Annotated in this window: 55 protein-coding genes and 1 tRNA gene; 25 read left to right on the forward strand and 31 right to left on the reverse strand. The window is 69.4% G+C overall.

The features are described 5' to 3' along the window. Together A3CQ_RS0141365 and A3CQ_RS0141370 are read left to right on the forward strand one after the other, a co-directional pair. A partial coding sequence (locus tag A3CQ_RS0141365) for a hypothetical protein (protein ID WP_020516852.1) occupies positions 1-2,877 on the forward strand: 2,877 nt, incomplete at its 5' end. A 68-nt stretch (positions 2,878-2,945) separates the two neighbouring features. Next, positions 2,946-4,751, forward strand: a complete 1,806-nt coding sequence (locus tag A3CQ_RS0141370; RefSeq protein WP_026206782.1) for an NHL domain-containing thioredoxin family protein — start codon at positions 2,946-2,948, stop codon at positions 4,749-4,751. On the opposite strand, the gene A3CQ_RS55895 is transcribed toward A3CQ_RS0141370, so the two are convergent. The 3 genes from A3CQ_RS55895 to A3CQ_RS0141385 are packed head-to-tail and all read right to left on the reverse strand — an operon-like array spanning position 4,693 to position 6,918. After that, entirely contained in the window at positions 4,693-5,484 is a 792-nt protein-coding gene (locus tag A3CQ_RS55895) for a LamB/YcsF family protein (protein ID WP_051115511.1), read from the reverse strand. The genes A3CQ_RS0141370 and A3CQ_RS55895 overlap by 59 nt on opposite strands. Then, positions 5,480-6,316 carry a 5-oxoprolinase subunit C family protein gene (locus A3CQ_RS55900; protein ID WP_020516855.1) on the reverse strand — a complete coding sequence of 279 codons (837 nt, stop codon included), beginning with the start codon at positions 6,314-6,316 and terminating at the stop codon, positions 5,480-5,482. The genes A3CQ_RS55895 and A3CQ_RS55900 overlap by 5 nt, the downstream gene beginning before the upstream one ends. Further along, positions 6,313-6,918, reverse strand: coding sequence for a 5-oxoprolinase subunit B family protein (locus tag A3CQ_RS0141385; RefSeq protein WP_026206783.1), 606 nt, complete (start codon positions 6,916-6,918; stop codon positions 6,313-6,315). The genes A3CQ_RS55900 and A3CQ_RS0141385 overlap by 4 nt, the downstream gene beginning before the upstream one ends. A gap of 79 nt (positions 6,919-6,997) precedes the next feature. Here A3CQ_RS0141385 and trhA point away from each other — a divergent pair, with 79 nt between their 5' ends. Next, positions 6,998-7,675, forward strand: coding sequence for a PAQR family membrane homeostasis protein TrhA (trhA, locus tag A3CQ_RS0141390; RefSeq protein ID WP_026206784.1), 678 nt, complete (start codon positions 6,998-7,000; stop codon positions 7,673-7,675). On the opposite strand, the gene A3CQ_RS0141395 is transcribed toward trhA, so the two are convergent. Next, entirely contained in the window at positions 7,635-8,024 is a 390-nt protein-coding gene (locus tag A3CQ_RS0141395) for a winged helix-turn-helix transcriptional regulator (RefSeq protein ID WP_020516858.1), read from the reverse strand. The two genes, trhA and A3CQ_RS0141395, sit on opposite strands and share 41 nt — an antisense overlap. Before the next feature lie 118 nt (positions 8,025-8,142). Here A3CQ_RS0141395 and A3CQ_RS0141400 point away from each other — a divergent pair, with 118 nt between their 5' ends. After that, positions 8,143-8,979: an SDR family oxidoreductase gene (locus tag A3CQ_RS0141400; protein WP_020516859.1), complete on the forward strand. Its 837-nt coding sequence runs from the start codon at positions 8,143-8,145 to the stop codon at positions 8,977-8,979. Between the two features lie 65 nt (positions 8,980-9,044). On the opposite strand, the gene A3CQ_RS0141405 is transcribed toward A3CQ_RS0141400, so the two are convergent. Further along, complete coding sequence (locus tag A3CQ_RS0141405) at positions 9,045-9,317, reverse strand: DUF6458 family protein (protein WP_020516860.1); 273 nt, start codon at positions 9,315-9,317, stop codon at positions 9,045-9,047. Positions 9,318-9,406: 89 nt separating this feature from the next. Between A3CQ_RS0141405 and A3CQ_RS0141410 the strand changes: the two genes are divergently transcribed. Next, complete coding sequence (locus tag A3CQ_RS0141410) at positions 9,407-9,925, forward strand: SixA phosphatase family protein (protein ID WP_020516861.1); 519 nt, start codon at positions 9,407-9,409, stop codon at positions 9,923-9,925. 3 nt (positions 9,926-9,928) lie between these two features. Here the strand turns inward: A3CQ_RS0141410 and A3CQ_RS0141415 are convergent, their stop codons facing one another. After that, the gene (locus A3CQ_RS0141415) at positions 9,929-11,785 is read right to left on the reverse strand and encodes an acyl-CoA dehydrogenase (RefSeq protein WP_020516862.1); all 1,857 of its coding nucleotides are present in this window, start codon (positions 11,783-11,785) and stop codon (positions 9,929-9,931) included. A gap of 269 nt (positions 11,786-12,054) precedes the next feature. Here A3CQ_RS0141415 and A3CQ_RS0141420 point away from each other — a divergent pair, with 269 nt between their 5' ends. After that, positions 12,055-12,255 (forward strand): hypothetical protein, encoded by a 201-nt coding sequence (locus A3CQ_RS0141420; protein WP_020516863.1) that lies wholly within the window; start codon positions 12,055-12,057, stop codon positions 12,253-12,255. A 31-nt stretch (positions 12,256-12,286) separates the two neighbouring features. Here the strand turns inward: A3CQ_RS0141420 and A3CQ_RS0141425 are convergent, their stop codons facing one another. Further along, positions 12,287-13,414 (reverse strand): PP2C family protein-serine/threonine phosphatase, encoded by a 1,128-nt coding sequence (locus tag A3CQ_RS0141425; protein ID WP_020516864.1) that lies wholly within the window; start codon positions 13,412-13,414, stop codon positions 12,287-12,289. A 112-nt stretch (positions 13,415-13,526) separates the two neighbouring features. On the opposite strand from A3CQ_RS0141425, the gene A3CQ_RS0141430 reads away from it, so the two are divergent. Then, positions 13,527-14,066 (forward strand): hypothetical protein, encoded by a 540-nt coding sequence (locus A3CQ_RS0141430; protein ID WP_020516865.1) that lies wholly within the window; start codon positions 13,527-13,529, stop codon positions 14,064-14,066. On the opposite strand, the gene A3CQ_RS0141435 is transcribed toward A3CQ_RS0141430, so the two are convergent. Beyond that, positions 14,051-14,326 carry a YciI family protein gene (locus tag A3CQ_RS0141435; protein ID WP_157296953.1) on the reverse strand — a complete coding sequence of 92 codons (276 nt, stop codon included), beginning with the start codon at positions 14,324-14,326 and terminating at the stop codon, positions 14,051-14,053. The genes A3CQ_RS0141430 and A3CQ_RS0141435 overlap by 16 nt on opposite strands. A 61-nt stretch (positions 14,327-14,387) precedes the next feature. Between A3CQ_RS0141435 and A3CQ_RS0141440 the strand changes: the two genes are divergently transcribed. Continuing rightward, entirely contained in the window at positions 14,388-15,251 is an 864-nt protein-coding gene (locus tag A3CQ_RS0141440) for a TIGR03620 family F420-dependent LLM class oxidoreductase (protein ID WP_020516867.1), read from the forward strand. A gap of 76 nt (positions 15,252-15,327) precedes the next feature. Continuing rightward, entirely contained in the window at positions 15,328-15,807 is a 480-nt protein-coding gene (locus A3CQ_RS0141445; protein ID WP_020516868.1) for a YcxB family protein, read from the forward strand. On the opposite strand, the gene A3CQ_RS0141450 is transcribed toward A3CQ_RS0141445, so the two are convergent. Continuing rightward, positions 15,804-16,457, reverse strand: a complete 654-nt coding sequence (locus A3CQ_RS0141450; RefSeq protein WP_051115507.1) for a class I SAM-dependent DNA methyltransferase — start codon at positions 16,455-16,457, stop codon at positions 15,804-15,806. The two genes, A3CQ_RS0141445 and A3CQ_RS0141450, sit on opposite strands and share 4 nt — an antisense overlap. Before the next feature lie 66 nt (positions 16,458-16,523). After that, complete coding sequence (gene dcd, locus A3CQ_RS0141455; protein WP_020516870.1) at positions 16,524-17,102, reverse strand: dCTP deaminase; 579 nt, start codon at positions 17,100-17,102, stop codon at positions 16,524-16,526. Between the two features lie 75 nt (positions 17,103-17,177). On the opposite strand from dcd, the gene A3CQ_RS55905 reads away from it, so the two are divergent. Together A3CQ_RS55905 and A3CQ_RS0141465 are read left to right on the forward strand one after the other, a co-directional pair. After that, positions 17,178-17,678 (forward strand): pyridoxamine 5'-phosphate oxidase family protein, encoded by a 501-nt coding sequence (locus A3CQ_RS55905; protein ID WP_020516871.1) that lies wholly within the window; start codon positions 17,178-17,180, stop codon positions 17,676-17,678. A gap of 51 nt (positions 17,679-17,729) precedes the next feature. Further along, a tRNA-Gly gene (locus tag A3CQ_RS0141465) sits at positions 17,730-17,803 on the forward strand. Positions 17,804-18,320: 517 nt separating this feature from the next. On the opposite strand, the gene A3CQ_RS0141470 is transcribed toward A3CQ_RS0141465, so the two are convergent. From A3CQ_RS0141470 to A3CQ_RS0141530, 13 genes are all read right to left on the reverse strand, one after another. After that, entirely contained in the window at positions 18,321-19,463 is a 1,143-nt protein-coding gene (locus A3CQ_RS0141470) for a tyrosine-type recombinase/integrase (RefSeq protein ID WP_051115508.1), read from the reverse strand. Positions 19,464-19,465: 2 nt separating this feature from the next. Next, entirely contained in the window at positions 19,466-19,723 is a 258-nt protein-coding gene (locus tag A3CQ_RS0141475) for a helix-turn-helix domain-containing protein (RefSeq protein ID WP_020516873.1), read from the reverse strand. Positions 19,724-19,966: 243 nt separating this feature from the next. Beyond that, positions 19,967-21,070 (reverse strand): AAA family ATPase, encoded by a 1,104-nt coding sequence (locus tag A3CQ_RS0141480; RefSeq protein WP_020516874.1) that lies wholly within the window; start codon positions 21,068-21,070, stop codon positions 19,967-19,969. Beyond that, positions 21,067-22,248 (reverse strand): bifunctional DNA primase/polymerase, encoded by a 1,182-nt coding sequence (locus A3CQ_RS0141485; protein ID WP_020516875.1) that lies wholly within the window; start codon positions 22,246-22,248, stop codon positions 21,067-21,069. The genes A3CQ_RS0141480 and A3CQ_RS0141485 overlap by 4 nt, the downstream gene beginning before the upstream one ends. Further along, positions 22,245-22,607 carry an RRQRL motif-containing zinc-binding protein gene (locus A3CQ_RS0141490; RefSeq protein WP_020516876.1) on the reverse strand — a complete coding sequence of 121 codons (363 nt, stop codon included), beginning with the start codon at positions 22,605-22,607 and terminating at the stop codon, positions 22,245-22,247. The genes A3CQ_RS0141485 and A3CQ_RS0141490 overlap by 4 nt, the downstream gene beginning before the upstream one ends. Continuing rightward, on the reverse strand, positions 22,607-23,314 hold the full coding sequence (locus A3CQ_RS0141495) for a hypothetical protein (protein ID WP_020516877.1): 708 nt from the start codon (positions 23,312-23,314) through the stop codon (positions 22,607-22,609). Before A3CQ_RS0141495 ends, A3CQ_RS0141490 begins: the two co-directional genes overlap by 1 nt. Further along, positions 23,314-23,679 (reverse strand): hypothetical protein, encoded by a 366-nt coding sequence (locus A3CQ_RS0141500; protein ID WP_020516878.1) that lies wholly within the window; start codon positions 23,677-23,679, stop codon positions 23,314-23,316. The genes A3CQ_RS0141495 and A3CQ_RS0141500 overlap by 1 nt, the downstream gene beginning before the upstream one ends. After that, the gene (locus A3CQ_RS0141505; RefSeq protein ID WP_026206787.1) at positions 23,676-23,924 is read right to left on the reverse strand and encodes a hypothetical protein; all 249 of its coding nucleotides are present in this window, start codon (positions 23,922-23,924) and stop codon (positions 23,676-23,678) included. Before A3CQ_RS0141505 ends, A3CQ_RS0141500 begins: the two co-directional genes overlap by 4 nt. A gap of 143 nt (positions 23,925-24,067) precedes the next feature. Beyond that, positions 24,068-26,278 (reverse strand): hypothetical protein, encoded by a 2,211-nt coding sequence (locus tag A3CQ_RS0141510; RefSeq protein WP_020516880.1) that lies wholly within the window; start codon positions 26,276-26,278, stop codon positions 24,068-24,070. Between the two features lie 6 nt (positions 26,279-26,284). Beyond that, a complete protein-coding gene (locus A3CQ_RS61415; protein ID WP_020516881.1) occupies positions 26,285-26,431 on the reverse strand; it encodes a hypothetical protein in 147 nt (48 codons plus the stop codon). Between the two features lie 88 nt (positions 26,432-26,519). Beyond that, complete coding sequence (locus tag A3CQ_RS0141520; protein WP_020516882.1) at positions 26,520-26,711, reverse strand: hypothetical protein; 192 nt, start codon at positions 26,709-26,711, stop codon at positions 26,520-26,522. 13 nt (positions 26,712-26,724) lie between these two features. Next, positions 26,725-27,474 carry a DUF2637 domain-containing protein gene (locus A3CQ_RS0141525; RefSeq protein WP_020516883.1) on the reverse strand — a complete coding sequence of 250 codons (750 nt, stop codon included), beginning with the start codon at positions 27,472-27,474 and terminating at the stop codon, positions 26,725-26,727. Then, positions 27,474-27,719 (reverse strand): DUF6284 family protein, encoded by a 246-nt coding sequence (locus A3CQ_RS0141530; protein ID WP_020516884.1) that lies wholly within the window; start codon positions 27,717-27,719, stop codon positions 27,474-27,476. Before A3CQ_RS0141530 ends, A3CQ_RS0141525 begins: the two co-directional genes overlap by 1 nt. A gap of 133 nt (positions 27,720-27,852) precedes the next feature. On the opposite strand from A3CQ_RS0141530, the gene A3CQ_RS0141535 reads away from it, so the two are divergent. From A3CQ_RS0141535 to A3CQ_RS61420, 3 genes are all read left to right on the forward strand, one after another. Next, a complete protein-coding gene (locus A3CQ_RS0141535) occupies positions 27,853-28,719 on the forward strand; it encodes a GntR family transcriptional regulator (RefSeq protein WP_020516885.1) in 867 nt (288 codons plus the stop codon). Then, positions 28,716-29,414 (forward strand): HAD family hydrolase, encoded by a 699-nt coding sequence (locus A3CQ_RS0141540; protein ID WP_020516886.1) that lies wholly within the window; start codon positions 28,716-28,718, stop codon positions 29,412-29,414. Before A3CQ_RS0141535 ends, A3CQ_RS0141540 begins: the two co-directional genes overlap by 4 nt. A gap of 99 nt (positions 29,415-29,513) precedes the next feature. Beyond that, a complete protein-coding gene (locus tag A3CQ_RS61420) occupies positions 29,514-30,296 on the forward strand; it encodes a DUF6602 domain-containing protein (protein ID WP_342663739.1) in 783 nt (260 codons plus the stop codon). On the opposite strand, the gene A3CQ_RS61425 is transcribed toward A3CQ_RS61420, so the two are convergent. The 5 genes from A3CQ_RS61425 to A3CQ_RS0141565 all read right to left on the reverse strand — a co-directional run bounded on the left by A3CQ_RS61425 (position 30,293) and on the right by A3CQ_RS0141565 (position 34,611). After that, positions 30,293-30,832 (reverse strand): hypothetical protein, encoded by a 540-nt coding sequence (locus A3CQ_RS61425; protein ID WP_157296957.1) that lies wholly within the window; start codon positions 30,830-30,832, stop codon positions 30,293-30,295. The two genes, A3CQ_RS61420 and A3CQ_RS61425, sit on opposite strands and share 4 nt — an antisense overlap. Continuing rightward, positions 30,832-31,965 (reverse strand): XRE family transcriptional regulator, encoded by a 1,134-nt coding sequence (locus A3CQ_RS59790; protein WP_084699452.1) that lies wholly within the window; start codon positions 31,963-31,965, stop codon positions 30,832-30,834. Before A3CQ_RS59790 ends, A3CQ_RS61425 begins: the two co-directional genes overlap by 1 nt. Positions 31,966-32,644: 679 nt before the next feature. Beyond that, positions 32,645-33,202 carry a PIN domain-containing protein gene (locus tag A3CQ_RS0141555; RefSeq protein WP_020516888.1) on the reverse strand — a complete coding sequence of 186 codons (558 nt, stop codon included), beginning with the start codon at positions 33,200-33,202 and terminating at the stop codon, positions 32,645-32,647. A 4-nt stretch (positions 33,203-33,206) separates the two neighbouring features. Further along, positions 33,207-33,662 carry an excisionase family DNA-binding protein gene (locus A3CQ_RS0141560; RefSeq protein ID WP_051115512.1) on the reverse strand — a complete coding sequence of 152 codons (456 nt, stop codon included), beginning with the start codon at positions 33,660-33,662 and terminating at the stop codon, positions 33,207-33,209. Positions 33,663-33,720: 58 nt separating this feature from the next. Then, positions 33,721-34,611: a LamG-like jellyroll fold domain-containing protein gene (locus A3CQ_RS0141565; RefSeq protein WP_051115509.1), complete on the reverse strand. Its 891-nt coding sequence runs from the start codon at positions 34,609-34,611 to the stop codon at positions 33,721-33,723. 275 nt (positions 34,612-34,886) lie between these two features. On the opposite strand from A3CQ_RS0141565, the gene A3CQ_RS0141570 reads away from it, so the two are divergent. From A3CQ_RS0141570 to A3CQ_RS55910, 10 genes are all read left to right on the forward strand, one after another. Continuing rightward, the gene (locus tag A3CQ_RS0141570; RefSeq protein WP_020516891.1) at positions 34,887-35,588 is read left to right on the forward strand and encodes a 4-carboxy-4-hydroxy-2-oxoadipate aldolase/oxaloacetate decarboxylase; all 702 of its coding nucleotides are present in this window, start codon (positions 34,887-34,889) and stop codon (positions 35,586-35,588) included. Continuing rightward, on the forward strand, positions 35,581-36,660 hold the full coding sequence (locus tag A3CQ_RS0141575; protein WP_026206791.1) for a 4-oxalomesaconate tautomerase: 1,080 nt from the start codon (positions 35,581-35,583) through the stop codon (positions 36,658-36,660). The genes A3CQ_RS0141570 and A3CQ_RS0141575 overlap by 8 nt, the downstream gene beginning before the upstream one ends. Before the next feature lie 24 nt (positions 36,661-36,684). Beyond that, positions 36,685-37,644, forward strand: a complete 960-nt coding sequence (locus tag A3CQ_RS0141580; protein WP_020516893.1) for a VOC family protein — start codon at positions 36,685-36,687, stop codon at positions 37,642-37,644. Continuing rightward, entirely contained in the window at positions 37,641-38,651 is a 1,011-nt protein-coding gene (locus A3CQ_RS0141585) for an amidohydrolase family protein (protein ID WP_020516894.1), read from the forward strand. Before A3CQ_RS0141580 ends, A3CQ_RS0141585 begins: the two co-directional genes overlap by 4 nt. Positions 38,652-38,662: 11 nt before the next feature. Then, the gene (locus tag A3CQ_RS0141590) at positions 38,663-39,316 is read left to right on the forward strand and encodes a GntR family transcriptional regulator (protein WP_020516895.1); all 654 of its coding nucleotides are present in this window, start codon (positions 38,663-38,665) and stop codon (positions 39,314-39,316) included. After that, positions 39,313-40,086, forward strand: a complete 774-nt coding sequence (locus A3CQ_RS0141595; RefSeq protein WP_020516896.1) for an NAD(P)-dependent oxidoreductase — start codon at positions 39,313-39,315, stop codon at positions 40,084-40,086. Before A3CQ_RS0141590 ends, A3CQ_RS0141595 begins: the two co-directional genes overlap by 4 nt. Before the next feature lie 364 nt (positions 40,087-40,450). Then, positions 40,451-41,416, forward strand: a complete 966-nt coding sequence (locus A3CQ_RS0141600) for an ABC transporter substrate-binding protein (protein ID WP_051115510.1) — start codon at positions 40,451-40,453, stop codon at positions 41,414-41,416. Then, positions 41,413-42,219, forward strand: a complete 807-nt coding sequence (locus A3CQ_RS0141605; RefSeq protein ID WP_020516898.1) for an ABC transporter permease — start codon at positions 41,413-41,415, stop codon at positions 42,217-42,219. The genes A3CQ_RS0141600 and A3CQ_RS0141605 overlap by 4 nt, the downstream gene beginning before the upstream one ends. After that, entirely contained in the window at positions 42,216-42,995 is a 780-nt protein-coding gene (locus A3CQ_RS0141610; RefSeq protein WP_020516899.1) for an ABC transporter permease, read from the forward strand. The genes A3CQ_RS0141605 and A3CQ_RS0141610 overlap by 4 nt, the downstream gene beginning before the upstream one ends. Positions 42,996-43,004: 9 nt before the next feature. Continuing rightward, positions 43,005-43,802 carry an ABC transporter ATP-binding protein gene (locus A3CQ_RS55910; protein ID WP_020516900.1) on the forward strand — a complete coding sequence of 266 codons (798 nt, stop codon included), beginning with the start codon at positions 43,005-43,007 and terminating at the stop codon, positions 43,800-43,802. On the opposite strand, the gene A3CQ_RS0141620 is transcribed toward A3CQ_RS55910, so the two are convergent. Continuing rightward, on the reverse strand, positions 43,799-44,836 hold the full coding sequence (locus A3CQ_RS0141620; protein ID WP_020516901.1) for a hemolysin family protein: 1,038 nt from the start codon (positions 44,834-44,836) through the stop codon (positions 43,799-43,801). The two genes, A3CQ_RS55910 and A3CQ_RS0141620, sit on opposite strands and share 4 nt — an antisense overlap. Beyond that, a complete protein-coding gene (locus tag A3CQ_RS0141625) occupies positions 44,829-46,163 on the reverse strand; it encodes a hemolysin family protein (RefSeq protein WP_020516902.1) in 1,335 nt (444 codons plus the stop codon). Before A3CQ_RS0141625 ends, A3CQ_RS0141620 begins: the two co-directional genes overlap by 8 nt. A 102-nt stretch (positions 46,164-46,265) precedes the next feature. Between A3CQ_RS0141625 and A3CQ_RS0141630 the strand changes: the two genes are divergently transcribed. Continuing rightward, positions 46,266-46,931 carry a GOLPH3/VPS74 family protein gene (locus A3CQ_RS0141630; protein ID WP_020516903.1) on the forward strand — a complete coding sequence of 222 codons (666 nt, stop codon included), beginning with the start codon at positions 46,266-46,268 and terminating at the stop codon, positions 46,929-46,931. Here the strand turns inward: A3CQ_RS0141630 and A3CQ_RS0141635 are convergent. Further along, a partial coding sequence (locus A3CQ_RS0141635; RefSeq protein ID WP_026206794.1) for a (Fe-S)-binding protein occupies positions 46,928-48,871 on the reverse strand: 1,944 nt, incomplete at its 5' end. The two genes, A3CQ_RS0141630 and A3CQ_RS0141635, sit on opposite strands and share 4 nt — an antisense overlap.

The following is a 48,871-nucleotide window of genomic DNA, read 5'->3' on the forward strand; positions in this document are numbered from 1 at the left end:
GACGAAGGCAGCGGCTTCCCGCTGCGCGGCGGCCCGGACGAAGGCAGCGGCTTCCCGCTGCGCGGCGGCCCGGACGAAGGCAGCGGCTTCCCGCTCCGCGGCGGCTCGGACGACAGCCAGGGCAGCGGCTTCCCGCTCCGCGGCGGCGGCAACACGGCATTCCCGACCCGCCGGGGCGAGAGCGGTGGTTTCCCGCTGCGCGGTGCGGCGACCGTGCCGCCGGCCCCGCCGATGGGCGAGCCCAAGTCGGAGCCGCCGGCCGCCCAGCCGCCCGCGCCCGTCACCGACCTGCCGATCCGCAGCCAGCACGCGCCGTTCGGCCCGCCGCCCGGCTCCGGCCCGGCCGACGGCCCGTCGTTCAACGCCTTCGGCCCCGCCGCCGACGAGCAGCCCGCCTACGGCCAGCCGGCCGACAGTCAGCCTCCATACGGGCGTCCCGCCGAGGCGCATCAATACGGGCGCCCCGCCGAGGGGCAGCCTCTAGGACGCCCCACCGAGGGGCAGCCTTTGGGGCGTCCCGCCGACGAGGAGCCCGCTTACGGCCGCGCCGCCGACGAGCAGCCTGCTTACGGCCGCGCCGCCGAGGAGCCGCCTGCCTACGGCCGCGCCGCCGAGGCGCAACCTGCTTATGGACGCGCCGCCGACGAGCAGCCTGGTTACGGACGCGCCGCCGAGGGGCAGCCTGCCTACGGGCGGGCCGCCGACGAGCAGCCCGGTCTCGGGCGCGCCGCCGACGATCGGCCGGCATATGCCCGGGCCGCCGAGGAGCAGCCGCATCCATACGGGCGTCCCGCCGACGAGCAGGCCCCGCCCTACGGCCGTCCCGGCCCCGATGACGTTCCGGTTTCCGACCCGTTCGGCCGCCAGCCCAGTGCCGTGGAGCAGCTCGCGGCCCGCGCGGCCGCTCCCCAGCCCAACCGAGGCGGGTTGCCCGACCCATTCGGCCGCACCGGCCCGGGTGACGCCGAGGCTCCGGCATACGGCTCGGCCCGGCCCACGCCCGCCGGCGCACCCTTCGGCCAGAGTGGCGACCAGCCCGGATACGGCCAGCGCAGTGAGCAGCCGGCCTACGGCTCCGCCCGGTCCGACGCGCCGGCCGAGGCCGCGCAGTTCGGCGGCGACCAGTCGGCCTATGGCTCCGCCCGCCCGGCCTCGCCGGCCGCGGGTGCCTACGGTTCGGCCCGGCCCGGCTCTCCGGCCGCGGCCTTCGGCAACAGCGACGAGACCTCGCCCTACGGCGCCCGGCCCGCCTCGCCGTTCGGTGAGCGCCCGGGACAGGCCGATGAGCGCCCGCCCTTCGGGGAGCGCCCGATCTCCGGCGGCGGCGCCTCGGCCTACGGCGATCGCCCGGCCTCGCCCGCGTCATTCGATCAGCGCCCCGCCTCCTCGGACTCGCCGTTCGGTGAGCGCCCAGGGTCGCCCTTCGCGGAGCGCTCGGCCCCGTCGGAGCAGCCGTTCGGGGAGCGCCCGGGATCGCCCTTCGGGGAGCGGCCCGGATCCGCCGCCGCGGCCTTCGGGGAGCGCCCGGGTCTCGGCGATCGGGAACGCCCGGGTTCGCTGTTCGAGCCCCGGTCGGCCGGCCCCGACGGCCAGCCCTCCGACGGCCCGGACGAGCACGCCCTCTATCGGCGCCCGGACGGCGACTCCGAGCGCAGCGGCGGCTACCCCCAGCGGGTGCCCGGCGCCGCGCTCGGCTCGGCCGCCGCCGGGTCCCCGGTCGTCGCCGAGAGCCGCAACGGCTCGGTGCCGGCCCCGCGCGACCCGGCCGAGCACTCGGCCGCTGTCGGCTCGGCCCGTCCGGTCACCGCGAGCGCTTCGGTACCCTCGGCCAGCCGGGTCGCACCGGTCGACCCCGGCGAGATCCCGCCGCCGGTCGCCGCGCCGCAGGCCCGCGTCTACGGGCGCCCGGCGTCCCCGGCCGAGCCGGAGGACGACGAACCTGACCCGGCCGGCTCTCCCGAGTCCCCGTTCGACGACCGGCCCGCCTCCGGTGGGTTCGGCCCTCCTGGTGGGTTCGGCTCCCCCGCGTACCCGCAAAACCAGAGTGCCCACGGCGGACCCGGCGCCGAACCGGGGGTGATCGCTCCGCAGTCGCCGGCTCGCGCCACCGCACGGGCCTCGGCGAGTGCCCGCGTCGCACCGCCCACCGACTTCGGCAACCCTCCGCCGGGCGAGCCGCCGCCGTTCGGCATGGGTGAGCGCGGCCAGCCGCCGTTCGGTGACGTCACCAACGCGGCACCTTCCGCGCCGCCGTTCGCCGATTTCACCAGCCCACCGCCCGCCGGTCCGCCGGGTTCGCCGTTCGCCGACTTCACCAGCCCGCCCCACGCGGGCCCGGGCGGCGGCTATGCCCCCGAGCAGTACAGCGAGCTCACCACGGACATCGCCGGACGGGAAAACCCGTACGCCCCGCCGACCGGTGTCGCCGGCGACTTCGGCGCAATGAGCCGCGCCACGGTGACCCCGCCGAGCCCGGACGACACGACCAACTGGCCGGGTCCCGAGCAGGGCCGCTTCGACCAGTTCAAGCCCGACTCCGAGGGATCCGCCCCGGCCAAGCCGGAAGCCCCGCGGGTGCGGATGCTCCCGATCCTGATCGCCGTCGTGATCGGCGCCGTGCTGCTGCTCGGTGTCGCGCTCGGCATCGTCTACCTGGTCGCCGGCGACAAGAGCAAGGCGATCAGCGTAAGCACCGGCGAGTGCGTGAAGCGCGACGGGAGCGCCGCGGTGAAGGCCGACTGCGGCGACGCCTCCGCGTTCCAGGTCGTGTCGATCGTGGACGACCCGGCGAAGTGCGAGGACCAGAAGCAGCCGTACGTGCAGAACCCGACCGACAACAACAAGAACCAGTACCTCTGCTTGAAGCCGCAAAGCTGACGCGGAGCTGATGTCATCCTGACCACCTTCGTGCCGGACCGGACCACCCGGTGCGGCACGATGGTGCGATGACCGCACGAGTGCGGGCCCCCGAGCTGCGGGGCCGAGGCTGGCTGAACACCGGCGGCCGCGATCTGACGCTGGCCGACCTGCGCGGCAAGATCGTGTTGCTCGACTTCTGGACCTACGGCTGCATCAACTGCCTGCACGTCCTCGACGAGCTGCGCCCGCTCGAGCAGCGGTACGGGGACGTCCTCGTGGTGATCGGCGTGCACTCGCCGAAGTTCCAGCACGAGCGCGACCCGCAGGCCCTGTCCGCCGCGGTCGAGCGCTACGGCGTGCACCACCCGGTGATCGACGACGGCGACATGCACCTCTGGCAGCAGTACGCGGCCAAGGCCTGGCCCACGCTCGCCGTGATCGACCCGACCGGCTACCTGGTCGCCTCGATGGCCGGCGAGGGCCACGCCGAGGGTCTGTCCCGCCTGCTCGACGAGCTGATCGCGAAGCACACGGCCGACGGCTCCCTGCACCGCGGCGACGGTCCCTATGTTCCGCCGGCCCCCGCCGAGACGCTGCTGCGCTTCCCCGGCAAGGCGATCGAGCTGCCGAGCGGCAACCTGCTCGTCTCCGACACGGCTCGCCACTCGATCGTCGAGCTGACCGCCGACGCCGAGACCGTGGTCCGCCGCTACGGCAGCGGCGAGCGCGGCCACCCGTTCAGCGAGCCGCAGGGACTGCTCCTGCTCCCGCCGCCGGTCGCGGCCGAGGTCGGCTACGACGTCGTGGTCGCCGACACGGTCAACCACCAGCTGCGCGGCCTGCGGCTCGCAAACGAAGAGCTGCCGAGCGGCGAGATCACCCTGGTGGCCGGCTCGGGCCGGCCGTGGCGCTCCGCCGTCGACGGCGCCCAGCCGGCTCTCGACGCCGACCTGTCCTCACCATGGGACGTGGCCTGGTTCGACGACCGCGTGATCATCGCCATGGCCGGCATCCACGAGCTGTGGTGGTTCGACCCGGCCGCGGCCACGGTCGGCGTCTACGCGGGCACGACGGTCGAGTCGCTGCGGGACGGCCCGATCCCCGACGTGTGGATGGCTCAGCCGTCCGGCCTCTCCGCCACCGAAAGCGGACGCCTGTGGATCGCCGACAGCGAGACCTCGGCCGTGCGCTGGATCGAGGCCGGCTTCCTGCACACCGCGGTCGGGCAGGGCCTGTTCGATTTCGGTCACGTCGACGGCCCGGCCAAGGAGGCACTGCTCCAGCACCCGCTCGGCGTGGCCGCCCTGCCCGACGGCTCGGTGCTGATCGCCGACACGTACAACGGCGCCGTCCGCCATTTCGACCCCGCGACCGACACGGTGTCCACGGTGGATTCCGGCCTCGCCGAGCCGAGCGACATCCTGGTAACCCGTTCGGGTGCTGTCTTCGTGGTCGAGTCGGGCGCGCACCGCCTGACCCGGCTCGCCCCCGGCATTCTCACGACGGTCACCGGCGAGCGGCACAAGACCGAGCGCCCACCGTCCCCGGTCGCGCCCGGCCCGCTGACCCTGGAGGTCATCTTCAGTCCCGCCCCGGGGCAGAAACTGGACAACCAGTTCGGCCCGTCGACCCGCCTCGAGATCTCCGCGTCGCCGCCCGAGCTCCTGCTCGAGGGCGCCGGCACGACCACCGATCTCTCTCGGCCACTCGTGATCAACCCGGCCGTCGACAAGGGCGTCCTCCAGGTGGTGGCCCAGGCCGCCACGTGCGACATCGACGAGGAGTTCCCGGCCTGCCACCTGACCCGGCAGGACTGGGGAGTCCCCGTCGTCGTCACCCCCGACGGCCCCTCTCGTCTGCCCCTGATCCTGCGGGGGATGGACGAGGCCTGACCGAACGGCCGGCCGCGAGAAGGCCCTCGCGGACCCGGCCGGCCAGGTCCACCGCGCCGGGCGTGTCGCCGTGCACGCAGATCGACTCGACCGGGCAGGGAACGACCTCGCCGGCGACCGTCTCCACCACGCCCTCGACGGCCATCCGCACCGCCCGGGCGACCACCGCGTCCGGGTCGTGGATGAGCGCGCCCCGGGCCGACCGGGGCACGAGCGTCCCGTCCGCGCGATAGCCACGGTCGGCGAAGCCTTCGCCCACGACCGTGAGCCCGGCGGCCGTCGCGAGCCGGGCCAGCACCGATCCCGGCTGACAGAGCACCGGCAGCGCCGCGTCATAGGCCCGCACGGCCGCGACCACCGCCGACGCCTGGCCCTCGTCGACCGCCGCCGTGTTGTAGAGAGCGCCGTGCGGCTTGACGTAGGCGACCCGACCGCCGGCCACGCGGCAGAATCCCTCCAACGCTCCTATTTGGTAAATAACGTCATCGCGGAGCTCGTCGAGGTCGTAATCGATCCGCCGCCGTCCAAATCCGGCGAGGTCCCGATAGCCGACCTGGGCACCGATCGCCACGCCGCGCCGCACCGCGGCCACGCAGATCCGATGCATGGTGGCCGGGTCGCCGGCGTGGAAGCCGCACGCCACGTTGGCCGAGGTCACGATGTCGAGCAGCGCCACGTCGTCGCCGAGGGTCCACCGGCCGAAGCCCTCGCCGAGGTCCGCGTTCAGGTCAATCGATCGCACGAAAACGCACCGTAGTCCCCGGGCGTGCCTGCGCGAGCGGGGCCACGTCCTCGACCACGCCGATCACGGGATATCCGCCGGTCGTCGGGTGATCGGCCAGAAAGATCAGCGGCTGCCCGTCGGCCGGCACCTGCACCGCACCGAGCACCACTCCTTCGGAGGGCAATTCGCCGGCCTTGGTGCGGGTCAGGGCACTGCCGGCCAGCCGGCATCCGACTCGGTTGCTCACCGGCGAGATTTCGTACGCCTCGGCGAAGAGCCCCGCCGTCTCGAACCAGTCGTCCCGCGGCCCGATCCGGACACCCAATACCAGCGGGCCGTCGGTGGACGGCGCGACCCTGGGCAGCGCGGCCGCGGACGGCGAATCGACAAGGAGACCGATCGGGAGCGACAGGCCGTCCGTCAGCCGGGGCGGGCCCAGACCGGAGAGGGTGTCGGTGGAGCGGCTGCCCAGCACGGGCTCGACGTCGATCCCACCGGCCACCGCCACGTACGACCGCACCCCGCGTCTGGCCCGCCCGATGTCCAGCACCGCCCCGGCCGGCACCTCGAAGACGTCCTCGGCCACCGGCTGCTTGTCCACCCGCACGACCGCCTCGGCCCCGGCGACCGCCGCCCGGGCCGCCACCTCGAAGCGGAGCGCGCACCCCATCAGCGTCGTCTCCAGCCCGGCGGCGCCCATCCCGTTCCCGACCAGGGCGTTCGCCCGCCGCAGCGCCACTTGGTCGAGCGCCCCCGACCGCGGCACGCCGAGGTGCGCAAACCCGGGCCGCCCGAGGTCCTGCACGGTCGTCAACGGCCCGGCCCGCATCACCGTGATCATCTCGGCACCAGCCGGACGCGAGTTCCCGGGGTCAGCAGCGCCGGTGCTTTCCTCCGTACGTCGAAAAGCTTTTGATCTGTGTGACCGACCAGCCGCCACCCGCCCGGCGAGGCCGCCGGATAAATCCCGACGTAGGAACCGGCTAGGCCGATCGAGCCGGCCGGAACGCGAGGCCGCGGAGCGGCGAGCCGGGGAACCGCCCACTCGTCGGGCAGACCGCGCAGATAGGCGAAACCCGGCGCGAAGCCGCAGAACGCCACGGCGAGTGGCGTCGCGGCCAACCGGCGCACGGCCTCCGGCACCGGCACGCCCCACCGTGACGCGACATCGTCAAGATCTTCGCCGTCGAAGGTGGCCGAGATCTCGACGAGCGGACCCTCCTCGGCCGAAACGCCCGGCGGCACGGGTTCCCGGGCCAGTTCCGCGGCCGTCCCGGGCGGCACACCATCGAGAAGGATCGTCGTGGCGCCCGGCACGATGTCGACAAACCGCAGCTCACCAGACTCCCGGCGACGCCACAGCGAAACCCGCCACGCCTCGACCTCGTCACCGTCGTGACACTCGATAAGCACCGCGGAGCGACCGACCGGCCTTACCCTCATGAACATCATCTTGCCGGACGCACCCGGGTGATCGGTCTCACTACTGGCCAGTAACTTACGGTGCCGTAACCTAGGAGCCGTGACGACTACCGCCCCGTTCCGGATGCAGCCGGCCGACCTTGGCAAACCACGCCTACGCGGCCGCCTGCATCAGTACGCGTTCTTCGTCGCGCTCGTCAGCGGCATCGTTCTCAGCTCGATCGCGCTCAGCCGCCCGGGCATTGCTCCCTTCCTGAGCTGTCTCCTCTACAGCGCCACCGTGTGCGGCCTGTTCGGGATCAGCGCGCTCTACCACCGGCGGGTGTGGAGCGAGCGCGGCTACCAGATCATGCGGCGCATGGACCACTCGATGATCTTCATATTCATCGCGGGCACCTACACGCCGTTCTGCGTCGAGCTGCTGTCGCCGGGCAAGGCGGCGCTGATGCTCGGCCTGATCTGGGGCGGCGCGATCGGCGGCGTGGCGCTGAAGGTCGTCTGGCCGCACCTGCCACGCTGGGCCGGCGCCCCGCTGTACGTGGCGCTGGGCTGGGCCGCGATCGCGATCCTCCCCGACGTGCTGCACCGCGGCGGCGTGGCCTGCCTGGTGCTGCTGACCGTGGGCGGCGCGGTCTACACGGTGGGCGCGGTCTTCTACGCCCTGCGCCGGCCGAACCCATGGCCGAGCGTCTTCGGCCACCACGAGTTCTTTCACGCGTGCACCCTGGTCGCCGCGCTCAGCCACCACATAGCCGTCTATTTCGCCCTTTACGCCTGAGCGCGTCATATTCCACTCGAGCCGCCTGCACGTCGTCGATGTGCGTCTCGGCCCATTTCTCCAGGCCCTCGACCAGCCCGTACAGGCTGTGGCCGAGCTCGGTGAGCGCGTAGTCGACCCGGGGCGGCACGACCGGATGCACCGTGCGAGTGATCAGCCCGTCCCGCTCGAGCCCGCGCAAGGTCTGGGTGAGCATCTTGGGGCTGACCCCCTGGATGCGCTTGGCGAGCTCGGTGTAGCGATGGGCCCCGTCGGCGAGCATGACCACGATCAGCACACTCCAGGTGTCCCCGATCCGGTCGAGGATCTGCCGGCTCGGACAGTCTTTGGCGTAGGCGCTTACCTGCATCCCATAACTATCTCTCGGGTAAGTACTGCACTTCAAGGTGCCCACTATCGATTGGGAAGTAAGGCCTGAGCTGCGCAGTTGTCCTTCCTGACAGGCTTTCAGCTGTGAAGGAGCAACCATGACCATCGTCGTCACCGGCGCCACCGGGCACCTCGGCCGTCTCGCCATCGAGTCCCTGCTCGCCAAGGGCGTCCCCGCGAGCGAGATCGTCGGTCTCGGCCGCCAGGTCGACAAGATCGCGGACCTCGGGATCACCGTGAAGAAGGTCTCCTACGACGACGTGGACGCGCTCACCGAGGCGTTCACCGGCGCCGACAAGGTGCTGTTCATCTCGGGCAGCGAGGTCGGCAAGCGGATCAGCCAGCACACCAACGTGGTGACCGCCGCCAAGAAGGCGGGCGTCGGGCTGGTCGTCTACACCAGCGCGCCCAAGGCCGACACGACCGAGATGAAGCTGGCCGCCGAACACCTGGCCACCGAGCGGCTGCTGGCCGATTCCGGCCTGCCGCACGTGATCCTGCGCAACAGCTGGTACGTCGAGAACTACAACGTGGCCCAGGCGCTCGAGCACGGCCTGTTCGGCGCGGCCGGTGACGGCAAGATCGCCGCGTCTCCCCGGTCCGACTACGCGGAGGCCGCCGCGTCCGTCCTGGTGGGCGACGGCCACGCCGGCAAGGTGTACGAGTTGGGCGGCGAGTCCTTCACGCTGGCCGAGCTGGCCGCCGAGATCTCCCGCCAGTCCGGCAAGCCGGTCGCCTACACCGACCTGCCCGAGGACAAGTACGTCGACCTGCTCGTCGGCGTGGGCGTGCCCCGGGCGGCCGCCGAGATCTACGCCGACGCGGATGCGGCCGCCTCTCGGGGCGCCCTCGAGGTGCCCCTTACCGACCTGGAGACCCTGCTCGGCCGGCCGGTCACGCCGCTGTCCACGTCGATCCGCGCCGCTCTGGGCTGATCCGACAATGCGCGACGCCGACCCGGCCGCTAGGGGGATGGCGGCGGGCCGGCGTCGCGGGTCAATCAGTAGCCGGGGGGCGGGGGCGGGTCCTCACGCCGCGTCTCCCGGTACTCGGCCGCGTATCCGGGGCCGGCGACCGGAGCCTGCGTCTGCCGGGTCACTACCGTGCGGCGGCGGCTGTTCCAGTACCACAGTGTGATGATCAGCCCAATGAATCCGGCGGCCATCAGGATCCAGCCGATGATGTTGATGTCGATCCCGCTGATGTCCGCGTTGACGGCGAACGCCAGAATCGCCCCCACCGCCAGCAGGAAGATGCTTCCGCCGATGCCCATCGCCGGGCCTCCTTGATCCTTACCGGGGTCAATGCGTCGGAGGTGGAGTTACCCAGGCGACTCGATCCTCAATCAGGCAAGCTGGTGGTATGACCGATCGGACGCTCGTCATCCTGCGCCACGCCAAGGCCGAGACCCCCGGCGAACAGCCCGACTTCGACCGCCGGTTGACCACCCGCGGCGAGACCGACGCCGACGCGGCCGGCGCCTGGCTGGCCGATGAGCGCATCCAGCCCGATCTCGTGCTCTGCTCGCCGGCGGCGCGTACCCGGCAGACCTGGCAGGGCGTCTCGATCGCGCTGGCACAGGCGCGGCCGGGCGCAGTGTCGCCCGAGGTCCGCTACGAGAAGGGGCTGTACTCGGGCGGTCGCACCGAAGTCTTCGACCTGCTGCGCACGGTGCCCGACACGGTCCACACGGTGCTGCTGGTGGGGCACAACCCGACCGTGTCCGAGGTGTCCATCATGCTCATCCCGGACGATCAATGGGACGGTCGCGAGGTCGAGCTGCGCACGTCCGGGCTCGCCGTGCACCGCACCGAGGACGCCTGGTCCGATACGTCACCAGGCTCGATGCGCCTGATCGAGCGGCACACGGCGAGAGGCTGACCTTTAGAAGACGTCTTCCGAGATGTCCATGATGTCGAGCGTGGCGTTCTCGATGATGCGGCGGTCCGAGCCCACTCGCGGCAGCACCTCGCGGGCGAAGAACCGGGCGGCCGCGACCTTGCCCTCGTAGAACTTCTTGTCCGCCTCGGACACCTCAGTGCCGAGCGCCTTCAGCGCGACCTCGGCCTGCCGGAGCAGCAGCCAGGCGAGCACGACGTCGCCGAGCGCGAGCAGGATGCGGCGGGAGGTGAGGCCCACCTTGTACAGCTCGCGGGTCTCGCCGCCCTGGGCCGCGCCCAGCCAGCCCATGACCACGCCGAGGATCTGCTGGAGCTCGCCGAGTGCCTTACCGAGGGAGAGCCGCTCCTCCTTGAGCCGGCCGTTGCCGGCCTCGCTCTCGATGAAGCCCTGCATCTCGGTGGCGAGCACGGCGAGCGAGCGGCCCTGGTCCTTCACGATCTTGCGGAAGATCAGGTCGAGGCTCTGGATCGCCGTGGTGCCCTCGTACAGGGTGTCGATCTTCGCGTCGCGGACGTACTGCTCGAGCGGGTAGTCCTGCAGGAAGCCGGAGCCACCGAAGGTCTGCAGCGACTCGTGCCCGAGAAGCTCATACGCCCGCTCGGAGCCCACGCCCTTGACCAGCGGAAGCAGCAGGTCGTTGACCTTGGCGGCGGCCTTGGCGGCCTTCTCGTCGCCGGCCGCCTGCGCGATCGCGACCTTGTCCTGCCAGGTCGCGGTGTAGATGACCAGCGCGCGCAGGGCCTCGGAGTACGACTTCTGCAGCATCAGCGAGCGGCGTACGTCGGGGTGGTGCGTGATCGTGACGCGGGGCGCGGCCTTGTCGTCGTTCTGCACGAGGTCGGCGCCCTGGACGCGGTTCTTGGCGTACTCGAGCGCGTTCAGGTAACCGGTCGACAGGGTCGCGATCGCCTTCGTGCCGACCATCATCCGGGCGTACTCAATGATCATGAACATCTGCCGGATGCCCTGGTGCACGTCGCCGAGCAGCCAGCCCTTGGCCGGCGTTCCGTGCTCGCCGAAGGTCAGCTCGCAGGTGTTGGAGACCTTGAGGCCCATCTTGTGCTCGACGTTGGTGGCGTAGACGCCGTTGCGCTCGCCGAGCTCGCCGGTCTCCGCGTCGAAGTGGTATTTCGGCACGATGAACAGCGACAGGCCCTTGGTGCCCGGGCCGCCGACGCCCTCGACGCCGACCGGGCGGGCCAGCACGTAGTGGATGATGTTGTCGCTCAGGTCGTGCTCGCCCGAGGTGATGAACCGCTTGACGCCCTCGATGTGCCACGAGCCGTCGGCCTGCGGGATCGCGCGGGCGCGGCCGGCACCGACGTCCGAACCCGCGTCGGGCTCGGTGAGCACCATGGTCGAGCCCCACTGCTTCTCGACGAAGAGCTTGGCCCACTCCTTCTGCTCGGCCGTGCCCTCGGCGAACACCACGTGCGCGAAGGACGGGCCGGAGGAGTACATCCAGACGGGGGCGTTCGCGCCGAGCACCTGCTCGGCCAGCGACCACCACAGGGCCCGCGGCGCCAGCGTGCCACCCAGCTCGGAGGGCAGGTCGAGGCGCCAGAACTCGGCCGCCATCCAGGTCTCGAACGACTTCTTGAACGACTCGGGCAGCGGAGCGGTGTGCGTGATCGGGTCGAAGACCGGCGGGTTGCGGTCGGCCTCGACGTAGCTGGCGGCCAGATCTTCGGTGGCCAGTCGGTTGATCTCGGTGAGAACGTCGCGTGCGGTGTCCGCGTCGATCTCCTCGTACGGCGCCTGGCCGAACGCACGATCAGCCTCGAAGACCTCGAACAGGTTGAACTGGAGGTCTCGAAGGTTGCTCTTGTAGTGAGTCATGGAGCTGGCCCCGCTTCCGAACGACGCGAGTGAAACGCGAGTTACCCGTCAGTAACTCCCACTGTATTACCCATCGGTAGGAGCGGACAACCCGCAAGGAGATCTTTGGCCTGGTGCCGGTTCGGCATATCAAGGCGGACCGATCGGAGGGGCTGGATGACCGTTCGGCCAATAACCGCGGACGCCCGCCCGGCCGACGTATCGAGCTGTCTCGTGGCTCGTTGCTTGGGATAGAGCTTCGCCGACGCCAAGGACGCCAAGGGGGCGCCATGTTCGCCACGATCAAGAACCTGATTCCCGAGCCTCGTCAGGCGGCCCACCCACGCCACTACGTCGGACGACACCGCCGCGCCGAGCCGGTCGAACCGGTCTCCCCCGCCGCAGCGCCGGTCTCCCCCGCCCCGGTCGTCAACCAGCCCGCCCCCATAGTCAACAAGCCGGCCGGCGACAAGGAAACGGCCGCCGCCTAGCTTCCGGCCAGCTTCGGCTTCCGGCTGGCTTTTAGCTTCCGGCGGCGCCGACTTCCCAGCTCGGGATCGGGACGGTCGGGCCGTCGTCGGGTCCCGCGTACTCCAGCAGGACCAGCGCGATGTCGTCCTCGAGACGGCCGTGCACCCAGTCGATCAGGGCGGTCTCCAGCGATGCCAGGCCGTCGCCCACGGTCCCGTGGCCGAGCAGCCGCCACGCGCGATCGGCGGTCGGGAAGAACTCGCCGTCTCGCCGCGCCTCGCCCAGCCCGTCGGTGAACAGCAGCAGACGGTCGCCCGGCTCCAGCCTCTCCACCCGCGCCTTGACCTCCGGCATGAAGCCCAGCGGCGGCGCCGGTGCCGCCGGCTCCAGCGGAATCACCTGACCGCGGCGCAGCAGCAGCGGCGCCGGATGTCCACAGTTGACGATCGTGAGCGTGCCCCCGCGCTCCTCGACCAGGGCGGCGGTCACGAAGTCCTCGTCGCCGACGCTGCGGGCCACCGCCCGGTCCAGATCGGCCGCCACCGCCTTGAGGTCGGCCCGCTCGTAGGCCACGTGCCGGTAGGAGCCCAGGACGATGCTCGCGAGGCGGACCGCGTCCAGCCCCTTGCCGCGCACGTCGCCGATGATGATGCGCACCCCGTACGGCGTGTCCAGCGCCTCGTAGAGGTCGCCGCCGATGTCCGCGGCCGCGGTCGCCGAGATGTACCGGCCGGCCACCGCCAGCGCCCCCACCTGCGGGCCGATCGGACGCAGCACCGCCTGCTGGGCCACCGCCGCGAGCCGCTGCAGCTCGACGATCCGGTCGGCCTGCCGCTGCCGGATCGTCGCGACCGCCGCCGCGATCCCGGTCGCGAGGATGATGCCCACGATGTTCACCAGGCCGGACATGCCCTGCCCGCCGTCGACCCCCACGAAGACCATCCCGACGATCGTGGCGAGCACGCCCACGACCAGGACGGTCTGCCAGAAGGCGAAGACGGCGGCGAGGAACGGGACGGCCGCGAACAGGCCGATGAAATGGGCCTGTTTGCCATCCGCGAGCTCCACGGCGGACACGACGGCGAGCAGCATGAGGGCCGCGCCGAGGCCGGCGCGGGATGCTGGGCTCAGCGGGCGTCGGCCCGGCGGAAGAGTCGGCATGGCTACGCCGAACAGCATGCCCGATCAGGGCGAGTCACTGCATCAACTTGACCCGTAGTCTGACCCGGTTCTAACCACCTGTTTCACCGCAGTAGGACGGTCGGGCCGGTCTCGGTGACAGGATGTCCGCGTGTCAGTCGATCTTCGTGATCTTCTCCGGGCCCGCTTCGCGTGGACGGACCCCGGCGGCCACACCGGATATGTGGTCAGCAACCGCTCCGGCTGGTGGCGCGATCCGCTGATCCTTTCCGGTCTGGGGGAGGCGCTGGGCGACCTCTTCAAGGAGGCGACGCCCACCGTGGTGGTCTCCCCCGAGGTCACTGGTTTCCTGGTCGGCCCGCTGGTGGCCCGGGCGATCGGCGCCGGCTTCGTGGAGGCCTACCGCGCCGGTGCGCGCCGCCCGATCGCCGAGCCCATGACGTGGGCCGAGGTCCCCAGTGATCACCGAGGAGATCAACAGCATTTGGGCGTACGGGAGGGACTGGTCGGACCGGAGGATCGGGTGCTCGTGGTCGACGACTGGGTGGCGACGGGCGCCCAGGCCGCGGCGCTGCGCAGCCTGTTCCCGGACGCCTACGTGGGCACCGCGGTCATCGTCAGCGAATGCTCGCCCGCGGTCAGCATTTCCCTGGACATTCGCGGACTGCTGACGGGTCAGGACTTGATGTAGCCCTTGAGCGCGCCCACGGTCGGCGCCCACCCCCGCGCCTCGTAGCCGGCGATGCCGCGCAGAACGTACGGGTCCTGGGACATCACCTCGCGGGCCGTGGCCTCGTCGGCGACGTCGAGCAGCACCATGCCGCCCACCGGCGGGTCCTGCCGACCGGCCGCCACCAGCGTGCCCTTCTCGAACAGACCCTCCAAAAAGGCCAGATGGTCGTCCCGGACCTTCGCGACCTCGTCGAGCGGGACCAGATACGTAGAGATCATCAGGTACACGGTGACGTTCCTCTCCCGGCATTGGCTCGCCCACGATCGTACGATCCGAGGCGTGGACGACTTCGGGCGCTACGGAATTTGGATCTCCCGCCGGCACTGGCCGGAGGAACGCGGCCGGGTTGCCGTCGCGGCTCAGGAGCTGGAGTCGCTCGGCTTCGGCTCGGTGTGGATCGGCGGCAGCCCGCCCGACAGCCTTGAGCTGCCGGAGGCCCTGCTCGCGGCCACATCCCGCCTGGTCGTCGGTACGAGCATCGTCGACATCTGGCGCAGCGACGGCCCGCGGCTGGCGGCCAGCCACGCCCGGCTCAGCGATCAGTTCCCCGGCCGCTTCTACCTGGGCGTCGGCTCCGGCCATGCCCCGACGGCCGAGGCGATGGGCCAGCTCTACGTGAAGCCGCTGACCCGGCTGCGCGAGTTCCTCACCGACAAGCTCCATGACGTGCCGCCATCGGAGCGCCTGATCGCCGCCCTGGGCCCGAACACGCTGGCCGCGGCGCGGGAGCTGACCGCGGGCGCCCTGCCGTACCTGATGCCCCCGGCGCACACAGCGTCGGCCCGCGAGATTCTCGGCCCCGACCGGCTGCTGATCCCCGAGCAGAAGGTCTTCATGGGCGCCGACCGCGAGCAGGCTCACGAGGCGGCCCGTCGCATGGCCCGCAGCTACCTCGCCATGCCCAACTACACCAACGCCCTGACCCGCTTCGGCCTGGACAAGTCTGACTTGACCGGCGAAGGTACCGACCGCTTCCTCGATCAGGCGGTCATCTGGGGTCCCGACGAGGACATCCGAGCCGGTATCGACGCTCACCTGACCGCCGGCGCCGACCACGTGGCCGTCCAGGTCCTCCCGGCCGACCCCACCGACCATCTCCCGCTCCCGGAGTGGCGGCGGCTGGCCGCCCTCCTGGGGCTCTGACCGGCCCGGAACGCCGCGGTGGCATCCACCGACCAGCCCATACCCGGGCAAGAGCCGGAAAAGTTACATTTTGGGAGTGTTCTTTCGGATCACCGCTCGGCCGGATGCCCGGCTTGTCGCCTCGGCCGTCCGCCGCGGCCTGCGTCCCCTGCTGCTGACCGCCCGGGGCATCGGTTGGGCCGCGATCGCGCTCGCCCTCCTGCTGGAGGTCTTCACGACGGGCGGCCCGTACCTCACGCTGCTGCTGGCCGGCGCGCTCATCGCCGTCGGCATCCCCATGTTCCTGGTGAACACGGGCACGCGCGACGCACTGCGAGACGGCGACCTGACCACGTACGAGATCAGTGACGGCGGCGTCGCCAGCTCGAGTTTGGCGGCGCGTCACGCGTACGGCTGGAATGCTTTTCGCTCGGTCGAGGAAGCACCCGGTCAGCTGATCTTCGGGCGAAGCCGCACCCGATTCCTCCCGGTGCCGACCGCGGGCCTGAGCCGCGACCAGGTCGACCAGGTCCTGGGCGCGGCCGCCGGCCACGGTCTGCGGGTGCGTCGCGCCTAGGATTTCACCCCCAGGACGTACGCCTGGGGCTGTTTCTCCCGCTCCTCGGCGGCGCGCACGAGCCGCATCCGCTCGGTGAACCCGGCCTCGGTCAGCAGCTCGATCACGAGATCCGGCGGGAACTCGTACACGTCGAGGTCGATGTCGTCGTGGCCGTAGCCGCTGGTCAGCGTCCTCCGCTGGCCGCCGGCCTTGAAGGCGAGCAGCACGTGACCGCCCGGCCTCAGCACCCGGAAGAACTCGGCGAACGCCACGGGCAGCAGCTCGCGCGGGGTATGTACCAGCGAATACCAGGCGACGAGGCCGCCGAGGTCGCCGTCGGGCAGGTCGAGATCGAGCAGGGAACCGACCTCGAAGCTCAGGCCCGGACGGTCACGCCGAGCCACCTCGATCATGGCCGGCGACAGGTCGATGCCACGCGCCGCCAGACCCAGTCCCGCCAGGTGACCGGTGATGCGCCCGGGCCCGCAGCCGACGTCGGCCACCGGGCCGGACGCGATCTCGGCGAAGGCGCCCAGCACCGCGCGATCCCAGGTGGCACCCGCCATCAGGTCCCGCGCGAGGTCGGCATAGTCGGCCGCCACCACGTCGTACGCAATGCGGGTTTTGTCTAAATAGGAAGCCGTTACCGGATCGCTTGTCGCCGTCATGCGGAGAGCTTTCCAGGGCGGGAGTCGGCGGCGCCACCCGCTTTCGCGAGCCTGTGGATAACTCGCTCAGGTGGTCGGCCAGGTGCGGAAATTCTGCGCCGACCGGCTCGGCGTCGGTCCGCGTTGTCCCTGGTAGCGCGAGCCGTAGACGGCCGAGCCGTACGGATGCTCGGCCGGGCTCGAGAGCCGGAAGATGCAGAGCTGGCCGATCTTCATACCCGGCCAGAGCTTGATCGGCAGATTGGCCACGTTGGACAGCTCGAGCGTCACGTGCCCCGAGAACCCCGGGTCGATGAAGCCGGCCGTCGAGTGCGTCAGCAGCCCGAGCCGCCCGAGGCTGCTCTTGCCCTCGAGCCGCCCCGCGAGCTGCTCGCCTAGCGTGATCACCTCGAGCGTCGAGGCAAGCACGAACTCACCCGGGTGCAGCACAAACGCGTCGCCGTCCGTGACCTCTACCTCCGCGGTCAGGTCATCCTGCTGCTCGGCCGGGTCGATGTGCGTGTACAGGTGGTTGTTGAACACCCGGAAGAACCGGTCCAGCCGCACGTCGATGCTGGACGGTTGCATGAGCGCGGGGTCGAACGGCTCCAGGGCGAGATCGCCCGACTTGATCTCGCTGACGAGGTCGCGGTCGGAGAGCAGCATCGCAACACCATACCGAGCTGCACTTTCGGGGTGTTTCCCTGGGCGCGTCGAACATTTGTTCGATAGAATCACCCCATGGCTTCCTGGTCCGATTTCGCCGCCGCCGACCCGTCGCTGGCTGCCGCCGTCCGCGCCCTCTTCGAGCAGTACGGCCCCGGCATGGCCTACCTGGCCACCGTCCGCCCCGACGGCGCCCCGCGCATCCACCCGGTCTCCCCGGTGATCACCGACGAGGGCCTGTACTGCTTCATCGTGGCCTCCCCCAAACGCCGCGACCTGGCCCGCGACGGCCGCTACGCTCTGCACTCCTTCCCGCCCGAGGAGAGCGACGACGAGGCCTACCTGACCGGCAAAGCCACCCGAGTCCACGACCCGGTAGTGATAGCCACCCTCTCCGCGGCCTGGCGAGCCTCCCCCGAGGTCGACTGGCACCTCTACGAACTCCACGTCGACACCGCAACCCTCCGCCGCCACGGCCCCGGCGGCGCCCTGCCGCTGGCCGCCACCCCCGCGGTCCACCCCCTGTCCCGCACCTGGCGAGCCGAGTTATCCCGCTCCCTAGCCATAGCGAGTTGACCCGCCCGGTCCCGCCACACCCCGTGCCAATCAGGTACAGTGAGCCGCGCCGCGGGTGTAGTTCAATGGCAGAACATCAGCTTCCCAAGCTGACAGTGCGGGTTCGATTCCCGTCACCCGCTCCACAGGCGGAAGCCCTGGTCAGGACCGATGGTCCGCCAGGGCTTCCGTGTTGCTAGGTGATGCTGAAACACCGGCGGGCCATTAGCGGGCCATTAGGCGCGCCTCAGCGATGCATCAGGGCCATGATCAGCCCCGTCACAGCGGTGACCGTCGCCGCGAGAGCCAACAGCACTCCCCTTACAGCGTGCAGGCCGCGAATGACCGTAGGTGAAAGGCTTTGCGGCCGTTCCTGGTCTCGGCTTCCCCCTCTTGTTACGGTCATGCCATGCCCTCCTGTGCTCTAGCGGGTTTGGGAAGGTGATCTGAAACGGCATCCGTGGTCTAGACGGGTGCCGTTTCGCAAATCCCGGCGTCTACGGCGTTTGAAAGGACCCGTCGGGGCTTACGTCAATACGGTAGGTGAGTCACCCCGTACCTCGGCAAGCGGCAGAGACAGATGGCCGGGGAGTGAGTGGGGATAAATGCCGCATACGGACGCTGCGACATCTTGCGTATCGCGCAGAAAGATCGACATCACGGTCACTGCGCTTCCTCCGGCTTGGCCCTCCACCTCTCGACTGCCTGGTCAATCGCGGCGGCGATCCCGTGATCGGCCTCCCTGCTGGTGTGCTGGTAGATCAGTGCCGCGCGCGGGCTGTCGTGTCCCATCCGCGCCATGATGTCGCGCAGGCTCGCGCCCGGCGCACGCGAGGCGAGGCTATTGCCGGTGTGCCGCAGGTCGTGGAAGTGCAGCCCGGCCGCGCCGATCGCCGCCACCGATTCAGGCCACTTGACCAGCTTGTTGAAGTTGCCGCGCCACAGGGTGCGCCCGCTCTCGCCGGTGAAGACGAACGCGTCGGCGGCCTTACCGACGTACGCGCCCATATGCTGTTTCAGCACGGGCAGGGCCGCCTTGGGCAGGGCGACGGTCCGCACGCCCGCCTTCGACTTCGGCGGCCCGAGGATGAGGCCGGTGCCCCGGTGCTCGACGAACGCCTGTCGCACGCGCACCGTGCCGGCCGACAGGTCGACGTCGCAGCGTTGCAGCGCGACGACCTCACCCCACCGCAGGGATCCAAGCGCCGTGACCAAGATCAACGCCCGGAATCGGTCCGGCATCCGCTCGGCCAGGTCAAAGATCTGCGGGACGGACAGGACCGGCCGCTCTGCGGGCTTCTCCTGGTCGGCGCCGACGACGCGGCATGGGTTGACCCTGATCAGTTCATCCTCCTTGACGGCGGTCATCAGGACGGCGCGCAGCAGCCGGTACGCCTTGGCGGCCATGGTCACCGACACACCCGAGGCGAGTAGCCGCGTCCGCCACTCCCGGACCATGGGCGTGTCGATCCGGTTGAGCGGCATGTCGCCGAGGTGCGGCGTGATATGCCTGCCGAGCGTCCAGCGGTACAGGTGCACGGTGCGGGGCCGCAGGTTCGGCCGCTCGGTAATCCACCGCTCGGCGTAGTCCTGTAGGCGGATCTTCCCGCGCTCAGGGTCGATCCACTCGCCCCGGACCATTTGGGACTCGATCAGCGACAGGTACCTCTCGGCCTCGGCCTTGCGGGCGAAGGTCTGCGGGGCGGAGCGCATGCGTCCGTCCGGCCCGGGGTAACGGGCCTGGTAGCGGCCCGACTCGCGCTTGCGGATATTGCCGAATCGGCGGTGTCCGTCTTGGTTGGGCATGATCAGGCCACGCTCCTCAATCCGCGCCAAACGGTCTCTGCGGTCATGGGCTCGACTCGGCTTTCGTGCACGAACGCGGCCAGGTCGGCGGGGTCGATGCGGACCGACCGGCCGAAGTGGTGGGCCGCGATCCGCCGCTCGGCGATCGCGCGGCGGACGTAGCGGTCGCTCATCCCGATGCGGGTGGCGGCCTGGTCGATGGTCAACATCTCGGCGGGCAGCTCCAGGACCGGCGGGGTCTGGGTGATCCGCTTAGCCATCGGGGAGGGTCCTTTCGAGAGCGGGTGTCTCAGGTGGACGAAGTGGGGGCTTGAGAGCGCCGTAGGCGGGCGCTGAGACGGCGTGAGGCGGAGAGCAGTGGGTCGGCGTTCCGCGTCGGCAGAAAGGCTTAGAACGGCCCCCTGAGAGCCACGCTGAGCCAAGATCTCGGCCTCCCCGGTGTCTTTGTATGCGTCTGAGCCGAAGCAGCCGCATAGCTCCCTGTTTCAGCTGATTTACCGGTCTCACGTCCACAACCCCGATGTCCCCGAGGTGTCCCCGTCGTTTCCAAAGCTCACGGCTGGTTCGGGGACACCGGGGACAGGAGGGACACCGGGGACGCGGTACCGGCCGCCGGTGTCGGCCGCGACTTGGCCGTCGGTGAGCATCCGCTGGCACGTCTTCTTGATCAGGTCGTACGGCAGGGCCGATCCCTCGGCGATCGCCTTAGGCGTCGAGCCAGGATTGCCGCGCAGCCAGCGCAGGATTGCGGCGCGGGTCTCGCCGAGCTGGTGATCCTCGGCCGGGCCATCGAGCATCCGCCACGCCCCGTCGGCGGGGTCGAAGGCGAGCGGGTATTCCGACTCGTCGACGTCGCGGCCGGTCACGTGCAGCACGCCGTCGCCCTGGTTGCGCGCCCGCTTGAGTACGAGCGTCGCGTCGGCGGCACCGGCGAGGCCGTTGGTGCCGGACACCTCGGACAGGAAGTCGTCGGATCCGGCCTTGCGCACGTGGTGAACGAGGATGACTGCGACGCCGTAGGCGTCGGCGACCTTCTTCGCCCGGCCGACAGCGGCGTAGTCCGCGTCGTAGGCCGACATGCCCGGGGCCGACATGCCGCGCAGCTTGGCGAACACGTCGATGATGACCATGCGGGCGGACCGGTGCCGGTCGATCCAGGCGGCGATCGCCTCGTCGCCGCCCTGCGGCAGCGGCGGGCAGGTCGTGGCCATGGTCAGCCCGGCCGGTGCCTTACGGTCGCCGAGCACCCTGCGCAGCCGCGATTGCAGGCGGCGCGGGGTATCTTCCAGGGCGAGATACAGCACCGGCCCGGCCTCGACAGGGATCGTCCCGAACGCCTTGCCGCCCAACGCGACGTCGACGCCGAGGCCGAGCATCAGCCACGACTTGCCGACCTTGGGCGGCCCGGCGACCAAGTTGACGCCCTCGCACAGCACGCCCGGCACGGCCCAGCGCGGCTCGGGGAAGTCCATGCCCATGATCTCGGCGGCGGTCCACGACGTGCGGATCCGGGCAGGCTCGCGGCGGACCGGGGAGGACAGCACCTCGGCGGCGTCGTCCGGCCCAGCGATGTGCAGCCCCGGCCGGTCGGCCGGCACGCCGCTCACGCCGCCACCGCCCGGGGACGACGGGCACCGGCGGCCAGCCCGGACCGGATCGTGCGCAGCGTTTCGAAGCGGGTCAGCCCGATCGACAGGGCGGCGTCTTCCAGCAGGTCGGCGGCCTGGTCAGCGCCTAACGCGCCACCGGCGGCGAGCTGGCCGAGGGCGACCGCGGAAACGTACAGCGCGTGGTTGCGCTCGCCCGGCACGGCCTGCCGCAGGTACTCGAGCTGGCCGCCGATCGCGGCGTCGACGTAGGCACCGGCCCGGCCGGTCGGCAGGTCGACAACGACCGGCCGTTGCGGCGGCAGCGGCGCGGGTGCGAGGCGTTCGGCGAGCCAGCCAGGCAGCTCGGCCACCTCGCCGTCCCGCAAGACGGTGTACGGGCGCCCGGCGACGGTGCTCCCGGCGGCGACGACGTACCCGCCGTGGGCGCGGGTGTCGACCAACCAGCCGAGGCCGTTGCCGCGCTCCCCGGCCGTGTTACGGAGCGCCGGACCGGCGGCCGGGTGGCGGAAGTACAGGTGCGTTCCGCCTCGCCCGGTCGTGACGGTGTAGGTGGCCAGCGTCTCGGAGCAGTCGACGCCGGTGTGTCGCCGGCAGAGCAGATCGAACACGTCAGAACCGTTGCGGCACAACGGGTCCGACCACTCGGCGGGTGCGGTCTGCCCGTCCTTCGGCGTGTCGAGGTCGATCACGACCAGCCCGGACGGACCGCAGGCGATGCCGACCCCGTACGGCGTGCTGGCCCAGCCGCGCCGGATACGGTCGGGGTCGGTGGTGGCGCGGACCTCCCAGCCGCTGTGTCCGGCGCGGCAGCGCGGATCGGTCCGGGCGCAGGCGTCGGCCGGGTGGTCGGGGAACGCGGGCCGCTTGTCGTCGGGCCGCAGCGGGAAGACGTGCCAGCCGCGCGCGGCGGCGGCCAGCGCTACGTCCCGCAGGGTTTCGTTGGTGGGCATGGGTTCCGGCCTCCTGATGTCGGGCGTGGACGGATGTGCGCGGAGGTGCTTGTCGTGGGCGCAGGCGGCGCAGTAGCGCGCTTTTTCCCACCGGGCGATCTGCAACGGCTGACCGGAGACGGTGTCGTCGGCCGCGACGGTCCGGTCGCAGATGTGCGGGTAGGGCTCGACGGTCGGAACCATGCGGCCGAGGGCCTTGCTCGCGGCGATCCAGTGGCCGGTCATCGGTCGTGACAGGTCAGGCACTCGCTAAGCGAACGCGGGATGTAGTAGTCGCGGATCTCGCCGCAAGTCGGGCAGGTCCGGCGGGCGCGCAGCGCGGCCCGGATCGCCCGGCGCTGCGCGGCCGTGGCGGTGCGCTTGGGCCGGGCGCGATCGAGCCGGTACAAATAGGCGGCCCGGGTGCCGCCGACGCCGGCCCACAGGACTTGCGCGGCGATCGGCTGGCGACCGGGGCACAGCCCGGCGGCACGTAGTTGACGCCGGGTGGCATAGCCAGCGGGCGCACCGCGCCACCAGTACGTCGGCAGTCCCCCGTGCCGGGTGCCCTCGGGATCCCAGTACGCTGCCCGGATCCTGGACATCAGGCGGCCCTCCCCAGTACGCCCGCCCGTTCGGTCGCGGCGAGGAACGAGCGTCCAAGCCACTCGGCGTAGGCCGGCGGGATGGCCTCGGTCAGCTCCTCCCGCACGTCCGTCCAGCCGATGCCCATCGCGGCCTGCATCTCCACCACGGACGCCTTGCCGCCACCGGCGCCATAGGCGGCCACGTACGGGCCGTCGTGGTAGACGCCGTGCCGCCACCCGCGGACCCGGCCGCGGTGCGGCACGTGCACCGGCCGCTCGGTCGTCCAGCGGCCCAGCTCGAAGTTGCGGTGCCGGATCACGCCGAGCCCGAACATCTCCCCGCACAACGTGACGTCCTTGCGGACCGGCGCCGTGCCGTTGGGCTGCTCGATCACGTACGGCAGACCGGTCCGCTCCAGCCGGGCGCGCAGGGGCGGGATGAGCTGGGTGTGGTCGCGGCCCCAGCCCATCGCCTGGTTGGTGCCCTGGGTCAGCGCGCAGTCGGCCTGACACGGCGGGGACGCGCTGACCAGGGTGAACGCACGGATCCCGCCACCTCGGATGAGGATGTCCAGGTAGGACAGGGCGTCGGCCTTGACGAACCGGAACGGGTAGCGCGGCCGGTCGACGATATCCACGCCGACCACCTCGAACCCGGCCGCCGTGTACCCGGCCCCGGCGCCGCCGGCGCAGCAGAACAGATCGAGCAGCAGCGGCCGGCTCATCACGCGGCCCTCCGCTCGATCGCCGGCCGCGGCGCGCCGGACCCGACCGCGGTGCCGTCGCGGACGACGCCGCGGCGCAGGGCGAGGTAGCCGAGCAGCCGGTGCAGGCCGTTGATCAGTTCGCCGAGTTGCCAGCGGGCGCCAGCGTCGGTGGTGTGCAGCCGTACGAAGCCGCGGATCTCGGCGTACTCGTTGCCGTCGCGGCCGAGGACGCGGGTGACGATGAACCGGCCGTGGCCGGGCAGCTTGACGATCGTGTCCGCCGACCGGTGGTCGACCAGCCCGCACCGGTGATCGCGGGCGCACCACGACGTGTGCGGGACAGGCTTGTGGTGGAGTTCGCGGGAGAAAACGCTGCGGCTCATCGGGTGCCTGCCTTGTGCTCGGAGCGCAGGTACTCGTAGATCCGGCGGCCGACACGCACCCGGCGGCCGGTGCCGTTGCAACGTGGGCACTCGCGGAAGGTCTTGCGGAACACGCGGGAGTAGATCCGCCCGTTGGTGCAGCGACGGCGCTTGCAGACGCCCCACGGGGAGATCGCGCACATCATGATGTAGAACGCTGCGTAACCGAGGATTCCAAGAACGACTAGGAGGGCGAGGGTCGTCACGGCAGTGCCTCCAGGACCGGTTTCAGGGTGTGAAGGGCCGGCGCTCCTAGGTACTAGGGCGCTGATCAGGGATCGGATGAGGTTCTAGGAGGGGTCCTAGGTCTAGGAGGGACAGGGTCCTAGACCTAGGACCGCCGATCGGGTCACTTGGTCTTGCCGCGCCCGCCGTTTCCGTCACGCTTGGTGAGGGCCGCGGTGACGTCAGCGAGGGTGTAGCCCTGCCGGTTGCCGGACTCGCCGGTGTCCGAGTCGCTGCCCCACACCTGCCCCGGCGTGACCTCGTGCGGCGCGAGCGCGGCCCGAAGCTGATCGGTGGTCAGCTCGGCGTAGACCTCCGGTCGCAGCCCGGCCAGCAGCTTGACCAGCACGCTGGCCCACGCCTTCTTCTTGCCGGCCATCACCGCGGCGACGTCCTCCAGGACGGTGTCCCGGCGGACCTCGGCGACGTCGAGCACCACGCCGGCGGCGTGGCCGGTGATGTTGCCGGCCTTCTCCCGCGCCGCGCGGGCGCGCTTGACGATGGCCTCGGCGCGCGGGGCGTCCACGTAGAACGTGCGGGCGATCACCGGGTCGTCGCCCTCACCGGCGAGGTAGCCGATGCCGCGGTCGCGGCGGCCGAACATGGTCGCCTTGATCCCGTTCTTGTACGACGACGTCCCGAGGACCATGTCGTTCTCGATCTGGCCCATGACCTTCAGGCAGAACCGCAGCACCGCGTTCGCGCTGATCCCGGTGGGCAGGGACTTGGAGTCGACCCGCTGGGTGGCCAGCGCCAGCATGATCCCGGTGGCCGGGCCACGCTTGATCAGGTCGGTGCAGATCTCCTCGAACTCGTCGCCGTACTTCGGGTGCTCGAACAGCACCTGGCACTCGTCGACGCCGGCCACGATCGGGTGCAGCCCGAACTTCTTGATGTTGGCCAACTCGTCGGTGACCTTGTTCTCCGGGCACAGGTCGCGCGGCAGCTCGCGGATCACCTTGGTCCGGCGGCGCATCTCGGTGCGCAGCTCCCGGAACGCCGTGAGGACGTAGGCGATGTCCTCGTCGTCGTCGCCGGCCCGGTAGCGGTGCGCGACCGGCTCCAACGGGCTGAGGTCGCCGGTGCCCTTCAGGTCGAACGCCAGCACCCACGACCGCGGGTCAAGCGCGGCGATCAGCAGCACCAACCGCAGCGCGAACGTCTTACCCATCCGCGGGATGCTGCCGATGATCATCGACGCGAACGTGAGCGTGAGGGTGACCAGGGTGCCGCGCGGGTCGGTGCCGAACGGTGACGCCTTGAACAGGTTCACCGTTCCCGACTTGAGCAGCGGGAACGCGGCCTGCTTCGCCCGGGACATGTCGTGATCGGCGACGAACAGGACCAGCCGGCCGGGGTGCACCTCGGCGTTGACCTCCGGCCACACACACCCGAGCGGACGGGTCAGCGCGGCAGCCAGCTCCTCCCGCTTGTCGACCACGGCCGAGGCGACCACCCCGCGGGGCAGCTCAACGACGCAGCGCCAGCCGACGCCGTTCTCTCGGGAGATCGGGTCCGGGAACCACGACCGGCCGGTGTCCCCGCGGCGGATCGCCGCGTCGATGCCCGGGATCCGCAGCGACGCGAGCGCGTTGAACACCTCGATCGATGTCAGCGGCGCCACGTCCCGCCGGACCACGGCGGTGTCCAACAGTGGCTTGTCCGCGGGGGTGCCGAGGTAGCCCAGCAGCACGCCGAGTGCGGCGAGGACCGCATACCGCGCCGTCGGGGACGCGAAGAACGCCAGCCACACCGCGGCCACGACCAGCACGGCGACGGTGCCCACGGCGGTGATGCCCCGCCACCGGACACGGCGGTCACGCTGCCGGGCCAGCTTGATGTAGGTCTCGGCGTCCTCGGTCCGGACGGTGGCCTGCCGCACCGCCTCGCCCTCCAGATCGAACAGCCAGCGGAAGTAGCCGGCCACCACCAGGATCAGGCCGCGCGGGATCCGCCACGCGATCCGCAGCGCGTACTTCGGCACCCGGAACCCGTGGTAGGCCAGGGCGTGCACGCCGAACCCGGCCGCCCACGCGAGGTTCCCGCCGAACTCCGCCGTCGACTTCATCCACGACGGGACGATCGGCATCCGGGTGGCGTCGCGGAACGACGCCAGCGACAGCCGGCCCGGGCGGCGCTGCGCGGCGACGCTGTCCACCATGATCGGGGCGTCGTCGCCCGGCTCGGCGGGGATCTCGTCGTCCGGCACCGGCTCGGCCGGGCCGAGGCGCAGCGCGCGGGCGGCGTCCAGGTCGACGACCTCAGCGTCGGCGACGTCGTTCTCGGCGGCGGTCCAGTCGAAGTCGTCCGGCTGGCCGCGGTCAGGGGTGGTCATCTGTGCTCAGCCCTTCCGACGGGTGCGGGTCAGGTGGTCGGGGCGCATCGGCTCGTGGCCGTTCGGGCAGGTGGCGTACTCGCCGGGCCGGCTCGGAACGGTGCAGCCGCAGGTGAGTCGAGTGGTGACAGTGGGGGTGGTCTGCGCGACCATGGGTGCCTCTCCTTGGTCTTGATGGGCTGCGGAGGGACCGGCGGCGCGGCGCTGCTTTGGTCGGTTTGAGCCGTGCCGCCGGGCGGGATCAGAACGGGTGCGCCGGCACGTCGTGGCCGGTCGCGAGGGCGTCGAGCGCGTCGGACAGGTGCTCGGCGATGTACTGCCGGTCGTGGCCGTCGTTGTTGAGCGCGGCCTCGGCCCACTCGTGCAGCTCGGCCAGCTCGACGCGCAGGTTGTGCAGCTCGGCGCACGCCTCGAAGATCTCGGTCTCGGTCATCAGGGGTCACTCCTCACGCGGCTACGAGAACGGGTGTTTCCGCAGTAACCGGGGCAGACGGTGACGCATCGGTGAGCCGGGCCGCGGGTAGGTGACGCCGGGCCGTCGAGACGGACACGCCGGCCTTCTTCGCGATCTCGGCGATGGTCGCGCCGGGGTGCTTCGCCGCGGCCTTGGCCACCTTGTCGGCCGACGCGGGCCGCGGCGTGACGCGCTTGGCGGGCGCTTTCTTGACCGGCTGTGGCGTGGCGGCGGGTTCCTGCTCGGCGATCGGCGTGCCCAGCAGATCGGCCATCTCGTCGCGCACGAACACCGTGGGGCGCAGCGGCTCGGACGCGGTGACGTCCTCGGCGGGAGCGGTGGTCAGGGCACGGATCCGGCCGCCGATCTCCACCAGGCAGATCGAGGCGACCACGATCAGACCGTCCACACTGAACGGCAGCAGGTACGGGCTCGCGCCCGTCTCGCCGTACCGGGCCGCGACGCCGGCCATGTGCCAGTACGACACCCACGCGGCGATACCCGCGATCACCGCGGTCCCACCGAGCCGGCCGATCGACGCCAGCCCGCGGGAAGCCGGAACCCGGGAGATCAGCTCCACGGCCAGCAGCAACGCCAGCGGCGACCACGCCGAGATCGCCTTGCTGACCGGGTTGTCCGCGGCATGCAGCACGTTGCCGGCCAGGGAAGCGGCGATGCCGAGGGCGAACACACCCCTGACGCCCCAACCGATGCGCTTGAGCTGCTGAATGTCCTTGGCCATCACGCCACCTCTCGGCCGGAGGCGGGACGCGCGGCCAGCTCAGCGGCCACGCGGATGACACGGGCCTCGGCCCGGCGCAGACGACGCCAGTCCAGCGGCGACGGGCCGCCGTGCTCTGCGGCGTAGATGTTGGTGATCTCGGCGTCCAGCACGGCCAACTCGGCCGCGATCAGCGGCCACTCCGCCTCGATCGCGGACAGGTCGGCCGGCGTCGGCTCGCCGAACAAGATCAGATGCTTTCGCACTGCAAACCTCCGGATATTGGATGGTCTGGGCTAGTCCAATTGCTTGAACCCGAAGGTAGGCCCACTGGGCTAGTCCAGTCAAGGGAAACTAGAGAACTTCCTGCGCTGGGCTAGTCCGGTGTAAGGTCGTCCGGTGGCCGTTGACTTGGACTTCCTTGGCGACCTTGACCCCGACGATTCACGACAGGCGTCGCAGCAGATCGCAAACCTGCTACGCGCCGCGATCTTGACCAAGAAGCTTCCGCCAGGCGTGAAGCTGCCGTCACAGCGCGACCTTGCCGACCGCTTCAACGTCGCGCGGGAAACGATCAAGAGGGCGATCGAGGCCCTACGAGCGGAACGCCTGATCGTCAGTCGGCAGGGCAGCGGCATCTATGTCCGCGCTCAGACCCAACGGCCGGTCGAGCTGCGGCCGCTCATTGAAGCTGCCTTCGAACATCCACACGTGGCGATCGACTTCGCAGGCTTCTCCGGTGAGACCTTGAGGGACGCCATTGCCGAGGCGTTGGACATGGTCCGAGCGGGGCGCAGTGCACCGGAGACGATCGCCGTCCGAGTCCTGATCTGTGACATGTCGGTGCCGATGGCGCTTCCGGCACTGGCGACGACGGGTGCAGACGATCCCGCAGTGCGGAAGCGAGCGGAACGTATCACCCGGCGCGCGATCGACGGGATCATCGACCAGGTGCAAGAACTCGCAGACCTCGGTCTGGTGAAGTCAGCGACCGCAGAGGTTCGAATGCACGGCATCGCGCCGTCGTTCAAGCTCTACATGTTCAACGGGCGAGAGGCGTTCTTCGGGTTCTACCCAGTGGTCACGCGCGATGTGACGATCGGCGGAGAGTCGGTCGAGATCTTCGACCTCATGGGGAGGGATGCGACCCTGTTCCACTACGCGGTGGACGACGATGAGGCCTCGCACGGCACGCAATTCGTGGAATCCGCGCGCCTCTGGTTCGACTCGGTGTGGAACAGCATCGCGCGCGAGTACCGATCGTGATCCCGCTGGCAGACCTCATCGGTGGTGGCCCGCTGCTGTTGGACTTCGACGGACCCGTGTGCTCGATCTTCGGCGGCTACCCGGCGCCGGATATAGCTGCGCAGTTGATCGCCCTGATCGACAGGCAAGGCATCGTGGCGCCGGGCGAGGTGCGTAGTGCGCGTGATCCGTTAGAGGTCCTGCGGTGGGCGGGCGAGGCCTGCCCTGCCGAAGTGACAACGACGATTGAGGACGCACTGTGCGTCGCCGAGCTACGCGCTTCGGCAACCGCGACACCCACGCCGTTCAGCCGAGAGGTGATCCTTGGTGCACGCGCACGCGGCCTGCCGATCGCCGTGGTGAGCAACAACTCGGCGGCGGCGATCGAGGCGTACCTCTCCGCACATGACCTGGCGGGATACATCTCCCCGATCATCGGTAGGGCCTACGCTGATCCGCTCCGGATGAAGCCGCATCCGGGGCCGCTCATCGCAGCCGCGCGCTCCCTCAACGTTGCGCCGTCGAGGTGCACCCTGGTGGGCGACTCACTCACGGACATCGAGGCGGCGCGAGCGGCCAACGTCGCCGTAGTCGGCTATGCGAACCGACCATGGAAGGTTGACGCGTTCGCCGGCGCCGATGCGGTTGTCACCTCGATGGGGGACATAGCAACAGTGCTGTCCCCCGTGTCCCCGGAGTCCCCGGAGCACCGCTGAGCTGCCCAAACTTAGGGGGACAGAGCCATCGGAATTATCGATCAGTACTGGGCCGGCGCGCTTCAGCGGCTGCACGCAGAGGTTGAGGTCTTCAACCGCTTGATCGCGCATCAAGGTGAGCGCGGGCGCGAGAACGAATTAGCCCTCGCCAGGATTCTCGAAAGATTGCTTCCAGGCAGGCTAGGAGTCGGAACAGGGCTGTTGTTCGACTCATTAGGCAAATACTCAAAGCAGATGGACCTACTGCTGTACGACCAAATAGACTCACCGGCGGTCCTTGCTCAGACAAACCAACTACTCCATCCTGTTGAGGAAATACACCTAGCTATTGAGGTGAAGAGCCGGCTAAGCCTTGATGGCATTAAAGATTCTGGCAAGAAACGGGCTTCTATCAACGCCTTGAGTCCCATCAAAGGCTTCCAAAGGCCGATGTTTGCCCTATTTGCTTACGACGCCGTTTCGTCGCCAGCAACCGTCGCACAACATCTGTCGTCGCTTAGTCCAGATGTCAGGCCAGACCTCACTTGTGTTCTCGACCCTGGATTGATCGCCGGCTCGCATGGAACTCTGAACCCCGCGACCCGCTCCAGCGAGTTCACTTACGGAGTAACACTGTTGCACGACCTGAGCGAGAATAGGGAGAGGGAAAGAGGCCGCTACGTCGCCGGGGATCCGTCTGGAAATTTGCAAAGGCAGCATCACGAAGGAGCCCTATACCCGGCTGTTGATTTCCGGGGTGGCATTTCCCTTAGCGACCCGTCACGTGCCCTACTTCTGTTTTGTGAAGCCTTAATTCGGATGACTGCCGAAAGAGCCGGCAGAAAGCCGCCGTCTCTGACCCACTACCTCGCACCATCATACCGCGATATTGAACAAATCTAGACCGGCGGAGACGCCGGTGGCGGCATGATCATCGGGTTCAGCACGGAGGTGATGAAGTCGGCTGGACTTATAGTCGGAACGGCGAGCTTCTTGCAGACCTCCCCGAGGGGCGCACGGCCCGGCCTCGTGCGGTGATCGTTCGTGACCACTGAACAGCTCACACCAGCGTCCTGAAGTTCGAGCACGTAACCAACGACAGCGACAATGCAGGTTCCTTCACGGCCTTCAATGACAAAGTCGAGACCCTCGGGATAGCCGTTGGTTTGCGCCCATCCTTGCGCCCTCCGCTTGTATCCGTATGAAACTGTGCAATCCATGCTGCCTTGGACAGCCCCAAGCCAAATAAGCAGCTCGGCGTCGGTCTCCGGGTCAGCGCGACGTTCTACATCGGCGGCCACTTCTGGCGGAAAGCGCAGCTCGCGCCCTCGAACCAGCTTGGCCATGGCGCCGCAAAGTGATACCTGTTTGCGTCGCGGAGCCGCATCGACAAGAGAGAACAGGGCGCGGTCGTCCGGCAGATAGATTCGGCCGCTCACTAGTGGGCGCCTTCATCAAGCAGGCCGCGCAATTCCTTGATCTCAGCCCTAGAGAGATTGAGCAGATCTACAAGGTCAGCGTTGTCTATATCGCCTTCTTCTTCGGCCGCCATAAGACGACCGACGAAACCTGCCCCATATCGCTGAAGTTTCCGCCTAGCCCTTGTTTGAGGCGGTCCACCACCTCCACCACCCCTGGACTGAATCGACGCTATCTTGTTGATCTTGCCGTAAAGTCCGGGCATGGCCATGCCTAGAGACTCGAATCGGAGCGCCATTGCTCGGAGACTCACATTGAGCTGATTAGCTGCCCAGCGCACCTGCTCGTAGCTATCAACTTTCTGCCCATTGAATCTCCGAACAACGTATCCGGCAAGGACGCGTCGAGGCATTAAGAATGCCGCCGCGACGCCGTCGCACCACCTCTCAGTTCCACTCTCGGGAAGCGCGTCGCAGATGGACTCGTCGCCGAGAATAAGGTGAGCACATTCGTGCAGGTAAGAGAATGATCTCGCCCGGGTATCGTCCCGAGTGTTAATGGCGATTACTGGAGCAACTGGATCAGGTAGAGAAAAACCACGGAATCCACCTTCGCTCAACGTCAGGTTGAGCGCAATGACGCCTCGCGTCTCTATCCGACTTCGAAGTAGTTTGGAGACCTCGTGATCTTTGGCACTGATCTGGTCGCGAGTCGACCACTCCAGCCAAGCACGGGCAGTTTCGGCGACAACTTCGGAGGGATCTCCGATCGATGCGCGCGGAATCTCTAAGCGGTCCCCCTCCTGACCCAACCATCGCATGACGCGTTGAAGGTTCTGTGCAAGCTTTATCGCTTTGAGATCGTCAGGCGCGGGAGTATGCGGTCCGGTCTGACCCGCGTGGCTACGGAACCGCGTTGTGCTGACTGAAGGTGGCGGCGGGTTAGCAAGGAAGAAGAACGACTCGGGTCGGTCAAGTAACTTCCTTAGCTGATCAAACCTCGTCTTGCTGGGGTGGGTCACGCCGGCAATCCAGTCCGCGACCTCGCTCTGACTTACGCCAAGCTCGCTCGCCACCTCGGCGCCGGTGAGGCCCGCCTCGCCCATGGCCCAAGCCAGCACCGAACCGGTGATCGGAACCAGCACGGTCGGCATGTCCTCATTGAACCATCGTCAGCTACCGAGCGTCGAGGCACTAGCAGCCCAGAGCTATGTCCCCGCGTGTCGGCCCGGGGCGGTGACCTCGGGCCATCAACGGGCCATTAGCCGAGGACACACGAGGCCGCTCAGGGCCGCTCGTTGCCGCGTTGACCCGCTCTCGGGGACCGCCGCAACGCGCCGTTGTACGGTTCCCAAGCTGACAGTGCGGGTTCGATTCCCGTCACCCGCTCGTGAGGTGGGAGGCCCGTGTCCGCGGAAAGCGCGGACCGGGCCTCCTCGCATTCCAGCCTGGGGGGCGACCCCCCAGACCCCCACGTTGACTTTCCCCTGCGCTCGGTGGGTGGTTCAGCTTCGTTCCCTTCCCGTACGCCTCGGGCTGCGCCCTGGCGTGCCCACGCGCGCCTTGGGTCATGGCTGACGCCGAACCTCCGAAGAGAATCGGTATCACGCCGACGTGCTGCGGGTGGGACAGGCGATCGAGGAGTGCTTCCGGCCGCTCAAATCAACTACATGACGGCCGGGAATCGGGTGCCGCACCTGCATACACACGTGACGTCGCGCTACCGCGACGACCCGGCGACCGGCACCCCGCTGCCAGATGAGCAGAACGTCGAGATGCCCGAGGCTCAGTGGCGAGAGGACGCGGCCGCCCTGTCTGCACTGCTAGCGCAGGTCACGGACGGGCACGAAGCTCGGCGACGCTGATCGCGAGGCCTGAGCGTTCAAGCCTGTCCAGGACATCGTCGATGCTGCCGGGCGGGTTTTTCCACGAGTCGGCGATCTGCTGCACCGACGCGTAGATCGCGCTGCGGTCGAGGCTGATCTGGTCGCGTACAAATTCGTCCGGCGACTTCGGGTCGACGTCCCATTTACGCAGCTCGTCCGCAGGGAAATCACGGAGATTCGCGGTGACGATCACCTGCGCCCGGGCCTTGATTGCCGCTGCCAGCACGTGGCAGTCGTCCGGGTCTGGCAGTTTGAGTGAATCCACGAGCGACTCGTGACCGCTGACCTTCCAGTCGCGGACGGCGGTCGCCATGAGCGCGCGGGTGCGATCCAGCTTGCGAGGGTCGAGGTCGGGACGCTGCCGGCGCAACGCCGCGAACATCTCGTCCAGGATGCTCTCGGTCCACTTCGCCTGCACGAGGCCCGACTGGGCGATCCGGATGAGCAGGTCCCGCAGCGTGCCCGGATAGAGCACGCTGGCGTCGTAGACGACGACGAAGGACATGCCGCTAACTCAGATCCATGTCCTGGGCGAGTTGGGCGAGTTCGTCAGCCGCGACACGTCGTCTCATGTCGTCTCGGTGTTTGTAGGCGAGCACTGAGCCGGCGAGCACCCGGCGGTGGGTGCCGACCTTGCGGAACTGGATCTCGCCGGACTCGAGAAGACCGATCAGGTACGGCCTGGACACGTTGAGCAAGTTGGCCGCCTGCTGGGTGGTCAGCTCCGCGTGCTCAGGCACCACCGACACGCCGTGCCCGTTGGCCATGTGGGCCAGAATCCGTGCCAGGAGCTCAACCGCGCCCCTAGGCACGACCAGCTCCGTGCCATCGCCGTCGTCGACCACCCGGACGATGGCCGGGCCGGACGCATGGGTGCGGAGGTATTCCTGCACCCGGGGAAGTGCCTGCGCCGCCACGGCGATCGACTCCTCGTCCGGGCTCACCGAACTCAACGCTGCGGACATCTCCACCTCCCCACGATAATCGAATTATCCGCAGCAGTCGCAGCAAACGCAACAGACCCTAGCTGCCAATCGTGAGGAAGACGTTGTCGATTTCGCCGGCGTACTGGTCGTTGCCTTGGGCTGGGCCCTTGCCGCCTACGCGCAGCGGCTCGGCGTTGGCGATTGCCAGGCGGGGTGGCACTCGGACCCAGGCGCGTGGCACGCCGTCGACGTAAAGGGTCAGGCGGTTGTCGGCTCGGGCGCAGACCAGGTTGTGCCAGCGGGCGTCCGCCACGTCCATCCAGGGCTCGGCTCGGTAGATGCGGCCCGTGCGGCCGGTGATCACGCAGCTGGGATGGCCGAGACGGTGGTCGACCTGCAGCTTGAACTGGCTGCCGCCGCCGACCGAGTAGCCCTTCTGCACCACGTTCGCCCCGTCCGACAGGTCACCGTGGGTCATCAGCACCGACGCCCCGTACTGCAGCGGTCGGGTTCCGGGGTTGAGGCTGTCGTCGCGGAGGCCCTGGAGGATCGCCCTCGGGCAATCACTTTCCCGGAGCATGGTGCATCGGTCCGGATAGGCGACGGCAAGACCCATTCCTTGCGGTACGAGTCGGAGCACGCCGCCGTTCTGTCCGAGCGGCCACAGCTCGTGGCCACCCGAAAGGTCGGTGATCGGACGGTGCACCCCGGCGTCGAACGTGTAGCGGAGACTGACCGGTGCGGTGGCGACACCGATGCGCCCGGACAGCATGGGCGCCGCGGCGCTCGACGGGCTCGGCGGCAGCACCCCACTCGACGGCGACGGCGACGGCGGCGTGATCTGGCGAGCGACCGGCGCGAGTTGGACAGCGACCGGAGCGATCCGCAGTGCAACGGGGCGGGCATCGGGCGCACGAAGCGCGTGGGCGAGCCCGGCGAGAAGGACGAGCACTCCCGTGAGGGCGAGGTGCCGCCGGCTACGAGACATGCGGCAATTGTCCGGATTAGGCCGGGCCGAGGGAAATTTTCAGCACGGGCGTGGCCGAATGCATCGAAAAGCACTCGAAAGCGGTAAATGCCCGCAAGAATCCCGAGACAAGATAGCCGCCAAGATTGTCGACAATCAGCAAGGGCGCAGGTTGCAGGCGCAAAACCCCCTCCGAACACACGGAATCCTGTCGGCGCGATTGTTGACAATCCACCAGCCTCCCCTAGGCTCTGGGGAAGCGACAGCAGCAAACAACAGCGGCGGGAGGCTTGGGCATGAGGACCGTCGTGGTAACCGATCCGCCGCGGGCGAACATCGAGGACGCCGACACCCTGGGCGGCTACGGCGTGGCCACCGTCCACGAGGCCCTCGGCCGGGTCGGCTATCTCGGTCCCGAGTTCCGCCCCGCCTGGCCCGGCGCGAAGATGGGCGGCACCGCCGTCACCGTCCTCTGCTGGCCCGGTGACAACCTCATGATCCACGTAGCGGTCGAGCAGTGCCGCCCCGGCGACGTCCTGGTCGTGGCCACCAACTCCCCCTCCACCGATGGCCTCTTCGGCGAGCTGTTCGCCGGCGCCCTGCGACAGCGCGGCGTGCGAGGGGCAGTGCTCGCCACCGGCGTACGAGATGTGGCCGATCTTCGTGAAATGCGCTTCCCGGTCTGGTCCCGAGCGATCAGCGCGCAGGGCTCGGTCAAAGCGACCGCCGGCGCGGTGAACGTTCCCATCGTGCTCGGCGGCCAGACGATCCACCCCGGCGACGTGATCCTCGGCGACGACGACGGCGTCACGGTCGTGCCCCGTCTCGACGTGCCCCGCGCCCTCCAAAAAGGCCGGGCCCGCCTCGAGAAGGAGGCCGCGACCAGGGCGGCGTTCGCCGAGGGCGAGCTCGGCCTCGACCGTTACGGCCTGCGCGACAAACTCGCCGGCCTGGGCATCGAGTACGTCTCCCACGAGGAGTACGTCAAAGGTGACTGACTATGACAGCACCGGCGTCCGATGCATGATGCTGCGGGGCGGCACCTCGCGCGGCCTCTACTTCGAGCCCTCCGACCTGCCCGCCGACCCGGCCGAGCGCGACGACCTGCTGCTGCGCCTGATGGGCACGCCCGACCCGCGGCAGATCGACGGCCTCGGCGGCGCCACGTCGCTGACCAGCAAGGTCGCCGTGGTCAGCCGCTCGACCGACCCGTCCGCCGACATCGACTACCTGTTCCTCCAGCTCGGCGTCGACGAGCCCACGGTCAGCACCCAGCAGAACTGCGGCAACATCCTGGCCGGGGTGGGACCGTTCGCCGTCGAGCGGGGACTGTTCCCGGCCGGCGAGACCGAGACCAGCGTACGCATCAAAATGATCAACTCGGACAGCGTCGCGGTCGCCACCTTCCCCACGCCCGGCGGTCACGTCGAGTACCGCGGCGACGTCGTGATCTCGGGAGTTCCGCGGAGCGCGGCCGGCGTGATCCTGGCGTTCGCCGACACCGAGGGCTCGGCGACCGGCTCCCTGCTCCCCACCGGCCAGGTCCGCGACAAGATCGACGACATCGAGGTGACCTGCGTCGACAACGGCATGCCCGTGGTGCTCGCGCTGGCGGAGTCCTTCGGCCTCACCGGGTACGAGTCGCACGCGCTGCTCGCCGCCGACCAGCCCCTGCTCGGCCGGATCGACGAGTTCCGCCGCAAGGCCGCCCAGCTCATGGGCCTGGGCGACGATCCGGGCTCGGTGCCGAAGACCGTGCTGCTCGCCCCGCCCCGCGACGGCGGCCGGCTCAGCACCCGCTCATTCATCCCGGTGCAGCCGCACACCTCGATCGGCGTGCTCGCCGCGATCAGCGTGGTCACCGGGATGCTGCTGCCCGGCGCCGTCGGACACGAGCTCACCCGCGACTGGCCGGCCGACCGCTCCCAGGTCGATGTCGAGCACCCCACCGGCCACTTGCTGGTCGACGTGATCGTCGACGGTGACGCCGACCCGCCGCGGGTGGTCCGCTCGGGCGTGGTCCGCACCGCCCGCAAGCTCTTCGACGGCATCGCCTTCCCCCGAGCGTGACAAACGCGTACCAAAGGAGAGCCCGTGCCCCCGCTGCACCAGATCGCGCACCTAGCGCACATCGAGCTCCGCACGCCGGTTCTCGAGGAAAGCGTCGCGTTCTTCACCAACTACCTCGGCCTCACGCCGAACGGCGAGTCGGGCGACTCGGTCTTCCTGCGCGCCTGGGACGACTACGAGACCATCACGGTCAAGCTCACCGGCCACGCCACCTCCGGCGTCGGGCGCACCTTCCTGCGCGCGGCCAGCCCGGAAGCGTTGGAGCACCGGGTCAAGGAGATCGAGGCCACCGGCCGCGGCATCGGCTGGCAGGACGGCGACCCCGGCTACGGCCCCACGTTCGCCTTCACCGATCCCGACGGGCACGAGTTCGGCCTCTACTACGAGAGCGCCTGGTTCCGCCCGAGCGACGATCTGCGCCCGGCACTGAAGAACCAGGCTCAGGCGTACCCGGCCCGCGGGGTCAGCGTGCGCCGGCTCGACCACATCAACTACCTCGGGGTCGACGTCGAGGCCAACCGCGACTTCCTGCGCGACAGCCTCGGCGCCCTGGTCACCGAGCAGATCGTGCTCGACGACGGCAGCATCGCCGGCAGCTGGACCACGTTCACGAACAAGGGCTACGACGCCGTCTACACCCGCGACCGCACCGGCACGAACGGCCGCCTGCACCACATCGCGTTCGCCACCGACACGCGCGAGGACATCCTCAAGGCCGCCGACATCGCCCTCGAGCAGGGCGTCTTCATCGAGACCGGCCCGCACAAACACGCCATTCAACAAACCTTCTTCCTGTACGTCTATGAGCCCGGCGGCAACCGCATCGAGCTCTGTAACGCCGGCGCGCGTCTGGTGATCGCCCCCGATTGGCAGCCGGTGAACTGGACCGAGGCCGAACGGGCGAAGGGACAGGCGTGGGGGCTGAAGACCATCGACTCGTTCCACACACACGGCACGCCGCCGGTTGAGGGAGCCGCCAAGTGATCATCGACTGCCACGGGCACTACACGACCGTGCCGGCGCCGCACACCGAGTGGCGCAAGGCGCAGCTCGCGGCGTGGGAGGGCGGGGAGACGCCGCCCGCGTACCCGGCGATCTCGGACGACGAGATCCGGGAGTCGATCGAGGGCAGCCAGTTGCGGCTGATGCGCGAGCGCGGCGTCGACCTGACGATCTTCTCCCCGCGCGCCTCGGCGATGGCACACCACCAGGGCGACGAGGGCGTGAGCCGCCGCTGGGCGCAGGCCTGCAACGACCTGATCGCCCGGGTCACGCAGCTCTACCCGGGAACCTTCGCCGGGGTCTGCCAACTGCCGCAGTCGCCGGGCGTGCCGATCGCGAACTCGATCGGCGAGCTGCGCCGCTGCGTCGAGGAGCTGGGCTTCGTCGGCTGCAACCTCAACCCCGACCCGAGCGGCGGCCACTGGACGTCGGAGCCGCTGACCGATCCCAGCTGGTACCCGTTCTACGAGGCGATGATCGAGCTGGACGTGCCGGCCATGGTGCACGTGTCCGCGGTGACCAACAAGAACTTCCACGCCACCGGCTCCGCCTACCTGAACGCGGACACCACCGCGTTCATGCAGTTCCTGCAGGCCGACCTGTTCAAGGACTTCCCCGACCTGCGCTTCGTGATCCCGCACGGCGGCGGCGCGGTCCCGTACCACTGGGGTCGATTCCGTGGCCTGGCCGACATGCTCGGCCGCCCACCGCTGTTCGAGAGCGTGATGGGCAACGTCTTCTTCGACACCTGCGTCTACCACCAGCCCGGCATCGACCTGCTGTTCGAGGTCATCGACATCGACAACCTGCTGTTCGGCTCGGAGATGGTCGGCGCCGTCCGCGGCATCGACCCGCAGACGGGCCACTACTTCGACGACACCCGGCGCTACGTCGAGGCGTTGGACCTTGCGCCCGACGACCGCGACAAGGTCTTCGAGCTCAACACCCGCCGGGTCTACCCGCGACTGGAACAGCTGATCAAAGCCTGAGGAGAACGCGGTTGCCTGCCGACGACCAGAAAGCTCAGGCCGCCCGGGAAGCGTTGCGCGACGCGATCCTGAGCGGCGAGTACCTGCCCGGCGAACGGCTCGTCGAGGCACAGCTGTGCGAGCGGTTCGGGATCAGCCGCTTCACGGTACGAGCGGCCCTGCAGGATCTCACCGCCGACGGCCTGGTCAAGGTCGAGCGGAACAAGGGCGCGCACGTCCGGAAGGTGACCCTCGACGAGGCCGTCGAGATCACCGAGGTGCGCATGGTGCTGGAGGGCCTGGTCGCCGCCCGCGCCGCCGCGAGGGTGACGGACGCGCAGGCCAGCGAGCTCGACGAGATCGGCCTGCTGATGCGGCGCGCGGTCAGCGCAGGTGAGTTCCGCCGCTACGGCGACCTCAACCAGCGGCTGCACGGGCTGATCCGCACGATCGGCGGCCATCACACCGCCGACAGCATCATCGAGACGCTGCGTGGCCAGCTCGTCCGCCACCAGTTCATGATCTCGCTCCACCCCGGACGCCCGGCGATCTCGCTGCCCCAGCACGAGCGGATCATCGAGGCGATCCGGGAGCGGGATCCCAAGGCCGCGGAGTCCGCGATGCGCGAGCACATCGCGAGCGTCATCGAGGCGCTCCGCGACATCGACGCGACCGAGCTGCGATGAGCGTCACGATCGCGGTGCTCGGCCTAGGGGAGGCCGGCGGCCTCATCTCGGCCGGTCTGGTCAAGGCCGGTGCGCGGGTGCGGGGGTACGACCCGAGAGTCGGCGCTCCGCCCGGCGTCCAGCAGTGCGGCAGCGACGCCGAGGCCTGCGAGGGCGCCGCGCTGGTGCTGAGCGTCAACAGCGCGGCCGACGCGCCGGACGCCCTGGCCGAGGGCCTGCCCGGATGCGACCCCGGCACGCTGTGGGCCGATCTCAACACGGCGTCCCCGGCCGAGAAGCTGTCCCTGGAAAAGGCGGCCGGCGGCCGGGTACGCGTGATCGACGTCGCGCTGATGTCCCCCGTCCCCGGCCACGGCCTGTTCACCCCGATGACCGCGAGCGGTCCGGCCGCCGCCGACTACGCCGCCGTACTGCGTCCACTCGGCGCCAAGGTCGACGTGCTCGACGGCCCGGTCGGCTCGGCGGCCACCCACAAGCTGCTGCGCAGCGTGTTCTACAAGGGACTCGCGGCCGCCGTCCTCGAGGCGACCGCCGCGGCCCGGGCCGCCGGCCTGTCCGACTGGCTGCGCGGCAACATCACCGAGGAGCTGATCCGGGCCGACGCCGCCACCCTGCAGCGCCTGCTCACCGGCTCGAAGACGCACGCCGTGCGCCGGATCCACGAGATGGAGGCCGCCGAGCGCCTGCTCGGCGATCTCGGTGTGCCGGCCCGGGTCACCCGGGCGAGCCGGGACTGGCTGGCTGACCTGGCCGACGGCGCCGAGCCCTAGGAATCCGGCGCCACAATCGACCTCCGAAGCAATGTCGTCACGATTGTTAACAATCGCTTCGGAGTCACATAAGTGTGCCATCTGCCGCTTCGCATCAGCTCTGCTAACGCCGGGCAAAATCGTTGACAATCCTGTAACCGAGGCTCTAGCGTTCCTGGCAAGTGGCTCGGGACACACTCGAGCCCCTTGAGGCACGCAACGGCCGCCCTCGGGCGGCGGAACCTTCCTGAACTCACTCGTCGGTGGGGGACGGGACATTGGTCTATGAATGGTAGATCCTTCGTCCTCGCGCTCAGTACCAGTCAATTCCGACCAGTGGAAATATTCCGGTCCGGCTTCGATGACGTAGAGGTTGCTGAGAACCATGCTGAGAACACGGCTCATCGCATTGCTTGCCGTCACTGCCTTGGCGGCCAGCACGGCCGCCTGTGGTGGCTCGGACGACTCCTCGAACAACAACTCTTCGTCGGGCTCACCCGACAAGGTCAAGGTCGGCGTCATCCCGATCGTCGACGTGGCGCCGATCTATCTCGGTAAGGCCAAGGGCTTCTTCACGAAGCAGAACATCGACCTCACCCTGGAACAGGCCCAGGGTGGTGCGGCGATCGTGCCGGCCGTGGTCAGTGGGCAGTACCAGTTCGGCTTTAGCAACGTGGTCTCGCTGCTCCTCGGCGCGTCCAAGAACGTGCCGATCAAGGTGGTCGCCAACGGCAACAACGCCACGGCCGACCCGGCCAAGGACTTCAGCGGCCTGATCGTCAAGGACCCGGCCATCACCCGCCCCAAGGACCTCGAGGGCAAGACGGTCGCCGCCAACACGCTGAAGAACATCGTGGCCACCACGGTGAACGAGCTCGTCCGCAAGGACGGCGGCGACCCGTCGAAGGTCAAGTACGTCGAGGTCGCGTTCCCCGATCAGGCCGCCGCGCTCGACGCCGGCCGGGTCCAGGCGGTCTTCCTGGTGGAGCCGTTCGTTTCCTCGGTGCAGCCGAAGGGATGGAAGCAGATCGGCTCGTTCGCCGCGGTCAGCCCGAACATGATGATCGCGGACTACTTCACGTCGGCCCAGTTGCTGGGCGAGAAGGCCGACCTGGCCAAGCGCTTCACGGCCGCACTGAAGGAGTCGCTGGCGTACGCCGACGCCCACCCCGACGAGGTGCGGCAGATCGTCACCACCTACACGACGATCAAGGCCGACGCGGCGGCCGCCATGACCCTTCCGAAGTACAACCCGGAGATCGACAAGGCGTCGCTCGAACTCCTGAACGGTCTGATGGTCAAGGACGGCCTGCTCACGGCCCCGGTCGACACGTCGAAGCTGCTGCAGTGACGACTTCGCCACCCATCCTGCGCAGGGCCGGAGACAATCCGGCCCTGCTCGGGCTGGTCGGGCTCCTCGGCTTCGGCGCGCTCCTAGAGATCCTGCCGCGGGTGGGCGTGCTCCCCGCCGAGTACTTCCCCCCGACCAGCAAGATCGTGAGCGCGCTCGTCGACGAGTTCGGTCGTGCCGGTTTCTGGCGCGCGGTCGCCGGCACGGTGACGACCTGGCTGATCGGGCTCACGATCGCGGTCGTGGCCGGCATCGTCCTGGGCATCGTCATCGGCTCGATCCCGGCGCTGCGGCTCGCCACCGCGTCCACGATCGAGTTCCTCCGCCCGATCCCCTCGGTGGCGCTGCTGCCGCTGGCGATCGTGCTGTTCAGCGCTCCGGTCCGGTCGATCCTGCTGCTGGTCGTCTACGCGTCCTTCTGGCAGGTGCTGATCCAGGTGCTGCACGGCGTCACCGACGTCGACCCGGTCGCCCGCGAGACCGCGGCCTCCTACCGGCTCGGCCGCTGGCGCCAGGCGCGCTACCTGGTCTGGCCGACCACGCTCCCGTACGCGATGACCGGCATCCGCCTGGCCGCCGCGGTCGCGCTGGTCCTCACCATCACCGGTGAGCTGCTGATCGGCGGCACCAAAGGCATCGGTGAAGAGATCAACGTCGCGCAGAGCAGCATCGCGGTGCCGTCGATGTACGCGCTGATCGTCGTCGCCGGTCTCATCGGCCTGCTCGCCAACCTCGCGACCCGCCGCGCCGAACGGATCGTGCTCGCCTGGCACCCCTCGGTCCGACGGGAGCTCCCGCTATGACCCGCACTCTCGGCCGAATCGCCCTGGTCCTCGGGCTGCCGGCGATTCTGCTGGTCACCTGGTGGTTTGCGAGCGCCGGCAGCACCAGCTTCTATCAGCCGCCGCTGGAGACGATCGTCAAGGTCTTCCCGGATACGTGGACGGCAGCTCGGTTCAAGAGCGACGTGGTGCCCAGCCTGATCCGGTTGTTCATCGGGTACGGCCTCGCGCTGGTCGTCGGCATCGGTCTCGGCGTGCTGATCGGCGCCAACCGCCGGCTGCGCTCGCTGCTCGAACCGATCCTCGAATTCCTCCGGGCCATCCCGCCGCCGGTGCTCGTGCCGATCCTGATTCTCATCGCCGGCATCGGCAACCCGACCAAGGTGCTGGTCATCGTGGTCGGCGGCGTCTGGCCGGTCCTGCTGAACACTGTGGAGGGTGTGCGCGGGGTCGACGATGTGCTCTCCGACACCTGCCGCAGCTACAAGATCCACGGCTGGCTCCGGATCCGTACGTTCATCCTGCGCGCGGCCAGCCCGCAGATCGTGGTCGGCGCCCGTCAGGCGCTGTCCATCTGCATCATCATGATGGTCATCGGCGAGCTCCTCGGCGCCACCGACGGCCTCGGCTACACGGTCGTCGAGTTCCAGCGCGGCTTCCAGATCCCCGAGATGTGGAGCGGCGTTTTCGTCCTCGGCCTGCTCGGTGTGCTGCTTTCTCTGGCGTTCACGCTGGTCGAGCGGCGAGTCTTGAACTGGTACCACGGAGCGCGCGCCGCCGAGCGCAGCGGACACTAGGAGGAAGCTGTGCTGGAGATCAGTTCGCTGCGCAAGACCTACGGTGGTCAGGGCCGCGAGGTCGAGGCGATCGGCAACATCACGCTGACCGTGGCCGACGGCCAGTTCGCCTGCGTCGTCGGCCCGTCCGGCTGCGGCAAGACCACGCTGCTGCGCTGCCTCGGCGGCCTGCTCACGCCGACCTCGGGCGAGGTGCGGGTGAACGGCCAGGTGGTGACCGGCCCGCCCGACGGTCTGGCCATCGTCTTCCAGGAGTACGGGCGGAGCCTGTTCCCGTGGCTGCGCGTCGGCGAGAACATCGAGCTCCCGCTGAAGTCCAAGGGCCTTCCCCGGGCCGAGCGGCAGCAGATCGTCACCGACTCGCTCAAGGCGGTGGGCCTCGCCGACGCCGGCAAGGCGTACCCGTGGCAGCTCTCGGGCGGCATGCAGCAGCGGGTCGCGATCGCGCGGGCGATCGCTTTCCAGCCCAAGGTCATGCTCATGGACGAGCCGTTCGCGGCGGTCGACGCGCAGACCCGGGCCGACCTGGAAGACCTGGTCCGCACGGTGTGGAAGCGGTTCGGCATGACGATGCTGTTCGTCACCCACGACATCGACGAGGCGGTGTACCTCGGCCAGCGGGTCGTGATGCTCTCGTCCTCGCCGACCCACGTCATGGAGAACCTCGACATCGACCTGCCGGACGATCGCGACCAGCTCAAGACCCGCTCGGACGCCCGGTTCGTCGAGCTCCGCACCCACGTCTACGCCCGCATCCAGGAGGCGAAGGGCGCCAACGGTCAGTCGCCGGTGCCCACTGCCCCCTAAGCGGAGCGCGCCGGCGCCAGCCCGTGCGCCGGCTCGCCGACCACGGCATGGATCACATCGTCCAGTGTGATCACACCGAGCGGCCGCCTGCCGTCGCTGACCAGCACGATGTGCAGGCGGTCGCGGCGCATGAGGAGCAGCAGGTCGGCGAGCGTGCGCTCCGGCGGGACCACCACGAGCGGCCGAATGATCTCAGCCGGGATCGGCAGGCGACGCTGTCCCGCCGCGTACCCGAGAATGTCTTTGACGTGCACGAAGCCCAGCACCCGCCGGCTCTCCCGCTGGAGCACCGGGAAGCGGGAACGCCCGGTCCGGGTCGAGATCGCCTCGATCGTCGCCGGTGACACGTCGTCCGCGACCGTGGTCACCCCCGACCAGGGCCGCAGCGTGTCGGCGGCGGTGCGGTCGTTGAGCCCGAGCGCCGCGTGGATCCGGGCGTACTGCTCCGAGCCGAGCAGGCCCTCGCTGCGCGCCTGGGTGACCATGCCGGCCAGCTCCTCGGCCGTGAAGACGGTCTTGACGGAGTCGGTCGCCTCGATCTTCCACAGCTTGAGCACCGTACGCGATGCCCAGCGCATGGCGTTGAGCAGCGGTTTGGTCGCGTTGCAGAAGGCCAGCATGAACGGGCCGAGGATCAGCGCGGTGCGCTCCGGGCCGGCCAGTGTGATGTTCTTCGGCACCATCTCGCCGATCACCGTGTGCAGGAAGACCACGATGACCAGGGCCAGCACGAACGCGACCGGGTGCAGCATGTTGTCGGGCAGGCCGAGCCGCTCGAACGGGCCCTCCAGCACGTGCGCGAGGGCCGGCTCGGCGATCGCGCCGAGACCGAGCGAGCAGATCGTGATGCCGAGCTGAGCGCCGGCGATCATCAGCGGGATCTGGCTCATCGCCGAGAGTGCCCACCGGGCGCGCTTGGAGGTGGCGGCGAGAGGTTCCAACGCCGTACGCCGGGACGCGATCAACGCGAACTCGCCGCCGACGAACACACCGTTGCCGAGCAGCAGCAGGATCGTGACGAGGATCTTAGTCATCGGACAGCTCCGGCGGCGCCACGACCCGGACCTGCTCGATCCGGTGCCGGTCGACCTCCATGACGGTGAACTCCCACCCGTTCTCCTCGAGCGACTCGCCCACGACCGGGATGTGGCCGAACCGGGCGAGCAGGAAACCCGCGAGCGTCTCATACGGCCCCTCGGGGAGCGTGAATCCGGTCTGCTCCATCAGTTCGTCCTCGCGGAGCAGGCCGTCGACCACGAACGTCTTGCCGCCGTCGGGCGCCGTCAGCTCCTGCGCACCGGCCACGTCCATGTCGGTGTCGTACTCGTCCGTGATCTCACCGACCAGCTCCTCGATGAGGTCCTCGATCGTGACCACCCCGTCGGTGCCGCCGTACTCGTCGACCACGATCGCCAGGTCGGCGTCGGCCGCCCGCAACGCCGCGAGCACCTTGTCGAGGCTGAGGCTCTCCGGCACGTACACGGGCTCTCTGGCGATCGTCGCGACGCGAGTCGCGGCACGACGCTCGAGTGGCACCCCGAGTGCGTCCGGCACCCCGACCACCCCCGTGACCACGTCGATGGTGTTCTCGTAGACCGGGAACCGGGTGTGTCCCGTCTCGCGCGCCACCACGATGAGGTCGGCGACGCTCGCGCCGGTGGTCAGCCCGACGACGTCGACCCGCGGCGTCATGGCCTTGGCCGCGCGTTTCTCGCCGAAGCGGATCGTGCGGCGCATCAGCGTCGCCGTCTCGGTGGGCAGCGCGCCGGCCCGGGCGCTGATCGCGGCGAGCAGGCCGAGCTCCTCGGGCGAGCGGGCGCTGGCCAGTTCCTCCTGCGGCTCGATCCCGATCCGGCGGACCAGCCAGTTCGCCGAGCTGTTGAGCGCCGCGATCAGCCACTTGAAGAGCCGGGAGAATGTGCGCAGCGGGGCGGCGGTCGCGAGCGCCACCACCATCGGCCGGGCCAGCGCCGCGTTCTTCGGCACCAGCTCGCCGAAGAGCATCGACAGCAGCGTGGCCACGATCAGCGCGAGCGCGTGGGTGATCCCCTCGGTGGCCTCCCCGGCGATCGGCTCGACCAGCGGGTTGAACAGCTTCGAGAGCGCCGGCTCGGCCAGGTAACCGGTGAGCACCGTCGCCAGCGTGATGCCGAGCTGCGTACCGGAGAGCTGGAACGACAGGTTGTGCAGAACCTTCTGCACGGTGCGTGCCCGGCGGTCGCCCTCGGCGGCGCGCCGTCCGATCTCCGCACGGTCGACCGTAACGAGCCCGAACTCGGCCGCCACAAAGAACGCGTTCGCCGCCGTGAGCAGCGCGAACGCCGCCAACGGAAGCACCGCGGTCAGGAGCACGCCGTCCATGATCGGTTTCACCTCGGTCCTCATTGTGCCGGACCGGCCATTCGCATGCGTGAACACGGGTCTGGCAAGTACGTGGGCCTCGCCACCCGTTACCGTCGAAGCATGAGCATCGCCGAGGAGTTCCTGCTACTGGCCTACGACGAGGACGGCACGCCGCTGACCGACGGCACCCGCCTGGACAACGGCCTGGGTGGGGCGATCCTGCTCGAGCTCGCGCTGGCGCGGCGCGTCGACATCCAGGACAAACGGGTCATCGTCACCGATCAAGCGCCGACCGGGGACGCGCTCGCCGACGAGGCGCTCGCCCGGATCGCTGAGGACAAGCCTCGCAAACCGGGCCACTGGGTCACGAAGCTGTCCAAGCAGGCCCGGCCACGGATCCTGGAGAAGCTGGTGGCCGACGGCGTGCTGACCGTGGAGAAGGACAAGGTGCTCTGGGTTTTCCCCCGGACGAAGTACCCGTCGGCGAGCGGTGAGCCGCCGGCCGTCGAGGCCGCCGCCCGCGAGCGGATCCGTGCCGCGGTGCTCGGCACCGGGCCGGTCGAGCCGCGCACGGGGGCGCTGTGCGCGCTGGTCGCTGCCACCGAGCTCGACCGCAAGATCTTGGGCGGCGTCGACCCCAAGCAGGTCAAGGCTCGGCTCAAGGAGATCGGCGAGGGGTCCTGGGCCGCCGACGCGGTCCGCAAGACGATCGAGGAGATCCAGGCGGCCGTGATGGTCGCGATCATCGCGTCCACGACGGCGGCGACGGCCGGGTCGAGCGCCTAGGCGTCCTGTTTGAGTGAGCGGAGTAGGACGGTGGCGACGTCGATGACTTCGACGTTGTCGTGTTCGGTTTTGGCGGTGACGCCGTCGCCGATCATCGTGTAGCAGAACGGGCAGCCGACGGCGATGGTCTTGGCGCCGGTGGCCAGGGCTTCTTCGGTGCGTTCGATGTTGATCCGTTTGCCGGTTTTCTCTTCCATCCACATCCGGGCGCCGCCGGCCCCGCAGCAGAACGAACGCTCTTGGTTGCGGGGCATCTCGACCACGGTGGCGGTGGCGCCGAGGATTTCGCGGGGGGCGTCGAAGACCCGGTTGTGCCGGCCCAGGTAGCAGGGGTCGTGGTAGGTCAGGTCCCCGGCGATCTTCTCCACCGGGGTCAGCTTCCCCTCGCTGACGAGGTGGGCGAGCAGTTGGGTGTGGTGCACGACCTCGACCTTCAGCCCGAGTTGGTCGTACTCGTTGCCGAGGGTGTTGAAGCAGTGTGGGCAGGTCGCGACGATCTTCTTGACCTTCGCTTCGGTCAGGGTTTCGACGTTTTGCGCGGCGAGCATCTGGAAGACGAACTCGTTACCGATCCGCCGGGCGGGGTCGCCGGTGCAGGTCTCGCCCTCGCCGAGGATGGCGTAGTCGACCCCGGCCTGGTGCAGCAGGGTGGCGACCGCCCGGGTGGTTTTCTTCGCCCGGTCCTCGAACGCGCCGGCGCAGCCGACCCAGAACAGGTATTCGAAGTCGTCTTTCTCGCCGACTCGCGGGACTTCGAAGTCGAGGCCTTTGGTCCAGTCCTCGCGGGTGTTCTGCGGGGCGCCCCACGGGTTGCCCTTGTTTTCCAGGTTGCGCAGCATCACGCCGGCCTCGGCCGGGAACGACGATTCGATCAGGACCTGGTAGCGGCGCATGTCGACGATGTGGTCGACGTGCTCGATGTCGACCGGGCACTGCTCGACGCAGGCGCCGCAGGTGGTGCACGACCAGAGCACGTCCGGGTCGATGATCCCGTTCTCGGCGGCGGTGCCGATCAGCGGCCGCTCTGACTCGGCCATTGCCAGCACATCCACCCCGGCCAGTTGCTCGGCGCTGCCGGTCTCCTCACCGGTCAGGTCCTTCCCGCCGCCGGCCAGCAGATACGGGGCCTTCGCGTAGGCGTGATCCCGCAGGGACAGCACCAGCAGCTTCGGCGATAGTGGCTTGGCGGTGTTCCAGGCCGGGCACTGCGACTGGCACCGGCCGCATTCGGTGCAGGTGGAGAAGTCCAGCAGCCCCTTCCAGGTGAACTGCTCGACCGCCGCGACCCCGAACTGGTCCTTCTCCGGGTCGGCGTCCTCGAAGTCGAGGGGCTTGCCGGCGCTGGTCATTGGCCGCAGCCCGCCCAAACCACTCCCGGCGGGCTTCTCCGGGCTGCGTTTGAAGAAGATGTTGACGAACGCGAGGAACCGGTGCCACGCGACGCCCATCGTCGGGTTCACCGCGATCGTGATCAGCCAGCCCATCGAGATGAGCAGCTTGACCAACGCCACCCAGGTCGGCCCGTCCGCGGCGGCGGGCAGCACGTTGCCCACGGCGTGGCTCAACGGGGTGGCCCAGGTCGGGAACTCGAACGTGTCGTTGGCGACCTTGAAACCCCGGATCAAAAACCCGCAGGTGAGTACGCCGAGGATCACGCCCTCGACGAAGTGGGCCTGCCACATCGTCGAGCCGAGAAACCGGGACCGCGGCGCCCGCCGGGCCCGCTGCCGCACCACGATCAGATACAGGATCCCGGCCAGCCCGAGGATCCCGATCCACTCGGTGACCAGCCCGTACGGCGTCCAGCCGCCGATGATCGGCAGGCCGCCTTTCGGGTCGACGACCTCGAAGTACGCCTCCACGACCAGCAGGAACAGGATCATGAAGGAGACCATCACGAACCAGTGCGCCGCGCCGATGTAGCCCCACTTGAGCATCCG

The sequence above is a fragment of the Paractinoplanes globisporus DSM 43857 genome (assembly GCF_000379645.1).
Lineage (GTDB): Bacteria > Actinomycetota > Actinomycetes > Mycobacteriales > Micromonosporaceae > Actinoplanes > Actinoplanes globisporus.

Bases quoted from the DNA above. Each gene is read 5' to 3' on its own strand.
- A3CQ_RS0141370 (WP_026206782.1), top strand. From the start codon at position 2,946: ATGACCGCACGAGTGCGGGCCCCCGAGCTGCGGGGCCGAGGCTGGCTG.
- A3CQ_RS55900 (WP_020516855.1), bottom strand. From the start codon at position 6,316: ATGATCACGGTGATGCGGGCCGGGCCGTTGACGACCGTGCAGGACCTC.
- A3CQ_RS0141385 (WP_026206783.1), bottom strand. From the start codon at position 6,918: ATGAGGGTAAGGCCGGTCGGTCGCTCCGCGGTGCTTATCGAGTGTCAC.
- A3CQ_RS0141395 (WP_020516858.1), bottom strand. From the start codon at position 8,024: ATGCAGGTAAGCGCCTACGCCAAAGACTGTCCGAGCCGGCAGATCCTC.
- A3CQ_RS0141400 (WP_020516859.1), top strand. From the start codon at position 8,143: ATGACCATCGTCGTCACCGGCGCCACCGGGCACCTCGGCCGTCTCGCC.
- A3CQ_RS0141405 (WP_020516860.1), bottom strand. From the start codon at position 9,317: ATGGGCATCGGCGGAAGCATCTTCCTGCTGGCGGTGGGGGCGATTCTG.
- A3CQ_RS0141410 (WP_020516861.1), top strand. From the start codon at position 9,407: ATGACCGATCGGACGCTCGTCATCCTGCGCCACGCCAAGGCCGAGACC.
- A3CQ_RS0141415 (WP_020516862.1), bottom strand. From the start codon at position 11,785: ATGACTCACTACAAGAGCAACCTTCGAGACCTCCAGTTCAACCTGTTC.
- A3CQ_RS0141420 (WP_020516863.1), top strand. From the start codon at position 12,055: ATGTTCGCCACGATCAAGAACCTGATTCCCGAGCCTCGTCAGGCGGCC.
- A3CQ_RS0141425 (WP_020516864.1), bottom strand. From the start codon at position 13,414: ATGCTGTTCGGCGTAGCCATGCCGACTCTTCCGCCGGGCCGACGCCCG.
- A3CQ_RS0141435 (WP_157296953.1), bottom strand. From the start codon at position 14,326: ATGATCTCTACGTATCTGGTCCCGCTCGACGAGGTCGCGAAGGTCCGG.
- A3CQ_RS0141450 (WP_051115507.1), bottom strand. From the start codon at position 16,457: ATGACGGCGACAAGCGATCCGGTAACGGCTTCCTATTTAGACAAAACC.
- dcd (WP_020516870.1), bottom strand. From the start codon at position 17,102: ATGCTGCTCTCCGACCGCGACCTCGTCAGCGAGATCAAGTCGGGCGAT.
- A3CQ_RS55905 (WP_020516871.1), top strand. From the start codon at position 17,178: ATGGCTTCCTGGTCCGATTTCGCCGCCGCCGACCCGTCGCTGGCTGCC.
- A3CQ_RS0141470 (WP_051115508.1), bottom strand. From the start codon at position 19,463: ATGCCCAACCAAGACGGACACCGCCGATTCGGCAATATCCGCAAGCGC.
- A3CQ_RS0141475 (WP_020516873.1), bottom strand. From the start codon at position 19,723: ATGGCTAAGCGGATCACCCAGACCCCGCCGGTCCTGGAGCTGCCCGCC.
- A3CQ_RS0141485 (WP_020516875.1), bottom strand. From the start codon at position 22,248: ATGACCGGCCACTGGATCGCCGCGAGCAAGGCCCTCGGCCGCATGGTT.
- A3CQ_RS0141490 (WP_020516876.1), bottom strand. From the start codon at position 22,607: ATGTCCAGGATCCGGGCAGCGTACTGGGATCCCGAGGGCACCCGGCAC.
- A3CQ_RS0141495 (WP_020516877.1), bottom strand. From the start codon at position 23,314: ATGAGCCGGCCGCTGCTGCTCGATCTGTTCTGCTGCGCCGGCGGCGCC.
- A3CQ_RS0141500 (WP_020516878.1), bottom strand. From the start codon at position 23,679: ATGAGCCGCAGCGTTTTCTCCCGCGAACTCCACCACAAGCCTGTCCCG.
- A3CQ_RS0141510 (WP_020516880.1), bottom strand. From the start codon at position 26,278: ATGACCACCCCTGACCGCGGCCAGCCGGACGACTTCGACTGGACCGCC.
- A3CQ_RS61415 (WP_020516881.1), bottom strand. From the start codon at position 26,431: ATGGTCGCGCAGACCACCCCCACTGTCACCACTCGACTCACCTGCGGC.
- A3CQ_RS0141520 (WP_020516882.1), bottom strand. From the start codon at position 26,711: ATGACCGAGACCGAGATCTTCGAGGCGTGCGCCGAGCTGCACAACCTG.
- A3CQ_RS0141525 (WP_020516883.1), bottom strand. From the start codon at position 27,474: ATGGCCAAGGACATTCAGCAGCTCAAGCGCATCGGTTGGGGCGTCAGG.
- A3CQ_RS59790 (WP_084699452.1), bottom strand. From the start codon at position 31,965: ATGCCGACCGTGCTGGTTCCGATCACCGGTTCGGTGCTGGCTTGGGCC.
- A3CQ_RS0141555 (WP_020516888.1), bottom strand. From the start codon at position 33,202: ATGTCCTTCGTCGTCGTCTACGACGCCAGCGTGCTCTATCCGGGCACG.
- A3CQ_RS0141560 (WP_051115512.1), bottom strand. From the start codon at position 33,662: ATGTCCGCAGCGTTGAGTTCGGTGAGCCCGGACGAGGAGTCGATCGCC.
- A3CQ_RS0141565 (WP_051115509.1), bottom strand. From the start codon at position 34,611: ATGTCTCGTAGCCGGCGGCACCTCGCCCTCACGGGAGTGCTCGTCCTT.
- A3CQ_RS0141570 (WP_020516891.1), top strand. From the start codon at position 34,887: ATGAGGACCGTCGTGGTAACCGATCCGCCGCGGGCGAACATCGAGGAC.
- A3CQ_RS0141595 (WP_020516896.1), top strand. From the start codon at position 39,313: ATGAGCGTCACGATCGCGGTGCTCGGCCTAGGGGAGGCCGGCGGCCTC.
- A3CQ_RS0141600 (WP_051115510.1), top strand. From the start codon at position 40,451: ATGCTGAGAACACGGCTCATCGCATTGCTTGCCGTCACTGCCTTGGCG.
- A3CQ_RS0141610 (WP_020516899.1), top strand. From the start codon at position 42,216: ATGACCCGCACTCTCGGCCGAATCGCCCTGGTCCTCGGGCTGCCGGCG.
- A3CQ_RS0141620 (WP_020516901.1), bottom strand. From the start codon at position 44,836: ATGACTAAGATCCTCGTCACGATCCTGCTGCTGCTCGGCAACGGTGTG.
- A3CQ_RS0141625 (WP_020516902.1), bottom strand. From the start codon at position 46,163: ATGGACGGCGTGCTCCTGACCGCGGTGCTTCCGTTGGCGGCGTTCGCG.
- A3CQ_RS0141630 (WP_020516903.1), top strand. From the start codon at position 46,266: ATGAGCATCGCCGAGGAGTTCCTGCTACTGGCCTACGACGAGGACGGC.